The sequence below is a fragment of the Qipengyuania triglochinis genome, assembly GCF_054655615.1.
In genome coordinates, this window is sequence record NZ_BAAHND010000004.1 from 55323 (window position 1) to 112170 (window position 56848).

53 protein-coding genes (1 of these 53 running past the window's edge) are annotated in these 56848 nt (G+C 58.4%); 29 read left to right on the plus strand and 24 right to left on the minus strand.

The window, feature by feature from the left end:
* The first annotated feature begins 37 nt into the window (after nt 1-37).
* The 5 genes from ACYQ0G_RS13420 to eda all read left to right on the plus strand — a co-directional run bounded on the left by ACYQ0G_RS13420 (nt 38) and on the right by eda (nt 5787).
* Nucleotides 38-835 carry a transglutaminase-like domain-containing protein gene (locus ACYQ0G_RS13420; protein ID WP_460103510.1) on the plus strand — a complete coding sequence of 266 codons (798 nt, stop codon included), beginning with the start codon at nt 38-40 and terminating at the stop codon, nt 833-835.
* A gap of 108 nt (nt 836-943) precedes the next feature.
* Nucleotides 944-2383, plus strand: coding sequence for a glucose-6-phosphate dehydrogenase (gene zwf, locus ACYQ0G_RS13425; RefSeq protein WP_460103765.1), 1440 nt, complete (start codon nt 944-946; stop codon nt 2381-2383).
* Nucleotides 2376-4190, plus strand: coding sequence for a phosphogluconate dehydratase (edd, locus tag ACYQ0G_RS13430; RefSeq protein WP_460103513.1), 1815 nt, complete (start codon nt 2376-2378; stop codon nt 4188-4190). Before zwf ends, edd begins: the two co-directional genes overlap by 8 nt.
* A gap of 2 nt (nt 4191-4192) precedes the next feature.
* Nucleotides 4193-5176 (plus strand): glucokinase, encoded by a 984-nt coding sequence (glk, locus tag ACYQ0G_RS13435; protein WP_460103515.1) that lies wholly within the window; start codon nt 4193-4195, stop codon nt 5174-5176.
* Nucleotides 5173-5787 carry a bifunctional 4-hydroxy-2-oxoglutarate aldolase/2-dehydro-3-deoxy-phosphogluconate aldolase gene (gene eda, locus ACYQ0G_RS13440; RefSeq protein ID WP_460103518.1) on the plus strand — a complete coding sequence of 205 codons (615 nt, stop codon included), beginning with the start codon at nt 5173-5175 and terminating at the stop codon, nt 5785-5787. The genes glk and eda overlap by 4 nt, the downstream gene beginning before the upstream one ends.
* Here eda and tilS read toward each other — a convergent pair.
* The 5 genes from tilS to ACYQ0G_RS13465 form a co-directional block, all read right to left on the minus strand.
* Nucleotides 5784-6767, minus strand: a complete 984-nt coding sequence (tilS, locus tag ACYQ0G_RS13445; RefSeq protein ID WP_460103520.1) for a tRNA lysidine(34) synthetase TilS — start codon at nt 6765-6767, stop codon at nt 5784-5786. The two genes, eda and tilS, sit on opposite strands and share 4 nt — an antisense overlap.
* 1 nt (nt 6768) lies before the next feature.
* Nucleotides 6769-7671: a tetratricopeptide repeat protein gene (locus ACYQ0G_RS13450; protein ID WP_460103522.1), complete on the minus strand. Its 903-nt coding sequence runs from the start codon at nt 7669-7671 to the stop codon at nt 6769-6771.
* A gap of 106 nt (nt 7672-7777) precedes the next feature.
* Entirely contained in the window at nt 7778-8614 is an 837-nt protein-coding gene (locus ACYQ0G_RS13455; RefSeq protein WP_460103525.1) for a helix-turn-helix domain-containing protein, read from the minus strand.
* 121 nt (nt 8615-8735) lie between these two features.
* Entirely contained in the window at nt 8736-11006 is a 2271-nt protein-coding gene (gene ptsP / locus ACYQ0G_RS13460) for a phosphoenolpyruvate--protein phosphotransferase (protein WP_460103528.1), read from the minus strand.
* Nucleotides 11007-11092: 86 nt separating this feature from the next.
* The gene (locus tag ACYQ0G_RS13465; protein ID WP_460103531.1) at nt 11093-11248 is read right to left on the minus strand and encodes a YdcH family protein; all 156 of its coding nucleotides are present in this window, start codon (nt 11246-11248) and stop codon (nt 11093-11095) included.
* A 148-nt stretch (nt 11249-11396) separates the two neighbouring features.
* Between ACYQ0G_RS13465 and ACYQ0G_RS13470 the strand changes: the two genes are divergently transcribed.
* A complete protein-coding gene (locus tag ACYQ0G_RS13470; RefSeq protein WP_460103534.1) occupies nt 11397-11603 on the plus strand; it encodes a YdcH family protein in 207 nt (68 codons plus the stop codon).
* A 72-nt stretch (nt 11604-11675) separates the two neighbouring features.
* A complete protein-coding gene (locus ACYQ0G_RS13475) occupies nt 11676-12134 on the plus strand; it encodes a DUF1465 family protein (RefSeq protein ID WP_460103537.1) in 459 nt (152 codons plus the stop codon).
* Between the two features lie 20 nt (nt 12135-12154).
* On the opposite strand, the gene glpK is transcribed toward ACYQ0G_RS13475, so the two are convergent.
* Nucleotides 12155-13618: a glycerol kinase GlpK gene (gene glpK, locus ACYQ0G_RS13480; RefSeq protein WP_460103540.1), complete on the minus strand. Its 1464-nt coding sequence runs from the start codon at nt 13616-13618 to the stop codon at nt 12155-12157.
* Between the two features lie 118 nt (nt 13619-13736).
* Between glpK and ACYQ0G_RS13485 the strand changes: the two genes are divergently transcribed.
* Nucleotides 13737-14612: an MBL fold metallo-hydrolase gene (locus ACYQ0G_RS13485; RefSeq protein ID WP_460103542.1), complete on the plus strand. Its 876-nt coding sequence runs from the start codon at nt 13737-13739 to the stop codon at nt 14610-14612.
* A gap of 136 nt (nt 14613-14748) precedes the next feature.
* Nucleotides 14749-15735 carry a quinolinate synthase NadA gene (gene nadA / locus ACYQ0G_RS13490; protein WP_460103545.1) on the plus strand — a complete coding sequence of 329 codons (987 nt, stop codon included), beginning with the start codon at nt 14749-14751 and terminating at the stop codon, nt 15733-15735.
* Here nadA and ACYQ0G_RS13495 read toward each other — a convergent pair.
* Together ACYQ0G_RS13495 and ACYQ0G_RS13500 are read right to left on the minus strand one after the other, a co-directional pair.
* A complete protein-coding gene (locus tag ACYQ0G_RS13495) occupies nt 15732-16550 on the minus strand; it encodes a Brp/Blh family beta-carotene 15,15'-dioxygenase (RefSeq protein ID WP_460103767.1) in 819 nt (272 codons plus the stop codon). The genes nadA and ACYQ0G_RS13495 overlap by 4 nt on opposite strands.
* A gap of 3 nt (nt 16551-16553) precedes the next feature.
* Nucleotides 16554-17420, minus strand: coding sequence for a bacteriorhodopsin (locus tag ACYQ0G_RS13500; protein ID WP_460103548.1), 867 nt, complete (start codon nt 17418-17420; stop codon nt 16554-16556).
* 121 nt (nt 17421-17541) lie between these two features.
* Between ACYQ0G_RS13500 and ACYQ0G_RS13505 the strand changes: the two genes are divergently transcribed.
* Entirely contained in the window at nt 17542-18846 is a 1305-nt protein-coding gene (locus ACYQ0G_RS13505; protein WP_460103551.1) for a DUF2254 family protein, read from the plus strand.
* Complete coding sequence (locus ACYQ0G_RS13510) at nt 18843-20168, plus strand: DUF2254 domain-containing protein (RefSeq protein WP_460103554.1); 1326 nt, start codon at nt 18843-18845, stop codon at nt 20166-20168. Before ACYQ0G_RS13505 ends, ACYQ0G_RS13510 begins: the two co-directional genes overlap by 4 nt.
* Here ACYQ0G_RS13510 and ACYQ0G_RS13515 read toward each other — a convergent pair.
* Entirely contained in the window at nt 20149-21069 is a 921-nt protein-coding gene (locus tag ACYQ0G_RS13515; RefSeq protein ID WP_460103557.1) for a DMT family transporter, read from the minus strand. The two genes, ACYQ0G_RS13510 and ACYQ0G_RS13515, sit on opposite strands and share 20 nt — an antisense overlap.
* Nucleotides 21070-21124: 55 nt before the next feature.
* Between ACYQ0G_RS13515 and ACYQ0G_RS13520 the strand changes: the two genes are divergently transcribed.
* A complete protein-coding gene (locus ACYQ0G_RS13520; protein ID WP_460103560.1) occupies nt 21125-22234 on the plus strand; it encodes an alkene reductase in 1110 nt (369 codons plus the stop codon).
* Nucleotides 22235-22328: 94 nt separating this feature from the next.
* On the opposite strand, the gene ACYQ0G_RS13525 is transcribed toward ACYQ0G_RS13520, so the two are convergent.
* Both ACYQ0G_RS13525 and lipB read right to left on the minus strand, forming a co-directional pair.
* Nucleotides 22329-22646 carry a hypothetical protein gene (locus ACYQ0G_RS13525; protein ID WP_460103563.1) on the minus strand — a complete coding sequence of 106 codons (318 nt, stop codon included), beginning with the start codon at nt 22644-22646 and terminating at the stop codon, nt 22329-22331.
* Nucleotides 22643-23314: a lipoyl(octanoyl) transferase LipB gene (gene lipB, locus ACYQ0G_RS13530; protein ID WP_460103565.1), complete on the minus strand. Its 672-nt coding sequence runs from the start codon at nt 23312-23314 to the stop codon at nt 22643-22645. The genes ACYQ0G_RS13525 and lipB overlap by 4 nt, the downstream gene beginning before the upstream one ends.
* 59 nt (nt 23315-23373) lie before the next feature.
* On the opposite strand from lipB, the gene ACYQ0G_RS13535 reads away from it, so the two are divergent.
* Complete coding sequence (locus tag ACYQ0G_RS13535) at nt 23374-24207, plus strand: glycerophosphoryl diester phosphodiesterase membrane domain-containing protein (RefSeq protein WP_460103568.1); 834 nt, start codon at nt 23374-23376, stop codon at nt 24205-24207.
* Here ACYQ0G_RS13535 and ACYQ0G_RS13540 read toward each other — a convergent pair.
* A complete protein-coding gene (locus tag ACYQ0G_RS13540; RefSeq protein WP_460103769.1) occupies nt 24204-24812 on the minus strand; it encodes a class I SAM-dependent methyltransferase in 609 nt (202 codons plus the stop codon). The genes ACYQ0G_RS13535 and ACYQ0G_RS13540 overlap by 4 nt on opposite strands.
* A 121-nt stretch (nt 24813-24933) precedes the next feature.
* Between ACYQ0G_RS13540 and ACYQ0G_RS13545 the strand changes: the two genes are divergently transcribed.
* On the plus strand, nt 24934-26289 hold the full coding sequence (locus tag ACYQ0G_RS13545) for an MFS transporter (protein ID WP_460103571.1): 1356 nt from the start codon (nt 24934-24936) through the stop codon (nt 26287-26289).
* On the opposite strand, the gene arsC is transcribed toward ACYQ0G_RS13545, so the two are convergent.
* From arsC to ACYQ0G_RS13560, 3 genes are all read right to left on the minus strand, one after another.
* The gene (gene arsC / locus ACYQ0G_RS13550) at nt 26286-26630 is read right to left on the minus strand and encodes an arsenate reductase (glutaredoxin) (RefSeq protein ID WP_460103573.1); all 345 of its coding nucleotides are present in this window, start codon (nt 26628-26630) and stop codon (nt 26286-26288) included. The genes ACYQ0G_RS13545 and arsC overlap by 4 nt on opposite strands.
* Before the next feature lie 127 nt (nt 26631-26757).
* Nucleotides 26758-27315, minus strand: coding sequence for a (2Fe-2S)-binding protein (locus ACYQ0G_RS13555; protein WP_460103576.1), 558 nt, complete (start codon nt 27313-27315; stop codon nt 26758-26760).
* 41 nt (nt 27316-27356) lie between these two features.
* Nucleotides 27357-28121, minus strand: a complete 765-nt coding sequence (locus ACYQ0G_RS13560; protein ID WP_460103578.1) for a class II aldolase/adducin family protein — start codon at nt 28119-28121, stop codon at nt 27357-27359.
* Between the two features lie 123 nt (nt 28122-28244).
* Here ACYQ0G_RS13560 and ACYQ0G_RS13565 point away from each other — a divergent pair, with 123 nt between their 5' ends.
* The 9 genes from ACYQ0G_RS13565 (at nt 28245) to ACYQ0G_RS13605 (ending at nt 39723) form a co-directional block, all read left to right on the plus strand.
* Complete coding sequence (locus tag ACYQ0G_RS13565; protein WP_460103580.1) at nt 28245-29612, plus strand: MATE family efflux transporter; 1368 nt, start codon at nt 28245-28247, stop codon at nt 29610-29612.
* Between the two features lie 49 nt (nt 29613-29661).
* Entirely contained in the window at nt 29662-32046 is a 2385-nt protein-coding gene (locus ACYQ0G_RS13570; protein ID WP_460103583.1) for a chemotaxis protein CheW, read from the plus strand.
* Nucleotides 32043-32477 (plus strand): chemotaxis protein CheW, encoded by a 435-nt coding sequence (locus ACYQ0G_RS13575; protein WP_460103586.1) that lies wholly within the window; start codon nt 32043-32045, stop codon nt 32475-32477. Before ACYQ0G_RS13570 ends, ACYQ0G_RS13575 begins: the two co-directional genes overlap by 4 nt.
* 55 nt (nt 32478-32532) lie before the next feature.
* Nucleotides 32533-32898, plus strand: a complete 366-nt coding sequence (locus tag ACYQ0G_RS13580) for a response regulator (protein ID WP_221542669.1) — start codon at nt 32533-32535, stop codon at nt 32896-32898.
* 90 nt (nt 32899-32988) lie between these two features.
* Nucleotides 32989-34011, plus strand: coding sequence for a chemotaxis-specific protein-glutamate methyltransferase CheB (gene cheB, locus ACYQ0G_RS13585; RefSeq protein WP_460103590.1), 1023 nt, complete (start codon nt 32989-32991; stop codon nt 34009-34011).
* Nucleotides 34002-34877: a CheR family methyltransferase gene (locus tag ACYQ0G_RS13590; protein ID WP_460103593.1), complete on the plus strand. Its 876-nt coding sequence runs from the start codon at nt 34002-34004 to the stop codon at nt 34875-34877. The genes cheB and ACYQ0G_RS13590 overlap by 10 nt, the downstream gene beginning before the upstream one ends.
* Nucleotides 34878-35050: 173 nt before the next feature.
* Complete coding sequence (locus tag ACYQ0G_RS13595) at nt 35051-36550, plus strand: putative bifunctional diguanylate cyclase/phosphodiesterase (RefSeq protein WP_460103596.1); 1500 nt, start codon at nt 35051-35053, stop codon at nt 36548-36550.
* Between the two features lie 251 nt (nt 36551-36801).
* Nucleotides 36802-38325, plus strand: a complete 1524-nt coding sequence (locus ACYQ0G_RS13600) for a methyl-accepting chemotaxis protein (protein WP_460103599.1) — start codon at nt 36802-36804, stop codon at nt 38323-38325.
* Between the two features lie 60 nt (nt 38326-38385).
* Entirely contained in the window at nt 38386-39723 is a 1338-nt protein-coding gene (locus tag ACYQ0G_RS13605) for a methyl-accepting chemotaxis protein (protein ID WP_460103602.1), read from the plus strand.
* A gap of 58 nt (nt 39724-39781) precedes the next feature.
* Here ACYQ0G_RS13605 and ACYQ0G_RS13610 read toward each other — a convergent pair whose 3' ends face one another.
* Nucleotides 39782-43114, minus strand: coding sequence for an amidohydrolase family protein (locus tag ACYQ0G_RS13610; protein WP_460103605.1), 3333 nt, complete (start codon nt 43112-43114; stop codon nt 39782-39784).
* An 84-nt stretch (nt 43115-43198) separates the two neighbouring features.
* Complete coding sequence (locus tag ACYQ0G_RS13615) at nt 43199-44227, minus strand: LacI family DNA-binding transcriptional regulator (RefSeq protein WP_460103607.1); 1029 nt, start codon at nt 44225-44227, stop codon at nt 43199-43201.
* A 140-nt stretch (nt 44228-44367) separates the two neighbouring features.
* Here ACYQ0G_RS13615 and ACYQ0G_RS13620 point away from each other — a divergent pair, with 140 nt between their 5' ends.
* Both ACYQ0G_RS13620 and ACYQ0G_RS13625 read left to right on the plus strand, forming a co-directional pair.
* Nucleotides 44368-45885 (plus strand): flavin-containing monooxygenase, encoded by a 1518-nt coding sequence (locus ACYQ0G_RS13620; protein WP_460103609.1) that lies wholly within the window; start codon nt 44368-44370, stop codon nt 45883-45885.
* Nucleotides 45886-45918: 33 nt separating this feature from the next.
* Complete coding sequence (locus ACYQ0G_RS13625; RefSeq protein ID WP_460103612.1) at nt 45919-46674, plus strand: competence/damage-inducible protein A; 756 nt, start codon at nt 45919-45921, stop codon at nt 46672-46674.
* A gap of 85 nt (nt 46675-46759) precedes the next feature.
* On the opposite strand, the gene rplA is transcribed toward ACYQ0G_RS13625, so the two are convergent.
* Both rplA and rplK read right to left on the minus strand, forming a co-directional pair.
* Complete coding sequence (gene rplA, locus ACYQ0G_RS13630) at nt 46760-47452, minus strand: 50S ribosomal protein L1 (RefSeq protein WP_460103615.1); 693 nt, start codon at nt 47450-47452, stop codon at nt 46760-46762.
* A gap of 4 nt (nt 47453-47456) precedes the next feature.
* Nucleotides 47457-47888: a 50S ribosomal protein L11 gene (rplK, locus tag ACYQ0G_RS13635; protein WP_221542659.1), complete on the minus strand. Its 432-nt coding sequence runs from the start codon at nt 47886-47888 to the stop codon at nt 47457-47459.
* 441 nt (nt 47889-48329) lie between these two features.
* Here rplK and ACYQ0G_RS13640 point away from each other — a divergent pair, with 441 nt between their 5' ends.
* Complete coding sequence (locus tag ACYQ0G_RS13640) at nt 48330-49028, plus strand: PspA/IM30 family protein (protein ID WP_460103619.1); 699 nt, start codon at nt 48330-48332, stop codon at nt 49026-49028.
* Between the two features lie 75 nt (nt 49029-49103).
* The gene (locus ACYQ0G_RS13645) at nt 49104-49853 is read left to right on the plus strand and encodes a CPBP family intramembrane glutamic endopeptidase (RefSeq protein ID WP_460103621.1); all 750 of its coding nucleotides are present in this window, start codon (nt 49104-49106) and stop codon (nt 49851-49853) included.
* 74 nt (nt 49854-49927) lie between these two features.
* On the opposite strand, the gene nusG is transcribed toward ACYQ0G_RS13645, so the two are convergent.
* Together nusG and secE are read right to left on the minus strand one after the other, a co-directional pair.
* Nucleotides 49928-50464: a transcription termination/antitermination protein NusG gene (nusG, locus tag ACYQ0G_RS13650; RefSeq protein ID WP_221542656.1), complete on the minus strand. Its 537-nt coding sequence runs from the start codon at nt 50462-50464 to the stop codon at nt 49928-49930.
* Between the two features lie 22 nt (nt 50465-50486).
* Nucleotides 50487-50720, minus strand: coding sequence for a preprotein translocase subunit SecE (gene secE, locus ACYQ0G_RS13655; protein ID WP_460103624.1), 234 nt, complete (start codon nt 50718-50720; stop codon nt 50487-50489).
* Between the two features lie 237 nt (nt 50721-50957).
* On the opposite strand from secE, the gene ACYQ0G_RS13660 reads away from it, so the two are divergent.
* On the plus strand, nt 50958-52481 hold the full coding sequence (locus ACYQ0G_RS13660) for an alanine/glycine:cation symporter family protein (RefSeq protein ID WP_460103626.1): 1524 nt from the start codon (nt 50958-50960) through the stop codon (nt 52479-52481).
* Nucleotides 52482-52570: 89 nt separating this feature from the next.
* Here the strand turns inward: ACYQ0G_RS13660 and ACYQ0G_RS13665 are convergent, their stop codons facing one another.
* From ACYQ0G_RS13665 to ACYQ0G_RS13675, 3 genes are all read right to left on the minus strand, one after another.
* On the minus strand, nt 52571-52735 hold the full coding sequence (locus tag ACYQ0G_RS13665; protein ID WP_221543212.1) for a hypothetical protein: 165 nt from the start codon (nt 52733-52735) through the stop codon (nt 52571-52573).
* 181 nt (nt 52736-52916) lie between these two features.
* Nucleotides 52917-54743: a DUF885 domain-containing protein gene (locus ACYQ0G_RS13670; RefSeq protein ID WP_460103629.1), complete on the minus strand. Its 1827-nt coding sequence runs from the start codon at nt 54741-54743 to the stop codon at nt 52917-52919.
* A gap of 105 nt (nt 54744-54848) precedes the next feature.
* Nucleotides 54849-56120 carry a metal-dependent hydrolase family protein gene (locus tag ACYQ0G_RS13675; protein WP_460103632.1) on the minus strand — a complete coding sequence of 424 codons (1272 nt, stop codon included), beginning with the start codon at nt 56118-56120 and terminating at the stop codon, nt 54849-54851.
* Nucleotides 56121-56242: 122 nt separating this feature from the next.
* On the opposite strand from ACYQ0G_RS13675, the gene ACYQ0G_RS13680 reads away from it, so the two are divergent.
* Nucleotides 56243-56848, plus strand: the start of a protein-coding gene (locus ACYQ0G_RS13680; protein ID WP_460103635.1) for a S9 family peptidase. The gene runs 1452 nt beyond the window's last position; 606 of the gene's 2058 nt are visible here — the first part of the coding sequence; the start codon lies at nt 56243-56245; the stop codon falls past the right edge of the window.

Sequence of the window (56848 nt, forward strand, 5' to 3'; positions counted from 1 at the left end):
TTCCGAAACGTAATTGGCTCAGTAGCGTTGAGCCTTAATGACCCTAACTATCGAAACGAGTTTTTCGTTCTCACTGCCCAGCATTACGGATGTACTGCTTCAGTTCGAAGCGGCACATATTCCCGAGCAGCGCATCCTTACGTGCAACACTGATCTCTCTCCGTCGGAACATTGCGCACGTGTCCCAGCGCAGGACGATATAGGCGAGCGTATCTGGATAAGGGCTGAAGGGGAGTTTTCCGCTTCTTATCGGGCCGAAGTTCAGATCGAGCGACAGCTTACCGATCTCGCCGCTCTGGAAAAGCTTGCCCCGCACGACATGCCGGGAGAAGCGGTCCAGTATCTCTTCGACAGCCGTTATTGCGCGGCCGACAGTCTGCAGACGTTCGTACAGGAGGAGTTTTCGGACACCCAAGGCGGCGCACGGATTGCTGCCATCCGGGACTGGATAGCGCGAAAGTTCACATATACATCGGGCGTTTCCGGCCCGCAGACCACCGCGCTCGACAGCTTTGTGGCCCGGCAGGGCATCTGCCGGGATTATGCCCACGTCATGATCGCATTGGCTCGGGCGAGCGCCATACCGGCCCGCTATGTTGCGTGCTACGCACCAGGGGTCAGCCCGCCCGACTTCCATGCCATTGCAGAAGTCTTCCTGAGTGACCCCGAAACCGATAGTGGTGGAACGTGGCAGATGGTGGATGCTACCGGAATGGCCGACCCCGCGCAGACCGTGAAAATCGGCGTGGGGCGCGATGCTGCCGACGTAAGTTTCCTCACAAGCTTTGGAATGACCGATTTCGGGGACAAGCAGGTAACCGTGACGTCAGACTAGCACCATACTTGATAAGAATAGGAATGCGGCCCTCTGGCGCTCCCCGGGTGGCGCTGATACTCGACACCCTATGGGAGGAAAGATGCCGATGGACGGTACATGCCCGAAATGAAATTCGAAGCCGACCGCCTGCTCCTGTTTGGAGCAACCGGCGATCTGTCGCAGCGCATGTTGCTGCCTTCTCTTTGCGCGCTTCATGCAGATGGGTTGATTGGCAACGATCTGCGAATAGTGGCGACTGCCCGGTCCGAAATGAGCACCCGGGAATTCCGCGATTTCGCGCGCGAGGCGTTGGAGAAGTATCTTCCCAAGAACCGCCGCGGGCCGATGGCCGATTTTCTCAACCAGATCAGCTACGTTCCTGTCGATGCGACAACACCGGAAGGTTATGACGAACTTGCGAAGGAGGTCGGGAATTACCATGGCCTTGCGATCTTCTTGTCTACTGCGCCCAGCCTTTTCGAGCCCACGATTTCCGGGCTTAAACGTGTCGGGCTGACCAAAGGCAACGCACGCATAGCGTTGGAGAAGCCGCTCGGCACGGATCTGGAAAGCAGTCGTGAAATCAACGACGCAGTAGCGCAAGCCTTCACCGAAGACCGCATTTTCCGCATCGATCATTATCTGGGCAAGGAGACGGTTCAGAACCTGTTGGCGCTGCGATTTGCCAACATACTGCTGGAGCCGGTGTGGAATTCCAATTACATCGAGCATGTCCAGATTACCGTTGCAGAGACGGTCGGGCTGGAATCGCGGGTCGCCTATTATGACGACAGCGGCGCGCTGCGTGACATGGTCCAGAACCACATGCTGCAGCTTCTCGCTTTGGTGGCGATGGAACCCCCGACCAGCTTCGATGCCACGGCCGTACGTGATGAAAAGGTCAAGGTTCTGCGTGCCTTGCGCCCGTCCAAGCCTGAGGAAGTGGTAACCGGGCAGTATCGCGCGGGAGCGGTCGATGGCAAAGCCGTGCCCGGTTACGATGAGGAGTTGGGCAAGGAAAGCGACACCGAAACTTATGTCGCCCTGAAAGCCCATGTCGACAACTGGCGCTGGCGCGGTGTTCCCTTCTACCTCCGCCATGGCAAACGCATGCCGGAACGTGTAACCGAAATTGTTATCCAGTTTCGCTGTATTCCGCATTCGATCTTTGAAGGGCGAGGAGCGAAGACCGAACCCAACCGGTTGGTGATCGAGATCCAGCCCAAGGAAAACATCCAGCTTACCATGATGGCCAAGGTCCCGGGCCTCGGAAGCGAAGGCTTGCGCCTGCGTCCGGTTCCGCTGGACATTGCCATGCCCGATGCTTTTTCCGACGTGGTACGCCGGATCGCTTACGAGCGATTACTGCTCGACCTTATTCATGGCGACCAGACACTTTTCGTCCGCCGAGACGAGGTGGAGGCCCAGTGGGATTTCATTGATCATATTCGCAATCTGTGGGCGGAAAATGACATTCAGCCCAAAATCTATGCCGCAGGAACATGGGGGCCCAGCGCCGCCGTGGCGCTTGCCGAACGCGACGGGGTAACCTGGCACGATGACTAAACCGCTCAACGATACGATCCGCCGCGTAACCGAGCGCGTGATCGAGAACTCGAAAGCCAGCCGTTCCGCCTATCTGGACTTGATGGATCGCGAAGGCGAACGCCAGGTCAGCCGCGGCACGATGTCCTGCTCCAACCTTGCCCATGCCTATGCCGGTGCGGAGGATGACCAGAAAGCCATTATGGCCGCACGCGGCCCCAACTTAGGCATTGTCACCGCCTATAACGATATGCTGTCGGCGCATCAGCCCTATCATCGTTATCCCGAACGGATGAAGATCTGGGCCCGCGAGGTGGGTGCCACCGTTCAGGTCGCTGGCGGCACACCGGCCATGTGCGACGGCGTGACGCAGGGCGAAGACGGCATGGAGTTGTCGCTTTTCAGCCGGGACACCATCGCGCTTTCCACCGTGGTGGCGCTGAGCCATGCCATGTATGATGGCGTTGCGCTGCTCGGTATCTGCGACAAGATCGTGCCCGGCCTTCTGATGGGTGCACTTCGCTTCGGCCATCTGCCTGCGATCTTCGTCCCTTCGGGGCCGATGGGCACGGGCATCTCCAACAAGGAAAAGCAGCGCACCCGGCAGCTTTATGCGGAAGGCAAAGTCGGTCGCGAAGAATTGCTGGCGAGCGAGATGGGCAGCTATCATTCCCCCGGAACCTGCACCTTCTACGGCACGGCGAATTCCAATCAGATGATGATGGAAATGATGGGCCTTCACGTACCAGGCGCGGCCTTCGTACCGCCGGGCGCCAAGCTGCGGCAGGAGGTCAGCCGTGCCGCCACCCATCGCCTTGCAGCCATGCGCAAGGGCGGCGACGATTTTCGTCCGCTCGCCCGCGTGGTGGATGAAAAGGCGATCATCAACGCCGCGATCGGTCTTCTTGCCACCGGCGGCTCGACCAATCATGCCATCCATATTCCAGCGATGGCCCGGGCAGCTGGCATCAAGTTCGACTGGACCGACCTGGCGGAACTGTCGCGGGCAGTACCTCTGGTTGCGCGGGTCTATCCGAACGGATCGGGCGACGTGAACCATTTCCACGATGCCGGGGGCATGGGATATGTCATCGGAACCCTGCTCGACGAAGGGCTGGCGCATGGCGATATCCTGACCGTTTGGGATGGCGGCTTCGAAGCCTACGGCCGGGAGCCCGGGATGGACGGTGATGCGCTGACATGGCGCGATCCCGGTCCCAGCGGCGATACGGAAATGCTTCGACCGGCATCGGATCCCTTCCAGAGCGACGGCGGCATGCGTCTTGTCGAAGGCAATCTTGGTCGAGCCTGCTTCAAATCGTCCGCGGTCGAACGCGAACGCTGGACGATTGAGGCACCCTGCCGGCTTTTCCAGGATCAGCGCAGCGTGAACGAGGCCTTCAAGAAAGGTGAACTCGACCGCGATGTGGTGGTGGTCGTCCGCTATCAGGGACCGCGCGCTAATGGCATGCCGGAACTGCACAAGCTGACGCCGGCGCTGGGCGTCCTTCAGGATCGGGGGTACCGCGTAGCACTTGTTACCGATGGTCGCATGTCCGGAGCTAGCGGCAAGGTGCCGTCTGCAATCCACTGTACCCCTGAGGCATTGGGGGGCGGTCCGCTTTCCAAGCTGCGCGATGGCGATATCGTCAGACTGTGCGCGGAGACCGGAACTCTGTCGACCACCGCTGACCTGGATACGCGGGAACCGGCCGAGGAGCCTCAGGCCGATAGCGGTATGGGCCGCGAATTTTTTGCCATGTTCCGCCACAACGCCGATGGCGCGGAACAGGGCGCATCATCGATGCTGGCAATGGCAGGACTGTAAGAATGGAACTTGTTAGCGTCGATATCGGCGGAACCCATGCGCGCTTCGCAATCGCGACGATCGCGGATGACGGCACCATTACCCTGGGTGAGCCGGAGACAATTCACACCGAGGATCACGCCAGTTTCCAGACGGCCTGGGAAGATTTCCGCGAGCGGATGGGCGGCAGCCTGCCACCGCGCGTATCGATGGCGATCGCGGGGCCGGTCGGCGGTGAAGTCATCCGCTTCACCAATAATCCTTGGATCATCCGACCGGCGCTGATCGGTGAGAAACTCGGCTGTGATACTTATTCCGTAGTCAATGATTTCGAAGCAGTTGCTCATGCCGTGGCACGGGTGGGTGAGGATGAGTTCATTCATCTGACCGGCCCGGACGAACCGCTGGCACCGACTGGGCGGCTAAGCGTTCTTGGCCCCGGTACTGGCCTTGGTGTGGCACACCTCTATCGGGAGGCCGACGGAACTTATCGGGTTTCGGCAACCGAGGGCGGTCACATCGATTTCGCCCCGCTCGACAGTATCGAAGACGCAATCCTGGCTCGGCTTCGCAAGAGGCACACCCGCGTTTCAATCGAACGCGTCGTATCGGGCCCAGCCATTACCGATATTTACGAGACGCTGGCCGCCATGGAGGGCAAAGCTGTTGCCGAAGAGGACGACATCGATATCTGGAAGCGCGGCTTGGAGGGCACCGACAGCCTGGCGGCGGCCGCAGTTGATCGGTTCTGCCTGTCGCTTGGCAGCGTTGCAGGCGACATTGCCCTCGCTCAGGGCGGTTTTGGCGGTGTGGTGATCGCTGGAGGACTTGGCTACCGTATTCGTCACACCCTCCTCAAATCAGGTTTTGCCGAACGCTTTCGTTCAAAGGGCCGCTTCCAGAGTTTGATGGCCTCGATCCCCGTCAAGCTCATTACCCATCCGCAGCCCGGCCTTTTCGGCGCGGCAGCTGCTTATGCATCCGAACACGGGATACTCGACAAATGACTACCATTGGCGACATCATGCAGACCGCTCCGGTAATCCCAGTCATCGTGGTTGACGACGTAGATCAAGCGGAGCCTCTAGCCCGAGCCTTGGTCGCTGGCGGCCTGCGCGTTCTGGAAGTAACTCTGCGTACCCCAGCCGCGCTGGATGCAATCCGCGCCATGAAACAAGTGAATGGCGCGATCGTGGGCGCGGGCACTGTCACCAGCCAGCAGGAACTGGCCGATGCCATCGATGCGGGTAGCGAATTCATCGTTTCGCCCGGACTGACAGAGAGCTTGGGCAAGGCAGCCATTCGCGAGGGTGTTCCCTTCCTCCCCGGCATTTCCAATGCCGGGGACATCATGCGGGGCCTTGATCTCGGCCTTACCCAATTCAAGTTCTTTCCTGCCATGGCGGCAGGGGGGCTTCCCGCGCTAAAGGCACTCGCAGCGCCATTCGGACAATGCCGCTTCTGTCCGACCGGCGGGATTACGCTCGAGAATGCGCGAGACTGGCTTGCTTTCGACCCGGTACTCTGTGTGGGCGGAAGCTGGGTCGCACCCCGCGGTGCGGTAGACGAAGCGCAAGTGGAGGACCTTGCCCGCGAGGCCGCCAGTTTAAGTAGCTAAAAAACCCGCCGCGCATTTTCACGGCGAAACACCCAGACGGATTCACCATCTTTCTCGCGAACATCCGCTTGAATACCAGCAATATTGGTCTTCAGGCCCCGGATCAGATTGTCGGCCAATCCCGACCCGACCCGCTGGTTCACTCTGATCCCATATAACTGGAAAATCGCCCGGATCACGCCACCCATAATCAAAGATTGACTGGCGGCCGAACCGACCTCTCGATAAACGGCCTCCACTCCGTCAAAGGTAACCTTGTCGGCGAATTCTCGCTTGATGGTCTGCCGAATAATCATGTCAGCTTCGGCCAAGTGCTTCGCGCTTCGACCCAGCGCATCCCTGTCGAGCCAATCGCACCGGGCGAGGTTTTCGCGCATCTTGATACGGTCGAAGTCGGTATTCTGGTTCGACGGGTCTTGTACGGCCTTCCAGCCGACGCTGTCGACAAGTTGGGCCAGTTCCTCCCGTCGCCATGCCAGTAGCGGCCGAACGAGTGGAACAGTCGTCTCCGGTACTTTCGCTCGCGAGCGGATCGACGCCAAACCACCCAGTCCACTGCCCCGATTGAGGCGCATGAGAAAGGTCTCCGCCTGGTCGTCCAGCTGATGCGCCGTCGCTAGACCGGCCAAGTCCCGTTCTCCGCACCAAGCGCCCAAAGCTCGATAGCGAGCCGCCCTCGCCCGGGATTGTAGGTTTCCCTTTTCCACCTCAACCCGCAAAGTAACATGGGGCACGCCAAGTTCAGCGCAATAGTCGGCAGCAAGTTTCGCTTCCGCCCCGCTTTCCGCTCGCAACTGGTGGTCTACCGTGGCAGCCTCCACCCGCCCCGGCAGGGCAGTATGGCCGAGCAAAAGTAGCGCGAGGCTATCTCCGCCGCCCGATAGGGCGATGCCGAGTTTCTCAGACCCCTCGAGGAGGTCGGGCCATAATGCGAAGAGGTCGGCCCGGAACCGGTCCAGCAGTTCCGGAGCAATTTTCATACTAGCTGCATTTGATCTTACTGCGCGCGGTCGAGTAATCAGCCTGAAGCCGTCCGGACGCCAAAGCCGGATAGGTTTCGCCAAACTCGGACAGCGCGATGCATGCGCGCTTCGTGTCTTTGAGTGCGATCATCGATTCAGCCAGATAAAGCAGGCTGTCGCCAGCACGAGCGCCATTCTTGTCTGCCTGATAATTCTTGAGGAACCAAGGTGCAGCTTCGCTGGGTTTGCCGTCGTCCAGATACGACCGGCCAAGAAGGTTGCGGCCATAGCTGGTGCGCGCATGGCTGGGATATTTCTCGACGAACATAGTCAGCTGCTGCTGCGCCTCGGGAAAGAAACCAGCATCCCAAAGTCGGAAGCCATAGGAATACTCGTCATCTCCAGCATCCCCCGTCTGCGGCTTTGCGATCGCTTGAACCGCAGCCACACGCGCGGGATCGGGTCTCGTGGCTGCTGTATCCGGGCTTGATCCAGCTGCTGAGGAATTCGCAGTCGAAGGGGTGCTAGCCGCGGGCGGAGCAGCAGCCATTGGCGCACTGGCCGTTTCTAGCTTCTCTACCCGTTCTTCCAGCAAGCGGGTGGCATTCGTTCCGACTTCGTATTGCGCGGTCAGCCGTTGCAGCTGGCTTTCCAATGCATCGAGCCGAGCGAGAATGTCCGTGACTGCAGTTGTCGAAGGCGCAGAGGTAGTCGGACGGGCAGCGGGCTGCCCAGTGATTTCAGGCTCGAAATAGCGCCCGTCGCCCCCTGGAAATACCTTACGCTGCAAGGCACGGACTTCGGCTTCGAGCTTGCGGATACGCGCTTCATCATTGTCCTGTGCGACGGCCGGCATAGAGGTGGCAAGCAGAGCCATGCCGATTGTTCCGAGCCCAAAGGCGCGTGCACTGCGTGCGATCATGAAAGTTCAAGCTCCCTGTGGAGGTTTATTAAGTGAAAATGCCGTAACGACCCAAATCTGTCGAGAGGATGAAGGTTGATACCTGCCACCGCTTTACCGGTCGAGTTCAGTTTGAGGATTCTGACGATGTGCTAGATGCCGAACCGGTTGGCGTGTCGTTGCGCGCCAACAAGGCTTCAGGTGTCACTGAGACATCTTTCACCACCGTATCTTCTTCGCTGAGTTTGGGAACACTACGACCGCCGACAGTAATTGACAGAGCGTAGGGGCGGCCAGTCCAGACCTGCGGGCCTTCCGCATCTTCTGGAATGGTGAAGCTATCCCCTTTGGCCATTTGGGCTTCGTAGAGGCGTTCGCCGTCTGCATCGTAGAACTTGACCCAGGTGTCGTCCATTTCGCTGGTGAACACGACTGGTCCACTTGCCGGTTGGGGCGTAAGGGCGACAGCTTGTTCGGGGCTTTCGGTGCGGGCGACTTGTTCACTGGGGTCTTGCAGCGGCGCCGGGCCTAAACCCGGTGCGAAATAGCTTGAATAGAAGGCGTAGATTCCGCCCAGCAGCAACACTGCGGCAAGCGCTGCGAACCAGGCCAGCCCGCGACCTGGCACACGCTCCGGGTCGCCCGGCTCGAACTTCGTAGGCTTGTCCTCCGCGCTGGCCGTTCCTTCTGCCAGTTCTGCACGAACCTGGTCGAGCGTCTCTTTTTCGTCGAGCCCGAGGAGGCGGGCATAAGTACGGGTAAAACCGATCGCATAGGTTCGCGATGGCAAAGCTGCGAAATCGCCAGCTTCGATGCTTTCGAGGTGTCTGAGAGGAATTCGGGTTTCGGCCGCGACCTGGTCGATTTCCAGACCTTTGGCCTGACGCGTTTCGCGAAGCCGCTCACCCACCCGTTTGGTTGGCTCTGCGGCAGGTTGCGTTGCTACGTCTTCTTGTTCTTCCATGAAATTCCCGAACTTGTCGAACCCTGTAACCGCTTAGAAGAAGCGCGCCGGTCTTGTGTCAACCATAGCAGGATGAACCGATTAAAGGAAATAGACAGATCGCGCATTTAACAGGACCAAATCAGTCGATCTCGATACCATTATTCTGTGCCCACGAGCCAATCGCTGCGCGCATGTCGGTCGGCGGTCGCAGCAGCCACTGCTGCATCTGCTGGGAAAGTTCGGGGAGAGAAACCTTGCGCACCAGTTCCTTTATCGGTCCGACGGCAGCAGGAGTAATCGAAAATCGCGTGTAGCCCAGCCCCATCAGAGCCAGCGCTTCCAGCCGCCGTCCGCCCATTTCACCGCACACGCCGATGCGGACAGGACTGCCAACCATCTGTTTTGCAAGACGGGCCATGAAGCGCAAGATTGCCGGGCTAAGCCAGTCGTACCGTTCCGCCAGCTTCGGGTTGGCCCGATCGGCAGCGAATAGGAACTGGGTTAGGTCGTTCGTGCCCACGGAAATGAAGGACAGCTTGGGCAGCAGGACATCGAGCACTTCGGCGAGCGATGGCACTTCCAGCATACAGCCATACTCGACAATTTCCGGCAACACCCGCCGGCGTTCGCGCATGAAATCGGCCTGCTCTTCGAAAATCGCTTTTGCAGCATCGAATTCCCACGGCTCGGACACCATGGGGAACATGACCGATAGCTGCCGCCCCGCAGCGGCTTCGAGAAGGGCGCGAGCCTGAGCCTTTAGAAGGCCCTCTCGCTCTAGGGAAAGGCGGAGTGCACGCCAACCCATCGCAGGGTTCTCGTCCTTCTCTGCAATATCATTGGCCAGGTACGGAACGGCCTTGTCCCCGCCGATATCGACTGTCCGGAAAATGACCGGCTTGCCGTCCGCAGCATCGAGCACATCGCGGTACAACCGCATCTGCCGTTCGCGCGCCGGAAGCGTCGACGATACGAGAAACTGGAACTCCGTGCGGAACAAGCCAATCCCGTCGGCACCGGTAAGTTGCAGCGCGCTAACATCGTCGCGCAAACCGGCATTCATCATCACGGTAATGCGCGTACCGTCCCGCGTAAAAGGCTCGACATCGCGAAGCTCGGCATAGGCCGCCGCGCGCTCCTTGCTTCTAGCGAAACGGGCGTCGAATGCCTCTCGCAATTGCTGCGAGGGTCGAAGAGTAACTGTGCCCAGATCGGCATCCACGAGTACTTCGTCGCCTTCAGAGACATGGCTACGCACGCGTGCCACGCGCCCCAGTACCGGCACCCCCATTGCTCTTGCCACAATGACCACATGGGCTGTTAGCGAGCCTTCCTCTAGCACCACCCCCTTCAACCGGCGTCGATCATATTCCAGCAATTCTGCTGGCCCGAGATTGCGTGCGAACAGGATAGAATCCCGGCGCAACCCTTGCGTAGCCGCCGTGCCAAGCTGGCCCGATACGATGCGTAGCAAACGGTTCGAAAGATCTTCGAGATCGTGCATGCGGTCAGCCAGCAGCGGATCGTCGATTTCGCGCATGCGCATGCGTGTGCGCTGCTGGACCCGCTCGATCGCGGCCTCTGCGGTCAAGCCGCTGTCGATCGCTTCGTTGATGCGCCGGCTCCAACCCTCGTCATAGGCGAACATTTTATAGGTTTCGAGCACCTCGACATGTTCGCCGCCTTTGCCGAATTCCGGCTCGCGGCCCATTGCGTCGATCTGATCGCGCATCTTGTCGAAGGCGCGGTAAACACGCTGGCGCTCTGCTTCGACGTCTTCGGCGACAACCTGATCGATTTCAACACGCGGCTGATGGAAGACGGCTTGGCCCGCGGCCAAACCCTTCACCAGAGTCAGCCCTTCGAGGACTTCACACTCGGTCGGAGCCTCGCCCAAGTCGATCGTGTCCTCATCATCGACCAGTTCCTTGTGAGCGATCAATTCCGACAAAACCATCGCAGTGGTCTGAAGGGCCTCTATCTCCACGTCTTCATAACGCCGAGGCTCAACATGCTGTACGCAGAGCACGCCCACGGCGCGCTCCCGGTAAACGATCGGCACGCCGGCGAAGGAATGGAACTTATCCTCGCCCGTTTCTGGCCTGTAAAGAAAGTCCGGATGGGCCTTCGCTTCGGCCAGGTTAAGGGTTTCGATGTTCTTGGCGATTGTCCCGGTAAGGCCTTCGCCCACTCCCATTCGCGTGACATGGACGGCATCCGGATTGAGCCCATGGGTTGCGTAAAGCTCCAGCTCTCCATCGCGCAGCAAATAGATCGAGCAGACTTCGCTGGTGAGGCTTTCCGCGATTATGTCAACGACGCGGTCGAGTTTATGCTGAGCGTGATGACGTCCAGCCATGACCTCGTGCAACTGCGTGAGGATCTGGCGGGCGGAAGCTGCTGCTGACATGACTTGCAGCTATAGCAAAAAACAAGGGCAGCGAAAGCGGGGGCCGCAAGTATAAGCCCGCGCCCCCCCGAACATTTACGCCAACGTCAATTCGCGGCGATTTCTTCCTTGATCCTCAGCTTCTGCCGCTTGAGTTGCTGGACCATCACGATGTCGGGCGAAGGCCTCGCCTGTTCGTCGTGCAACCTGGCCTCCAGGCCTGCATGCTTGGCCTTGAGTGCGGCGACATGGGATGATTGCATAGGACTGGCTCCTTCTAGAGTTAAACCCCCGAGAAGCGACTCGCACTTGGCGGCACGAGCCGCGGTAGATGATCAAAACACAGCTTGGTGAATTTACAAACCCCCTCTGAAGGGCCATGCGGCAGGACGAGAGACGGGAACGACGACAGTGAACGAACAGGAACTACGCAAACGCCTGGAATCGCTCAAGGTTGAGCATCGCGACCTGGACGTTGCTATCTCTGCTCTTAGCGAGGCTGGGGAGAATGGATCGATCGATCAATTGCAGATCGCCCGCCTCAAAAAACGCAAGCTCCAGCTGAAAGATCGCATCGCTGCGATCGAGGATAACCTGATACCCGACATAATTGCCTGATCGCGTTTCAATCCGGGACAGAGAAAAAGAAATTCTGGGGAGCCAAGATCATTCGATAGTCATTCCGCTGTCATGGTCGGGGAAACAGCCATCAGGGAACAGGTCGTGGATGAGCTCTATGCGCATGCGCTGGAGCTTGCAGACGAAGCACGCGTGGTTTTCGACCTTCGTGACGAAGCGCTTCTTACCCAATCATCCGATCGCGTACGCATCGCCATGTCGATCGAAGGACTTCGTACGACGACAAGGGTGATGCATGTTCTCGCCTGGCTACTCAACCAACGCGCCTATCATGCGGGAGAGCTGTCGAAACTGCAGGTTCTCCGTGACGGCACGCTCGGCGAGGATCGACCTTCCGATCCCAACAATCTGGTCTTGCTTCAGTATGGCACCCAGTCTCTGATCCAGGCAACCGAACGCCTGCATGAGCGCGTACGCCGCCTGGATGACGAGCAACGCCAACTCGGTGAGAGGCATAGCGCGGTGCAGGAAATGCAAGGACGGATAGCCCAAGCTTTTGGTACTGCTTGATGCAATGATTTCTGGTTGAGCTAAGCTACTGACAGAGCTTTGTGATAGCGAGCCAGACGTGCTTCTCGTGCTTCTGGCGAGATGTCGGGGACAAATTTCTGGGTCACACCACGCATCCTGGCGGCTGCCTCTTTAAGTGATCCGTTGATTCCGGCCCCGACGCTGGCGCAAATTGCCGCGCCTAGAGCGGTCGTTTCTACAAATTGGGGCCGTTCAACTTCCAAGCCGATTATGTCGGCCAAGTCCTGCGCCATCCAATCATTGGAACTCATTCCGCCGTCCACGCGCAAGCTCGTCCACGCTGCGCCATCGGCAGCGAAGGCGGAAGCGAGATCGCTCGTCTGATGTGCCATAGCTTCGAGCGCTGCGCGAGCAATCTGCGCCCTGCCGCTCGCAAAACTGAGGCCGGATATGACACCCCGGGCATCCGGCCTCCAATGCGGAGCTCCCAGCCCCGCAAGTGCAGGGACGATAACGACCTCGCCGCTATCCTGAATCGAGCGGGCTAGATCCTCGGTTTCGGAAGCGCTTGCAATGAGACCCAATTGATCGCGAAGATATTGAATAAGGCTGCCAGCTACGAAGCATGACCCTTCAAGCGCATAGGTGCGCACGCCGCCGGTCTGGTAAAGGACAGTTCCCAGCAGGCGGTGGTCCGAATGCGGAATCTCCTGGCCCTTGTTGGTCAGGACGAAGGCGCCGGTGCCATATGTTGCCTTTGTCTCTCCAAAGGACAGGCATCCTTGTCCGATGGTGGCCGATTGCTGATCTCCTACCAACCCGCAAATCGGAATCGCCTTGCCCAGCCAGTCCGCGGAGCAGCTGGCGAGTTCACCATGCGTATCGACGACCTCGGGCAACGCCTTTCGAGGAATGCCGAACAGATCGCAGAGCCCTTCGTCGAATTGTTTTCCGTCTAGCGCCATCAGCAATGTTCGGCTGGCATTGCTTGCGTCCGATATGTGGAGCCCCTTGGACAGCTTGTAGACCAGCCAGCTCTCCACTGTGCCGAAATTCAGGGAGCGTTGTCGGGCGGCCGTTCGGACGGCTTCTTCATTCTCCAGCATCCAACGCATCTTCGTTCCGGAAAAATAGGGATCGAGCAGCAAGCCCGTGCTCTCGTGAACCCGCGCCTCATGCCCGGCATCACTCAGCGTCTTACAGAATTCGGCTGTACGTCTATCCTGCCACACGATGGCACGAGCTAACGGCTCACCGGACTTGCGATCCCAGGCAACAACTGTCTCTCGCTGATTGGTTATGCCGATCGCTGCGATATTGTTGGCATCGCCGCCCACAACCTCGCGCATACAATGAAACGTTTTTTGCCATATTTCGTCAGCGTCATGTTCGACCCAGCCGGGCCGAGGATAATGCTGCGTCAAATCCTCTTGGCAGACACGTTCCACACGTCCTTCGCAATCGAAGACCATGGCCCGTGTCGAAGTCGTCCCTGCATCGAGGACCAGAATTTTCGCTCCCATCCCTCTCTTCTGCCGCTCGTCAAAAGCGAAGTCGAGAGGGCGAAGTCCAAAAAGCCTTCAGAAGTCCATGGGTAACGGTGCGTTGCATACCCTCGCCCCAACCGGCTAGAAGCAGGAAATGGCAGGTCTTCCCCCCAAACCATGGCCGACCGGCGATGCGATTCAGCTGGAACCGCTCGTACGCCGAGTGCTTGCACCCAACCCCTCGCCCTACACCTATACCGGTACGCAAAGTTACGTTGTGGGTATCGGCGGAGGCTGCGCGGTGATCGATCCCGGCCCGGACGAACGCGAGCATCTGCTGGCTCTCGATGAAGCAATCGGGGAGGAGCACGTCGTCGCGATCATGTGCACGCATACACACCGCGATCATTCTCCCGCAGCGAAGACCTTGTCGCGAAGAACCGGCGCTCCGGTCGTTGGCTGTGCGCCCCTGGTGCTCAACGACAGCGGACCGCGGGCGGATGCTAGCTTCGACCGCACTTACGAACCCGACCGCGTGCTTGAGGATGGGGAAGCGATGACCGGTCCTGGCTGGACCTTGCGAGCCGTGGCAACCCCGGGTCACGTGTCCAATCACTTATGTTTCGCGCTTGAGGAAAGCGGCGCGCTATTCACTGGCGATCATGTCATGGGCTGGTCGACGAGTGTTGTCGTACCACCCGATGGCGATATGGCCCAATATATGGCGAGCCTGGAGAAACTATACGCCCGCGAACAGGATCGAATTTATTACCCGGCGCATGGCGAGGCGATCGAAAAGCCCCGTCAACTGGTGCGCGGTATGATCGGCCATCGGCGCCAGCGGGAAAATCAGATCATGCGCCACCTCCGGGAAGGGCCTCATGCCGCTGCAGATTTCATTCCGAAAATGTACAAGGGTCTGGACGAGAAGCTTCACGGCGCAGCGAAGATGTCGGTTACCGCCCATCTTATCGATCTCGAAAATCGCGGTCTCGTCACACAGGACCAAGATCTCTGGGTCGCGATCTAGGTTGGCCCTCCGAAAACTGCTGAGAGCTTCCCTGGCGACGATCAAATATGAATACCGGACCTGGTAGGAACCCCCTCGCCTCGCTGCCCGTTCGCTCTATAAGCGCTCCCAAAGCAATTCAGATGAGATACTACACATGACCGCCGAAACCACATTGCCGACAGGCCAGGATTTGCTCAGCGAAATCGATCGCCTGCGCAAAGAAAAGAATGCGATCATTCTCGCGCATTACTACCAAAGTTCCCAGATTCAGGATCTTGCCGATTTCGTCGGCGATAGCCTCGAGCTTTCCCGTAAGGCTGCCGAAACAGATGCGGATGTGATCGCATTCTGCGGCGTGAAGTTCATGGCTGACACAGCGAAGATCCTTAGTCCTGAAAAGATTGTGGTTCTACCGGATATGGATGCAGGTTGCAGCTTGGAAGACAGCTGCCCGCCCGACAAATTCAAGGCCTTCCGCGAAAAGCACCCCGATCACATCGCGCTGACGTACATCAACTGCTCGACCGAGGTGAAGGCGCTCAGCGACGTCATCGTCACCTCTTCCAGCGCGGAAACCATTATCAGCCAAATTCCCGAAGACCAGAAGATCATCTTCGGTCCCGACCGGCACCTTGGTGGCTACATGAGCCGCAAGTTCGGGCGCGAGATGCTGCTCTGGCCGGGTGTGTGCATCGTGCACGAAGCCTTCAGCGAGACCGAGCTTCTGAAACTGAAGCAAGAGCACCCCGGCGCCCCGATCGCCGCGCATCCCGAATGTCCGCCGACCATCGTCGACCACGCCGATTACGTGGGTTCGACAAGCGGCATCCTGCAATTCGCCCAGACCTTCGAAGGCGACACGCTGATTGTGGCGACCGAGCCGCACATTATTCATCAGATGGAAAAGGCGCTGCCAGAAAAGAACTTCATCGGTGCGCCTGGTGCAGACGGCAACTGCAGTTGCAACATCTGTCCCTACATGGCGTTGAATACGCTGGAGAAGCTCTACAAATGCCTCGATACGCTAGAGCCGCGTATCGAAATTGAAGAAGGCTTGCGCTTGCAGGCCAAACAGAGCCTGGACCGGATGCTGGAAATGGCGAGCGGAACGATCGGCAAGGGTGATCTCGGGCGCGTTTAACGCTCGAGACGTTCCGTCAGCATGTGCGGAGTTGCCATTCCAAAAGCGAGCGCCACGGCTAGCTGGGTTGCAAGTAAGCCCTGAGCAACAGCGACTGCGAGAGCAAACGCGCCGAGGGTAGCGATCGCGGTGGGCAGAGCCACCGCTCGCACGACCCGCCTCCAGCCATAGGCAGCAATCTGCCGTTCCTGCACTGGAAGCGCATGGGCGATAAGGAAGATCAGCCCCACGGCAAGGACAGGCTGCAGGAAAGCGGTCGACAGGCCAGCCACGATGGCATGTCCGAAACCGCGCAGCCCCTTGATGAACGCATAGAGAGCGAAGCCACCGCCTACGATGCCGCCAATCGCAAGAAAGCGCAGGAAATTACGAGGCAATTCCTCCCCAGCTACGAAACCGAGTACGGTTGCCGTCTCGCTGTAGCGGAGCAGCGCGCTGCCTCCGACTGCCAGTCCGGCAATGGCGATACGTGTAACTTTGTCAAAGCGGCAGTCGCTGCGTGAAAAATGCCAGGCCGACAAAGCCAAGAATAATGCGAGGCCGCCGAGAGGTTCGATCAAAAAGAGCCCTGCTACTGCCGCGCCGATCAGCACGTATGCAATTGCGTGGATCAGGGTGAATGATGCGAGCGTGTCTTCCTGCTCGTCGCCAGCTCCGTGCGAGAGACCGAGAACGAAAAAGATCAGGCCGATGTAGACTGGCAGTGCGCCCCCTGTAATCTGGGCGATTACAGCGAGGGTTACGGCGAACCACGATAAAAGGGCCCCGGCATTATGCCAGGGCCCCGATCGTTTGAAGGCGACTGCCGGCTTCAGCCGTCAATCTCCCCTGCGGGATGCGACTGCCGAACCGAGCGGCGATGTCTCCAGTGCCTCGGCTGCGGGAACATAACCCTCAAGCGCCGAACGACGAAGGACGTAGCGGCTCAGGATCAGGCCGTAGATCAGCTTCGACGAGATGTCGGCGATGGAGAACAGCAGTTGGCGGATGACCACCACATCGCCATCGAAACCGATTTGCGGCAGGGCATAGGCAATCGGGTAGATTCCCCATGTGGCGAGAAAATACCACCAGATGTTCTTCGGCCATGCCTTGAGTTCGGGAGGGCTGTTCGCCACGCCCAGAGAGATTACCCCGCGCACTTCGATGATCAGCCATACGAAGAAGACCGTCGAAATCACGCCCCAGATGTTGAGCCTGGACCAGTCACCCGTTTCACCGAACTGACCGTAGAGACCTGTCCAGATCATCAACACGGCCGGCACGATCATGCGGATCGCCCGCTTGTGAAGATCGGGACGAGCAATGCCGAATGCGATGGCAAGCTGCGTGAGCAGGATGGGAACTGTGATCGTCCAGTTTCCGTACCGGAAGGCGTTGGTGAAACTCTGGTTCTCGGCAAGCGGGCGATAAACGCTGCCGACCAGTTCATAACTCGTCTGCCAGAGGTTAAATTCACGAAGCAGGCTAAGCCCAGCCGATGCCATCACGACAGCAGAGAGGATAGGGACGATGCGATACCGCGGCGCAAGCTGCAACGACATCATAAGAAAGAAGAGAATAAACGCGAAATGCGCGCCGTAGCTAACCATCAGGATCAAGGATCCGCTGGTGAATTGTCCGGTCGTCAGGGTAACGAGATTCTCGATACTACCAAACTGACCCACAGCTTGTTCAGCAATCATGCGATTGTCCTTCGAAAAAGGGGACTAGCCCCAATTGAAGCGACACTGCCCAGTCCTGGCCCCCATAAGCTGTGCGCGTAGCAACCAAATCGCGTTTAAGCGGTTGTGTTCCTGAATAGAAATGGACGGGGCACGTTTTTTGACTGGACCAAAACCTATAAACGACCTGTTAGGCTGGTTCGTCCATCGTCTTACTGCCAATTACTGGTCCCTGGCTTTATGCGCTGTGCTTGCGGCACCCTTGGTCTTCGCTGCCAGTTTGCATGCGGACCGAAATGGCTTGACCGCTTGGATTTTGGAGCATGATCTTGCTCCTGTCGCCACCGCGGAGACAGCACGTGATGCTGCGGCATTGATTGCCGGGATCGACGCAGCATTTCTCACCCTTTATTTTTCCATCTCGCTGATCGTGCTGACGATTGCTGCTGGCAATCTCGGCGTGCGCCTGATCGATCGCTGGCTGGCGAAACGATTGGTCCGCATTTCCATAGCCGGCCTGTGTTTCACGCTCATTCACGCGACGCTGACGATGAATGCGATGGATGCTGATGCGGGTCTTATCGATACGCCTTTGGCCACATTCGCCTCCACAGTTCTGCTGCTTATGATCAACACGGTAATGCTTGCTGTGGCCACTCACGATCTTGGCCGCACCATGTTCATCGACAGAGCGATTGATGCTGTTGCATCCGACGGGCGAAAGAGTGTCGTGCTGCTCCAGCAAGTACCTCAGACTCAAACAGACTGGGCTGACACGGTCAAAGCTCCGCGTAACGGCTATATCGAAGGGGTGGAGCTCAAGCGGCTCAGCAAGGCGCTTGCCAGCGGTAGTGAATCACGGCTTGAGGTAGCCCCGGGCCAGCATGTGTTGAAGGGGCAGACGCTCTTATCTTGCCAGAGCCAATGTGAGAATCCGAAGGCGGTTCTGAGAGCTATTCCAATCGGCAAGTTCCGCAGCAACACGCAAGGGGCGGTTTTCCAGATACGCCTCTTGGTTGAGATCGCTGCACGGGCCTTGTCGCCCGCCGTCAACGATTTCTACACTGCACTGGCGGCGGTCGATGCGCTGACGGAAGTCGCATCCGGGCATTGCCGCAACTGGGTGGACGAAGGCAACGTTCCCGTCAGCCTGGATTACCCGTCCATCGCCCTGCCCGGCCAGGACTTTCGCGGTCTGTTCGAAGATCCGCTGGCCGCCCTGAGACAGGCAGCTGCCGATTACCCTTCAGTTTCGATCCGGATAATCGGGAACGTCCAGCGACTTGTGCGCTTGCATTGCTCTCATGCGCCCGGTCTGGTGGTCTTTCTTGTCGAATACGCTAGCGAACTGCATCAGCAAGCACGCGCTCGCTGCGAAATCGATATGGACAGGGATACCCTGGATCGAAGGCTGGCGGAACTGAAGAAAGAGGCAGGGACTGGATGACCGCTTATCTCAAGAAAATCTGGCTTGATGTTAATGCCAGTTACTGGTTCCTTCCTGCTCTGTTTTCCATCGCCGCTCTCCTTCTCGCGACCCTCACCTTGTGGATGGATCGGAATGGCTACGCGGCTTCTGTGACTGACGTCAGCTGGCTGGAACCCGCCCGGCCGGATGGCGCCAGCAACATGCTTTCGGTGATAGCCAGCGCCATGATCGGCGTTGCGTCTACCGTGTTCTCTATCACCATCGCCGCCGTAGCCTACGCCAGCGGCAACTATGGGCCACGCCTCCTGACGAATTTCATGGAAGACCGAGGCAACCAGTTCAGCCTTGCGACGTTCATCGGCACCTTTGTCTATTCGATCCTGATCCTCCGCACGGTCCGCGCGGAACACGAAGCCCCAGCAGACCTTCAGGATGCAATGGCTGCAGGGTCTCTCCCGGGCTTCGTGCCACAGTTGTCGATGCTCGTGGCATTCGCACTGATGCTGCTGAGCGTGGCTGTACTCGTGTACTTTCTCAACCACATCCCCGCGTCAATTCGCATCAACACGGTTCTGAAGGGTATCGGGGCCCGGCTTCTCGAAGAGATCGAAGAGCGGTTTCCGGATGGCAACGATGGGGAGAATACGGGCGGAGCCCCGAACGGCGTACCCATCGTTTCGCATGGTACTGGATACGTCCAAGCCATCGGGTTCGCAAAACTCGAGAAGCTCGCCGCGAAGGAGAACGGGAAGCTCAAACTGGCGGTGCGAACAGGTGACTTCGTGCATCCCGACGTAACGATTGCGTATTGGGCGGACATGGATATCGTCAAAGACTGTCCCGATGACGAAGTGCGCGCGGCATTCACGCTGGGCAGTATGCGAACGCCCAGCCAGGACATGCAGTTTCTGATCGACGAACTGGTAGAAATCGGGTTGCGGGCGCTTTCTCCCGGCATCAATGACCCCTTCACGGCGGTAACCGCAGTGCATTGGCTCGGCGCCGCTACCGCAGAGCTAGCGCGGAGGAAACTGACCCGGTCTTTTGCCGAAGCTGGTGAGGATCCTCATCTCATCCTGCTCGAAGACGATTTTTCCCATTTCGTACGGCGCGGCTTCGGCGCAATGCGCGGCAGTGTTGCCACGAACCGCATCGCGGCCCTCGTAACATTCGACGCGCTCGTCGATGCGGCCTCCACCCTCAATGACGAGAGCCGGCGGGCTGAGTTGAAATTGCAAGGCGACCTGTTGAGAGAACAGGCGCGTGAACATCTGGTTGGCCCGGAACTTCACGAAGTCGAAGCTCGATATCAGCAATTCGTCACTCGGATGGAGCGCTAGGGGCCCTTTGCCGCGGAGTGCTCTTGGCGAGAAGCAGAGCTGCAGCAACCAACGCCATTCCAAGAATATCCAGCGGGACCAGCATTTCGCGGAAAACCAGCCAGCCCACGCTGGCGGCTACTGCGGGCTGCGTCAGCAAAGCCATACCAATAATCAAGGGCGAGAAATTCTTCAGCGAGTACACCAGCAGGCCCTGGCCTACAATTTGGCTACTAAGAGCCAGCAGAAGCACCGGAGTCCAGCCCGCGTCACCTGGCCATACGGGTTCTCCCGCAGAAATTGCCAATGCAAGTAGAAGGGGGGACGCTGCGATACAGATCAGCAGCAACACACTCCATTGCCCTAAAGCAACCCGGGCGCGTTGCGCGGGGAGAAGGTAAAAAGCGTAGCAAACCCCGGCAAAGAGACAGAACAGATCGCCAACGAAGTTAACGGGCGAAATCTCAAGACTCCGGCCCAACAAAATTGTTGCTCCAATGAGCGCTGCCAGAACACCGCCGGCTTCCCGCCATGAGGGTGCTCGGCGCAGCGCAACCAGCCCCCAAACCATCAGGATTACGCTGCCCGAATTCCCAAAAAGCACCGCATTACCGAGACGAGTGCGCTCGATACCGATGTGCCAGCTTGCCAGATCAGCGGCGAAAAACACGCCTGCAATAATAACGAGTATAGCAAGCTTGCGATCGGCAGGTTCGGGAGTCCGACCACGCCATGCAAGAAAAGCTATCACCGGAATTGGCAGAAACAGCCGCCAGAACGCGGCAGAAATCGGGCCTGTATCGGAAAGCCGCACGAGCCACGGCCCTAGCGCCAATGCGACATTGCCGGCAATCAATGCCGTGAAGTGCCATGCACTGGCCTGAAAGCCATTGTTGTCCGTGGGGCTGCTTGTTTCACTCATCTACGCCCCCTAGCTCCCCTTCCATACAAGGCCAGCCAAAAAGGACTAAGCCGCTATGCATGATAAATTGTTCGAACCCCTCACCCTAGGCGCTGTTGAAACCCGCAACCGTATCTTCATGGCCCCCCTAACTCGCGCCCGCTCCACCCAGCCAGGTTCGATCCCAAATGAAATGATGGCCACCTATTATCGCCAGCGTGCAAGTGCTGGTCTCATCATTTCGGAAGCAACAGGCATTAGCGTCGAAGGCCTCGGATGGCCCGCCGCGCCAGGTATCTGGAGTGAAGAGCAAATCGAAGGCTGGAAACTGGTTACGGATGCGGTGCACGAAGAGGGTGGGAAGATTGTTCTCCAGATGTGGCATATGGGCCGTCTGGTACATCCCGACTTCCTGAGCGGCGATGCACCCGTATCGGCAAGCGCAACAAAGGCTCCCGGACACGCTCACACTTTCGATGGTCGTAAGGATTACGAGCAAGCGCGCGAACTGTCGAAGGAGGAGATCGCTCGCGTGGTCGAAGACTATCGTAAGGCGGCGGAGAATGCGAAAGAAGCCGGCTTCGATGGTGTGCAATTGCACGGCGCGAATGGCTATCTGGTCGACCAGTTTCTGCGGGATAGTACTAACCTGCGTGAGGACGAGTATGGCGGCAGCGTCGAAAATCGCACCCGGTTCCTGCGAGAGGTATTGACCGCTCTTATCGATGTCTGGGGTGCGGACCGGGTAGGTGTCCGGCTTTCGCCGAATGGAGAAACACAAGGCTGCGATGACTCCGATCCTGCCACAACCTTTGGAGCTGCCGCAAAAGTCGTCGAAGAACTAGGTCTAGCCTTCCTGGAACTTCGCGAGCCTGGACCGGAGGGGACGTTCGGCTCCACCGAGGTTCCCAAGCAGAGCCCGTTGATACGTTCGATTTATTCTGGACCTCTGGTGCTCAATAGCGATTATTCGCCGGAGCAAGCTGTTGCAGACATCGAGGCGGGGCGTTGCGATGCGGTAAGCTGGGGACGAGATTTCATCTCCAACCCTGACCTTCCCGACCGTTTTCGAGAGGGAAGCCAGACCGCGCCGAATGTGAATGTGCCGCAGAGCTGGTACATGCCCGGACCTGAAGGCTATATCGATTACCCCACGCTTGCAGAAGCAGACAAGACATCGGTTTGAGCCACCGGCAACAGGATCAGCGAGCGCAGACGCGGTACATCCAACGTGCGCTCGCTGTTATCTAATGATTTGCAACGATTAGGCGTTTGCAGAACTAATTGAGATCGGGATCGGAAGCAGAGCCATCCGAGGTTTCTACTTCCGCAGCGACTACTTCGGCTGCATCACCGGGCGATGTAGCTACCTGTGCGTCGCTGGTTGCAGCAGAATCATCGCTCTGATCTTCTGCTTGTTCGAGGGGCGGAGATTTAGACTGCAACGTATCGAGCGGAAGCATGTCATCGCTGATGGTCCCACCAAGGACCTCTCCTCGCGCGGTTGCGTCGTCATCCTGCTCGGCCACGGGGGCCGAACTGTCACCGCACGCTGCAAGCGCAAGGCAGGAAATAATAATTAGGGAAGCACGTATCACGGCAGCGAGCAGGCCTTTCCTTCTAGCGCAGAGAGAAAATCGCTCGCGCGGTTCTTGAGCGCCTTATCGAAATCTTCCGCGCCAATGTCGAGACCTAGCTTTCCAAGGCTGGTCACACCGAATTCATCGATCCCGCAAGGAACTATTCCGGAAAAATGGCTAAGGTCAGGCGAAATGTTCACGGAAAAACCGTGCATGGTAACCCAGCGTCGTACCCGGACACCGATAGCGCCGATCTTGGCTTCGCGACCGTCAATATCGCGAGTCCAGATCCCTATTCTTCCATCCGCACGCCAACAATCGACACCCAGATCACCAAGGGTCGCGATTACCCAACCTTCGACAGAGTGCACAAAGCAGCGGACATCACGACCACGCTTTTTCAGATCCAGCATTAGATAACCGATCCGCTGGCCAGGGCCGTGATATGTATAGCGTCCACCACGTCCGGCCTCGACCACTTCGAAACGCGGGTCGAGCAATTCCGCGCCATCAGCGCTGGTACCTGCGGTATAAACCGGGGGGTGCTCCAGCAGCCAGATCATCTCGCGCTCGTCACCGGAGGCAATTGCTTCATTGCGTGAAACCATCGTTTCGAGCGCAGAGCGATAGGGCAGCTGTCCCTTTTCTTCATGCCATTCGATATTTTCGGGGAGTTGGAGAGACATCGGCGATTGCGTGGCGATTGTCTTCACGCTTATCAAGAGGCAACCAAACGGGAGGCACTATGAAATTCGATCTGGATACGGCGTGGAAGGACACTACGCGCTTGCTGCGCGGCAGTCTGGGCCTGCTTGCCGTGATTGCAGGCGTTTTCTACTTTTTGCCCTATTTTGCCGCCGTCCTCTGGATTCCAGGATTGGCCGAATTGTCCTCCGGTCAAATCGATACGTCATCGGCGGCTATGGAGGCCAGAATGAACGAGCTTCTTTCTGGTTACTGGTGGGCGCTCTTACTCCTGTTCATACTCCAAAGCGTCGGCCTGCTTGCCATGCTGGCGTTATTACGCAGGCGGGCAAGACCCACTGTCGCAGAAGCGCTGAAGATCGGTGCCAGATCTGTCTGGACCTATTTGGCAGCCTCGATCCTGGCCGGCTTTGCCATCAGCTTACTGATAATCCTGCTAATTAGCGTACCGGTCGCAATCGGCCTGAGCGCTCTTGCCGTCATCGGCGGTATTCTCGCATTTGTTGGCGTGATTTATCTGTTCACGAAACTGTCCATAGTTTCGCCAGTCATCGCCATAGACGGAGAATTGAGTCCAATCCGCTCGCTCCGGCGAGCCTGGAGACTGACCAAGGGCAACTCCCTTAGAATTTTCTTCTTCTATTTCCTGCTTTTCATCGCATATCTTGTGATTTCGACGATCATCTCGATGCTAATCTCGCTCATCTTTGCTCTGGGCGGTGCGGAGGCTCAGCTTTTCGGAGAGGCATTCAACGGAGCGTTTATGAATACGTTGGCGGCCTTACTTTTCGCTTGCGTTCTTGCATCCGTCCATGCCCAGCTAACCCGCCTCCACGAGCGACATACAGACGAGAGTAACAGAACGACCAGCTAACTAGCCGGCTTCTTCCATCCCCAGAAGAGTTGGCAGGGCAGAACATTGAGCGGCTCAAACCCACTGTCGATCCGTTCGAAATGTGGGGTCATGAAGTCTCGTGCTTTGGACGAAAACTGATAAACAAGGAACGCCCCGCCGGACCGGATAACGCGATAGGTTGCAGCCGCAATCGCCGGCCCGACGCCTTTCGGCAGAGTAGAGAAAGGCAGGCCTGAAAGCACATAGTCCGCGTGCTCGTGACCATGAGCCCGCACAATGTCTTCAACGTCCGCTGCCGAGCCGAGTACAGCCGAAAAGCGGCTATCTCGGAAATGCTTTTTGAGGTAATCTATATAGAGCGGATTGGTGTCGATCACGATTAGCTGCCCATCCCGTGGAAGCCGGTCAAGAACGGGTTGGCAAAACGTGCCTACCCCGGGACCATATTCGACGAATACCTTGCACTCATCCCATTTTACGGGAGCCAGCATCTTGTTGATGGTGAAACGTGACGAAGGAATGATCGAGCCGACCATCTTGGGATGTTCAAGGAAACCCTTGAAGAAAACACCCCATTGACCGAACAGGCGCGCAGCTTTCTGTTTGACGCTACGGCGTTCGATCGCGCCGGTACCTTGTTGTCCGCTCAAGTAAAATCCCTTTGGTATTCCCAGTTCAAGCGCGCGGTTTGGCAGCGCCGCGAAAGCATTGCAAGCGCCGCTACGCCGGCCTACCGACTTCTTTATGGCCGACGCCAATCCCAGAACTGTCGCTTCGCCTGAGCCCGCAATCCGTCCACCGAGCATCTCGCGTGAACGAATGGCGTTGCTCTTCGCCGTGATGTTGACCACAGCTGCAGGCAATACAGCGATGCAGTCGGTCATGCCCTCGATCGGGACTGCGCTGCGCATAGACGATGTCTGGATCAGTCTTGCCTACAGCTGGTCTGCTCTCTTGTGGGTCATCTGCGCGCCCCTGTGGGCGCAGCGTTCTGACAGGCGCGGCCGCAAGGCGATGATGGCGCTCGGTCTGATCGGGTTCGTATCGTCAATGATTCTTTGTGGCTTTTCACTATGGTTGGGGCTGAAAGGATTTCTTGGTGGCACAGCGGCGCTGATTGCTTTTGCCATCGCCCGCAGCCTCTATGGCGGTTTCGGAAGTGCGGCACCTCCCGCCGTGCAAGCCTACGTGGCGAGCCGCACTCCCCGCGCCGAACGAACCCAAGCGCTGTCATTGATAGCTTCCAGTTTCGGCCTTGGTACCGTAATCGGTCCTGCGCTGGCACCGCTCATGGTTCTACCCTTCCTCGGTCTCACCGGTCCATTCATCATCTTCGCGGTGATAGGCTTGGCGACCCTGTTTGCCTTGCGGCTCCGTCTTCCCAATGACGAACCTCAATTTCCTGCTCGCGGCCATAGCTACGACGCACCGTATGCCGGCGGGTCGACCTCTGAATTTCTCGAGGAGGATGAAGAGGACGGCGAAGACTTAACTGAGCCCCACAAACTACGCTGGTTCGAACCGCGTCTTCGTCCATGGGTCACTGTCGGTTTGCTTGGGGGGCATGCGCAGGCCATGGTGCTGGGCATCATCGGGTTTCTGGTGCTCGATCGCCTAGGTTTACGCGAGACCCCTGCACAAGGAACCGGACCGGTTGGTTTGGTGCTGATGAGCGGGGCTATTGCCACACTTCTTTCCCAATGGGCCCTGATACCGCGGCTCGACATGGGCCCGAGGACGGCCACACTTTCTGGTATTGCTGTCGCGGCCGCTGGCGTTGTCTATCTATCGGTGGCTAACAACCTGCATTCGATTGCTCTCGCCTATGCGATCGCTTCGCTTGGCTTCGGACTATTTCGGCCTGGCTTCACCGCCGGCACCTCCCTCGCCGTAACCCGCAACGAACAGGGCCAAGCTTCAGGTATTACCGCGTCGGTTGCCGGCGCCAGTTTCATTTACGCGCCGGCACTTGGGGTGTGGCTATACGGCCATTCCGACTGGCTGGGGTTCGGTCTGACGGCTGCGCTTTGCCTGATGGTCTTCGCTTACGGCTGGCGCGCCTTGCAACGCGACAAGACGCTGACCGGTTCGAAAAGTTAGAGAATTTCCAGCACCGTGTCCTGCGGCCGGCAGAGACGAACACCTTTCTCCGTTTCCACAATTGGCCGCTCGATAAGGATCGGGTCAACCGTCATGGCTTCCAGCACCTTCGCGGCATCAGCATCTTTCAAGCCGCGCTCCTCGGCGTCCGTCCCGCGCAAGCGAAGCCCTTCCTTGGGAGTAATCCCCGCATCTCTGTAGAGTTGCTCAAGCTTTTGGGCCGTAGGCGGCTGCTTCAGATATTCGATAACCTCAACTTCAACCTTCGAAAGGTTCTCAAGGATAGCGAGGGTCTTCCGTGAGGTTCCGCATTTGGGGTTGTGCCAGATTGTCGCCTTCACTTGCATTTCTCCTTTTGAGGCCACACTAATTTACTGCTTCGCCCTATAATCCGGCTACCGGCATGATACTTCAAAAGTGCTCCCATTTGCCGAACAGTCGCTCTAGAATATTAGCCGCTTATCCCGATCAATCACGTGATGAGGGTTCATCCGGAGGAGTCAGTGCGGGCACTTCGCTCCCCGCATCTTCCGCGCTAATGCCAGGGGCAGGCGCGGCGCTGATACGCTCCTGGCGAAGTGCAACCCGGCCGGCGCGCTGAATTGCTCGAACCAAGCGCGGGTAGACACCGCAGCGACAGATATTGGGGATCGCCTCGCGTATCTCGCTTTCTGTAGCTCCAGGGTTTTTGTCGATCAAAGCTGCCGCAGCCATCACGATGCCTGGTGTACAGAAGCCGCACTGGATAGCCTGTTCTGCAACCATAGCTTGTTGCACAGGATGCGTACGATCCCCTGAAAGCCCCTCGATGGTCTTTACGAAGCGCCCTTCGGCTTCAGCGATAGTTACAAGACAGCTCCTCAAGGCCTCACCATCGATATGCACTATACAGGACCCGCAATCGCCGTTGCCACACCCATATTTCGTCCCGGTAAGGTTAGCCGCATCACGCAACGCCCAAAGCAAGGGCGTCTCATCATTCATGAGAAATTCGATGGGTCGATCATTCACCGTCATGCGAGACATGGCGGGCCTTTCGCTTCAAAAGGTTGAATTGTCGAGAGGCCTCAGTTCTTCCAGCTATCGTCAATTTTCGAGACGCGACGCTTCCAAGCCTCAAAGTCGAACAGCCCTGCCCCTCCCTGGGTCTGCATAGTCGACAAATCTCTCTGATGAATGTCTACGACATCCTGTTTGACGATGTTCGGCTCGCCCTGACTGAGAGTGGCAACCTGAATCTCGCACGCACGCTGAAGTGCCCACATCTTTACGAACATTCCGGGAATGGTCCTGTCCATCACCACTGGTCCGTGATTGCGTAACATTAGGATCGAATGTTTGCCCAAATTGTCGACCAGACGGTCTCCTTCTTGCGGGCGGACCGTTACGCCTTCGAAATCGTGATAGCCAATCTGGCCTTGGAAGTTACAGGCATAGAAGTTGGTCGGCAGCAGTCCGTCCTTATGGCTGCATACCGCTATCGTAGCTGTCGTGTGCACATGGCAAATCGCATTAGCGCGTTCGCCAAGGTTCTTGTGAAAGTGTGCGTGCTGCGTGAAGCCGGCCTTGTTGACCATGTATTGCGAAGGGCCGACGTTGTTGCCTTCCACATCGATCTTCACCAAATTCGAAGCAGTCACTTCGTCATAAAGCAGACCGAATGGATTGATGAGGAAAGTGTCCTTCTCCCCAGGGACAGCCACCGAGATGTGGTTGTAGATGCTCTCCCCCCAGCCGAGATGGTCGAAAATGCGGTAGCAGGCAGCCAGATCCTGACGGGCCTTCCATTCCTCTTCGCTGCATTCGAATTTCGGCTTCATCTGAGTTGCCACGGCGCTCTCTCTCCTACGTTTTTCTTTGCAACCTCTATCGCACAGAGCGGCGCATTCCTTCAAGCGGCAAGCAGAAAATCGGCGCTTCCCAAGCGCGCCCTGCCCCGCTAGCGCGCTTCTTCAATGAGCGAGCCGGCCAAACTTACCCGCGGGAGCATTCGCGGCCATCTCGTTACTCAGACCCTGCCCATGATTGTGGGCGTCGCCGCTATCATGTCGGTGGGCCTCATCGACGCCTATTTCATTGGCCAACTTGGCGCCGCCGAACTCGCTGCTGTGAGCTTCATTTTCCCAATCACCATGGCGCTGACGAGCCTTGGTGTAGGCGTAATGGTGGGAATAAATTCCGTTATCGCCCGCGCGTTGGGCGAAGGTGATGTAGCGCGCGCCGAACGCCGCGCAAATTTTGGCGTTATCTTCGCTCTCTTCGCTGCCGTCGTTCTCGGTGTCGCACTCTATCTCTTGTTGGGTCCCCTGTTTCGATTGATGCAGGCGAGCGACGCCCTGCGCCCCCTTATCAATGCTTACATGCGCCCTTACGCGCTTGGAATGCCTGTGCTGTTGCTGCAGATGAGCCTTGGCGGGGTATTGAGGGGCCAAGGCGAGGCCCGACGTGTTTCAGCAGTTTCCATCACTTATTCCGTAGCAAACTGGATCCTTGATCCGATCCTTATTACCGGCGCGCTCGGCTTTGAAGGATTTGGCGTGGCCGGGGCCGCGTATGCTTCCATCATTGGGTACGGGCTTGCCTGTATCATGGCGCTCTTCTTCATCCGCAGAACACAGATAGCGATCGCTCCGTCAAAGATCCGTGGATGTAATATCGCTGACTCCAGTCGAGCAATCCTTCGCGTCGCCGGGCCTGCGGCCTTCTCGAATGCTATCAATCCGATCGGTCTCTCCGTTTTAACCGCGCTGCTTGCAAGCCAAGGAGAAGCCGCCGTTGCAGGTTTCGGTGCTGCCGGTCGATTGCAGAGCTTCGCTGTCGTACCTCTATTGGGTCTTTCCGGTTCGATTGGGGCGATCATCGGCCAGAACTGGGGTGCCGATCGGCCTGATCGCGCGAAGCGCGCAATGTACTGGGCCGGGCTATTCTGCATTGTCTACGGATTGGCGACAGCAGTCGTGCTGTTTGCTTTCGGCGACTGGTTTGCCGATTTCTTTACGGAAGACGCGGAAGTGATCGAAGAATTCTCCCGATACCTCGCAATCTCTGTATGGGGGTATGCCGGCTACGGCTTGCTCATTGTTGGCAATGGCGCGCTCAATGCTGTTGATCGTGCACCTTATGCTTTGGCGCAGAGCGCTGCTCGCGTGTTCCTCGTTATGCTTCCCTTCGGATGGGTACTTCGTTCGAGCTGGGGTTCGGATTCGATCTATGCAGCGGAATTAGTCGCAAATGTGGTAGGCGGCGCCTTGGCATCGCTGGTCGTCTGGCTTCTCCTTCGCGACAAGCCTCAATCGAGTTCCACAGACCAAACGAAACGTTAACCATCCTCGTGCATAGCGGGTCCTATCGAGAACTGGGGGTCCGAGACCGATGGATGAACTGCTGGCCGATTTCGTGGCCGAAACCCGTGAAATGCTGGAGCAGAGCGGCAGCGAACTGGTCGCCTGGGAAGCTGACCCGTCAGATAAAGCGCGCATCGATACGATCTTTCGCTTCGTACACACCGTGAAGGGAAACTGCGGATTTTTCGACTTTCCCCGGCTGGAGAAGCTCAGTCACGCTGCCGAAGATGCACTTGCCGAATGCCGTGCCGGACGGCGTGAGCCGGATAGCGCGCTGGTCACCGCAGTGCTGGCAATCATCGACCGAATTTCGGAAATGACCGATTCGATAGAAGCTGGCGAAGAACTCGGCGAAGGCGGCGACGAGGACCTCATCTCCGCACTCGATCAACGGTCAGAGTTCGAAGTTCAGAGCGATCTCGAGGTAGTCGAGGAAACCGAAGTCGCTAGTGTGCCCGAGGATGAAAAGGTCACGCAAAAAGCTCCGCGTCAAGGGGTGCAGCGGTCGATCCGCTTACCCGTGGATCTGCTCGACGAGGTGATGAAGGGCGTGTCGGATATGGTGCTGGCAAGAAACGATCTTGCTCGGCGTCTGCGCGAAGCAGGGGAACAACCCACAATCGACGGTCCGTTCGAGCGTTTGTCAGCCATTCTCGCAGACGTCCGTACCTCTATTACACGTATGCGCATGCAGCGCCTCGAGCACCTTTTTTCTTCTTTGCCCCGGCTCGTCCGTGATTTGTCCAACGAGTTGGGCAAGCAAGTCATGGTCGACTTTGAGGGAGGTGAAGTCGAACTCGATCGCGAAATGATCGAGATGGTGCGCGACCCCCTTACCCATATCATTCGCAACGCGATCGATCATGGAATTGAAACGCCTGCCGCACGCTTGAAGAACGACAAGCGCGAGATCGGGCTTTTGAAATTCGCTGCACGGCAATCTGGCAATCAGATCAGTCTGGTGATCACCGACGATGGTGGCGGCATCAATCTAGAAAAGCTGTGTGCCAAAGCGGTGGCGAATGGCCTGTATTCGAAGTCCGAAATCGACAAAATGTCGGACAACCAGAAACAGAACCTCATTTTCGAGCCGGGCCTCTCGACTGCTGAGGCAGTCAGTTCCGTTTCCGGCCGCGGCGTGGGAATGGATGTGGTGCGCGCCAATATCGAACGTGTTGGCGGATCGATCGAGGTTGCCAGCAAGGCAGGCGAAGGTACGAGCTTCCATTTGCAACTTCCGCTGACCCTCTCGATCATCGCTGCGCTCACGGTAGGGTCTGGCGACCAGCGCTACGCTCTTCCGCGCAGTTATGTCGAAGAAATCGTCTTCGGCAGTTCGTCACACGTCGAATTTGCGCAAGCTGGTGATCGCCATCTTGTGACCTTCCGTGACAAGCGGGTCCCCTGCCTGTCACTCGCTGAAGTTCTGGGCTGCGAGGACGGGTCAGTCTGCCGATGGGAAGACAAGACCCTCGTGATGGTGCGCCTAGCAAGCGAAGATGTATTCGCTCTCGCCGTAGACCGTGTCTTCGATCACGAAGATGTAGTGGTTAAACCGATTGCACCGGCCATCATGGATACTCGTTTGTACGCCGGCACCACCCTGCTCGATGACGGTCGACCGATGATGCTTATGGACCTTCCCTCCATCGCCCAACTTCGCGGCATGGTAGGTGGTGTCCGCTCGAAGCCTACCGAAGTTGAACGTGAGAGCCGGGAACGGGTTACAAAGGCAGTACCGGTGATGTTGTTTGCCGGCCTCGATGGGCGCCATCGCGCAGTCCGTCTAGAACTCGTGCGGCGGATCGAGACGATTTCCCGCGAAGCAATCGATATCGAAGGCGAACGTGCACAGGCGGTTATCGACGGCGAAATCTTTACGTTGGCGGGACATGATGTCGGACCACTTCCGGATGGCAGAATTCGTTTGCTGCGCCTGTCAGATGCAGAGAACGAACTCGTATACGCTGTGCAAGAAGTGCTCGATGCGGCGGATGTCACTGAAGATGTGGTGCCGAGTGAAGCTGATACAGCCATCGAAGGCGTAACCCTCATTGGTGGCAAACCCATTCCTCTTCTCGATGGCCACGCCGTGTTCTCGCGGTATCGTGCTACGCGGAAAATCGATCAGGCTCTTACGTGCCGAATTCCAACTCACAGCGAATGGGCGAAGACTATTCTCGAACCGCTAGTTGCAGCTGCAGGGTATCGGATAGCAGCTGAAGATGAAGATGTAGAAGCCGACCTTGCCATTGCCTTGGCTGAAGAGATGGAAAGCCCAGTAGGTGTAGCCCGACAGATAATCCGCCTACGCCCCGACCCAGACGATGCCGGTGACGACACAATTTATCGCTATGACCGGGACGCCCTTCTCGCAGCACTTAAACGCATCCGGACGGGGAGGGCCGCATGAACGAACTACTACTCATGTGCACTATTGCGGGACGGCGCGCCGCGATCAGCGCCAGTCATGTGCAGTCGGTGATAGAAATCGAAAACATCACTCCGATTCCAGGAACGCCGGATTTCATTCTCGGCTTGACCGCGCTGCGTAGCCAGGCGTTGACCGTGATCGATTGCTCGCTGGCACTTGGGCTCGAAACACCCAGCCAATCCGAAGATCGTCGCGCCGCGGTCGTGGAAGTCGATGGCCACCTTTACGCTCTTCTCGTCGACAATGCCCACGATGTCGGTGAAGCCACTAGCGATCCCGTGGCGGTACCTGGGGGGTTTGGCGAAAACTGGCAGCGAGCGTCCACGGGTATGGTTGAAACCGATGGCGGGCCGACATTGCTCGTCGAAATTAACCAACTGGTATCCGGACCTCTTCAAGAAGCAGCTTAAGCGATTGGTTACCGCCTAACATTAAGAAGGCTAGGCAAATTAGGGAATCACTGAAATGAAAACCTGTCTTATCGTCGACGACTCGCGCGTGATCAGGAAAGTGTCGCGCCACATCCTGGAAACACTCGGCTTCTCCGTAGATGAAGCCGAAAATGGCCAGGAAGGCCTCAACAAATGTCTCGAAAGCATGCCCGATGTCGTGCTGCTCGACTGGAACATGCCGGTCATGACAGGCATCGAGTTCATTCATCAGCTCCGCAAGCATGAAGGCGGCGACAAGCCGAAGGTCGTTTTCTGCACAACGGAAAACGACGTTGCCCACATTCGTGAGGCGATCAGTGCCGGAGCAGACGAATACGTGATGAAGCCGTTCGATCACGAGACATTGCAAATCAAGCTCCAACTCGTCGGTATGGTCTGATCATAAAGAAGATCAGCGGTGGCGATCACGTTACAACCTGAAAACAAGCTAAACTCTGGCAAAGCGCCATCCGGCGGATCGGTCAGAGTTATGCTGATCGATGACTCGCTGACCGTGCGAACGGTTTTCTCGCGTATGATCGAGCGAGAAAGCGACATGACGATTGTCGCAAGCGCCAGCACTGCCGAGCGTGGTCTGGATGAATTGCGCCGCCATCAGGTAGACGTAATTCTTCTCGACCTTGAGATGCCTGGCATGGGAGGCATCGAAGCTCTCCCGAAACTCCTGAAGACATCACCACGCACGAAAGTGCTTGTAATTTCTTCGCTCACGGCAGCCGGTGCGGAGCACACCGTACAGGCGTTGCGTATGGGTGCGGCCGACACCATGCTCAAGCCGCAGCCAGGCGGTTTCAACGACGATTACCGCAGCCAACTACTCGGCAAGATACGCGCGCTAAAGGGTCTTGCACCTTACGAACAACCGCTTCGCCCGTCTTCAAAATGGACCGAGCGACGCATCGGCAAGAAACCACAGCTCCTCGCAATAGGTGCGTCGACCGGCGGCATACATGCCCTGAATTTGTTTCTGCGCCAGATTCCTGCGAATTTCGATCTTCCGATTCTAATCACCCAACACCTTCCAGGAAGCTTCATCCCTGTTTTCGCCAAGCAGATGGAGGCAGCTTCCGGACGACGCGCTGTGCTTGCCGACGAAGAGGTGGAGATACGGCGCGGGACGATCGTCATTGCGCCTGGGCATGGTCACATGGTTGTCCGTCGCAAGGGAACTCAGCTGGTTACCAGCCTCGCTTTCAACGCCGTAAAAAGCGGGTGCACTCCGTCGGTCGATCCAATGTTCGAAACCTTGGCCGAAGCCTGTGAAGGAAAGGTAGCAGGCATCCTCCTATCTGGCATGGGCCGTGATGGAACCGACGGCGCCGATGCTATCATCAAAGCGGGCGGCACCATCTATGCCCAAAATGCCGAAAGCTGCGCGGTATGGGGTATGCCTCGTTCCGTCACGGAAAGCGGGCTGGCATCTGCCATTCTTCCGCCGGCAGAACTCGCCGACAAAATTCTCTCTAACGCTGGAGCAGACGCATGGCGTTAGAAGACGCTTCTCACGTAATCATCGCCGACTTGCTGAACTCACGTACGGGTCAGACCCTGTCGGAAAGCCGTCGCTGGCGTATTTCCACGGCTCTGTCCGGTCTGTTCCGCGAATGCGGTATCGAAAATGTCGATCAGCTTGCTTGTTTGCTGGAAAGGCCTGGCGAACACCAACTTGCTACTCGCGTGGTCGAAGCGCTGCTAAACAACGAAACGTATTTCTTTCGCGATCACGCCTACTTCACAACACTTGCCAATGTCGTTCTACCGGAGCTGGCAAAGAAGCGCGCCAGTTCCCGCAAATTGACAATTTGGTCCGCTGGCTGCAGCACGGGGCAGGAGGTACTCAGCCTCGCAATGACCCTCTGCGAGCAGCCGGGACGCTGGGCTGATTGGAACATCGAAATTCTCGGCACCGATGTCTCGGGCAAAGCGATCGAGCAAGCACGGTCCGGGATCTACTCCCAGTTCGAAATCCAGCGTGGTATCTCTGTCGCACAGATGTTAAACTTTTTCTCCGAAACGCCGAGAGGTTGGAAGGTTGCTGATCGTGTGATGGACATGACACGCTTCGAGCAGCGAAATATCTTGGATTTACCGCCTCCTCCAGGCCGTTTCGACTTGGTGCTTTGCCGCAATTGCCTGCTTTATTTTGATCCCGACACGAGGCGTTCGGCATTCGACCGGCTCGCCAGCGGAATTGCCCCCGACGGCTTCCTCATGCTCGGTGCCGGCGAGACAGTGGTGGGACAAACGGACAAGTTCGAGCCAGCAAGCTGTGGCTCCGCAATTTATACTCGGAGCTCAATCGAAAGCTCAGTTGGCGCCGTTCTTTCAGGGCCATCCGCCTGGGCGGCAAATGCCTGACGCATACGCGTCGTAAAGCCGCACAATGTACGGATTTGCGACCAACCGAAGGTAAATTTGAAGTTTACCGTTAATTAGCGAATCCGCGCTATCCGAAAAGGATAACGAGAGCAGATTTTTCCAGGGGAATTCGCGTGCGGTCAAACACCGACATAGCAGAGCAGGGCACGCGAATGATGATTTTCGCGCCCCTCGCCGCTCTGGCCGGGATTGCTAGCGTCACTGCTGCCATGGTGCTTCTCGGGCCTTATCTGGGCATCGCATCAGTACGTGCGGTACTCGGCGGCGGGTTCGTCGCCCTAATTTCCAGCATCGGCGGCTTTGCAATCATGGGGGTGAGGCACGTTCGAAAGATCGAGCGCCTTTCCAACAGCGACACACTTACCTTGCTCCCCAATCGCCGCGCGCTTCATCGCGACATCTCTGTCATCATGTCAGATCAGCATGAAGTGGCCCTCGGAATTGTCGACCTCGATGGTTTCAAGACCATCAATGATCATTACGGCCATGAGCTTGGCGATGCTACGCTGCGTGCTGTCAGCAAGATTATCGGAGACATCTGCGATAGTGACGCGCGCCTTTACCGTCTCGGAGGTGATGAGTTCGCTATTCTGATGACTGGTGATCTGGCGGGAACGCTGCTCGAAGGTCATTGCCGCCGCATTATCGAACGCCTGGCGAAATCGATAAAGATCGAAGAGAGGCGTCTGAGTCTTGGTGCCAGCATTGGCCTCTCGCGCAATGCTCCGGGGCAGCAACTCACATCCTCCGAAATGTTACGGCGTGCAGACGTGGCGATGTATGCATCGAAACGTGGCGGAAAAATGCGGTGCACTTGGTTCAACGAAGCCTTCGATCGCAGCCGCGAACAAATCAAGAAGCTTGACGAGGAATTGCGTCAGGCTCTGACGATGAACCAATTCTGCATGCACTATCAGCCTTTGGTCGATGCGGAGACGCGCAAGATCGTTGCTGTCGAAAGCCTTATGCGTTGGGAACGACCGGACGGGCAGATCGTCGGACCGACTACCTTCATTCCAGTCGCTGAAGAATCAGGCCTTATAAATCCGATTGGTCTGTGGGTACTGCGGCAAGCGTGCTGTGATGCACTTGAGTGGGACGGCGTTACGCTTTCGGTGAACATTTCCGCTGCCCAGCTCCGCAACCCAGAATTTCCGATCCAGCTGGGTCACATCTTGGAAGAGACCGGTTTTGATCCCGAGCGCCTCGAGCTGGAAATCACCGAAACCTGTCTGGTGCTCGACCCCATTGTGGCCGAACGCAGTTTGAACCTGATCCGGGGCTTCGGGGTGCGGGTGGCCCTGGACGATTTCGGGACCGGTTATGCCTCCATCGGATTTCTCCGGCAATTCCGCTTTGAAAAGCTCAAGATAGATCGCAGCCTGGTCATGCAGGCAAGCGAAGATGAATCCAGTCGGGCGATGATGCTTTCGAGCATCACCATGGCCCAGGCGATGAATATGTCCGTGACCGCCGAAGGAGTGGAAACTCGCGAACAGGCTGACATGGTGCGCGCCGCTGGCTGCGACCAAATACAGGGCTGGCTCTATTTCAGAGCCATGCCCGCTCAAGAAATCCAACAACATCTCGGCATGACGATCGAAGACGCAATGTCTGGGATTGATGGCGACCAAGGGGTCAAGGCAGCATGAATGCAATGACGGGCGATTTCACAACCGCTGAAATCGATGACAACAAATACTATTCGGATGAAATCGCTGAAGACCGGGCCATTTTAGCGGACGTCGGTTCCGGAAGCGAAGGTTTGCGAGGCAAGTTTGCCGATCTGACCATTGGCAGTAAGCTGAGCCTCGTTTCCATGGCAAACATTGGAGCGGTCGCCCTTTGCCTGCTTTCCACGGTCATCGGCGGGTGGATCGCATACCAGCTTCGCGAAGAGCGGATGCAGATTTCCGAGATGCTCATTTTGTCTACCGAGTTACAGGCTGATTCCAACGCAGCGCTTCTCGACACCTACAGGTTCGTCAATTCGGGCGATAACCAAGCGCTGGCCAGCGCCGAGGCAAGCCTCAAAGAGGTACGTCGAGATCTGAACTCGATCGAGACCAATGCTCGCCAGGTCGCTCCGGAAAGTATCGAACGTATCGAGCGCTTGCGCTCAGGTTTGGACGGCTTGTTAGCTGACCTGACCCGGCAGGCTGCCGAAACTCAGTTCGAGAGCCGTGCCGCCCTCGCTCAAGTTTCTTTCGAAACAAGCCGAGAGTTTGCTTCGGAGGCCCGCCAACTGAAAACGGATCTGTTCAATTCTGCACAGGTGAGTGAGGCCGAGGGCGATACAACCATAATATGGCTTCTCGTCACCTTTCTCGCAGTGGCCGCTATCGGCGTGTTCCTGATAATCGCGACCACGCGGTTCATTGCACGCGATATCTCCGGAACAGTCAGTCAACTTACCGATGCTTCGGAACGGCTTGCAACGGGCGACAAGACGATTGAAATCCCAGGCCTCGAGCGGCGCGATGAACTTGGCGGCCTGGCTCGTTCACTCCACGTGTTTCTTCGGAGCGCCTTCCGCTTCGAAAAAATGGCTGCCGAAAAGCAAGAACTGCAGGCCGAGCGTGGTCAGGCTCTTCAGCGTCTGGCAATGCAGTTTGAGGCGACGGTGGGCGAAGTCGTCAATGGTGTCGCGTCGGCCTCGTCCCAGCTCAACACGACGGCTTCGGCGATGGCGAGCGCAGCTGAGCAAGCGCAGCACCAAAGCCAGACCGTCGTTTACTCCATGGAGCGCGCGTCTGGCGGTGTAACGGCAGCAGCTGCCGCGTCGGATGAATTCGCTATGTCGATCGGCGAGATCAGTCGGCAGGCATCCCATTCGGCCGAACTGGCGCGAAAGGCGTCGGATGATGCCGAACAGGCCGATGGCACGATCTCCGCCCTTTCGTCTTCTGCAGATCAGGTTGGGCAAATTGTCGAGCTCATCCAGTCAATTGCGAAACGCACCAATCTCTTGGCGCTCAACGCCAGTATTGAAGCCGCGCGTGGCGGTGAAGCGGGACGCGGGTTTGCCGTTGTCGCGAGCGAAGTCAAGGAGCTCGCAGCGCAAACCAGCAGGGCTACCGAGGAAGTTGCCGAACAGATCCGTTCCATGCAGGATTCAACGGGCGCCAGCGTACATGCCCTGAGATCGATCGGCGACCAGGTAAAACAGCTCGAGACGACTGCCATCTCCATCGCCAGCGCGGTCGATCAGCAATCGGTCGCCGGCCAGGACTTGGCCCGAAGCATTGATTTAGCTGCCCGTTCGACCGATGAAGTATCCGGTAGCATCTCTCAGGTTCGTGAAGCCAGCCAAGCCACCGGCACAGCAGCAAGCCAGGTACTAGGTTCCGCGGCTTCTTTGGAATCGCAAGCCTCGGTGCTTCGGGAACAGGTCGATGTATTTTTGCAGCATGTGCGGGCCGGCTAAGTTCTTTCAGGGTAATAATCCCGTTTGAACGGGTGAGTGGGGAGAGGAAATGTCATGGGAATGCAAAGCGATATCTTCGCTGAGGAGATGAGAGGGGAAATCGCCGCAGTCGACGGGATCGAACTGGGCGAAGCGACGGAAGTTCCGGGCTTCCGCGGTTGGTTCCTCGGCCTCTCTTTGACTGCAAAATCGAAATTGTCGACGGGCATTACCGTGGTCGGTATGACACTTCTGGCGACTGCTGGCCTTGTGGGTATATTCAACCCCGGCTTGTCCGGAGTGATGGCCACGATTATCGTCGTGATCCTTGCGGTAACGCTGATAGCCGGGTTCGTCAGCTTACAAATGATCCTGAAAGAGGTAATCGCTCCATTCACGCATGTCGCGAGCGAAATGGGTCGCCTCGCGGGCGGGGCTCGGGATATTGATGTTGGCGATACCACACGACCGGACGAAATCGGCGATCTGTCCCGCGCCTTAAGTATCTTCGCCAAATCCGGTATCAAGCTCGACGAGCTCTTTGCCGGGCGCAGGACTGCGTTGGAACGGCGTAAGCACGAACTGATGCTGCTCGCCGACCGTTTCGAACAAAGCATCGGAGAAGTAGTGGGCGGTGTCGCTGCCGCTTCCAGTCAGCTCAATGCGACAGCAGGGGCAATGGCTGGCGCGGCTGAACAAGCAGCTGGCCAAGCCAATCAGGTTTCGCATGCAATGGAACAGGCTTCTGGCGGCGTGACCGCAGCGGCAGCTGCTTCAGACGAATTTGCGATGTCTATCAGCGAAATCAGCCGGCAGGCCGCCAATTCTGCAGAGCTTGCACGAAAAGCCTCGGATGATGCGGAAGGAGCGGACGAAACAATTTCCGCTCTCGCATCTGCCGCCGATCAGGTCGGCCAAATCGTAGAGTTGATCCAGTCGATCGCCCAGCGCACCAATCTTCTTGCCCTCAACGCGAGCATCGAAGCTGCGCGGGGTGGCGAAGCAGGGCGAGGTTTTGCGGTAGTGGCCAGCGAAGTTAAAGAGCTCGCCGCGCAGACCAGCCGAGCAACCGAAGAGGTTTCGGAGCAAATCCAAGCGATGCAGTCCTCGACCGGTGCAAGCGTCAGTGCGCTTCGCTCGATCGGCAACCAGATCAAACAACTTGAAACGACCGCGATCTCGATTGCGAGTGCGGTGGACCAGCAATCGGTTGCCGGTCAGGATCTCGCGAGAAGCATCGATCGTGCAGCACATGGAACTGATCAGGTGGCGACTCATCTCGACAGCATGCGCGACACCAGTATTTCTGCTGGTGCCGCAGCCAGTCAGGTGTTGGCCTCTTCGAGCGATCTAGAGAGCCAGGCCACAACATTGCGCGATAAGGTAGACGAATTTCTTTTCCAAATCCGCTCAGCCTAATCTTGGTTCGTTACTGTTCGAGGGGCGGCCACGGCATTTGCTGCGGCCGCCCTTCAATTCATTCCCACCAATAAGGCATCCGGCGGTCATCCCCAGTGATCGTTTCGTTCATCGTACGAGCATCGTACAGACGGCCGCCAAGCATCACCTGAGCGATATCATCCGAGTTACGAATGTCCTGCGCCGGATCGCCGGTAAGGATCACCAAGTCGGCCAGTTTGCCAACCTCGAGGCTTCCGACATCGCGATCCATGCCGAGCGACTTTGCCGACTCAATCGTTCCTGCACGCAGCGCCTCCACCGGTGTCATTCCGCCACGTACGAAGCTCCATAGCTCCCAGTGGGCGGCAATTCCGGCCTGCTGCCCATGTGCGCCGATGCTGACCTTCACGCCGCGATCGGCAAGCTTCTTAGCTTCGCGCGCAGAATTATCATCAACGAACGCCCATTCCGGCGCCTTGATGCGGCGTCCCGTTTCGGCGAGCAGCATCTTGGGTGGAGTATGTACCAGCAGCGGGTTGTCGAACACATCGGTCGCCTGACGCCAGTATGGATCGGCTGCAAGGCCACCATATGTGACGACAAGTGTCGGCGTGTAGTTCGTGTCCGAGCCGCCGAACATCTGCAGGACGTCATCGTACATAACGTCGACGGGAATGTTATGTTCAAGCGTCGAGTTGCCATCGGCAACGAGATTCATGTCCATCCCGAAGAGCGAGCCACCTTCGGCAACAACCAGCATGTTTTCCGCACGTGCGGCAGCCACAACCTGCTGACGCTGCTCACGCCTCGGCTGATTGTAGTTCTTCACGCTGATCCCACCTTGCGCCTTGATCCGGCGAACGTGGGCCAGAGCATCCTCATAGCTATCTACACGGGCATAGACGCCAGGAGACTTCGCACCATAGATAATCTCGCCAGTCGAGAATATCCGCGGCGCCAACAAGCTTCCTGCCCGCTGCCGTTCCGAGGCAGAGAAGATCATACTGGCAGAAGAGGATGGGTCGTGGAGGGTTGTGGTACCCAGCGCGAGATTCTGGACCAGCGACCAGTTCTGCTGCGGAACCAGATCGCCAACCCCTTGCGCGCCGTGCGCGTGAGCATCGACCAGACCCGGAATTATGGTCTGGCCAGCAGCGTCTACGAGCGTAGCTACCGATGGGATAGTAACGTCCGATGCTGGGCCTATCGCGACTACCCGATCTCCTTCGATCACAATCGCGCCGTTTTCGATTGTACCCGCGCCGCCCCCTGTCATCGTGTGGATGCGCGCACCTGTGATGGCAACGGTTCCACTAGGCTTGTCTGCACGGATGGTCCGCGCGAGAGACGTACCAATATCCGGAGGAGTGAATTTTGGCGCGTTCTCACTCGGTGACGTCGGTGTCAGAGCGGAGGTGCTGGCACGATAAAGCACGGGCCCCATAGACCAGTGCAGTGTCGAACCATTGTCGGTCCAGCCAATATAATCGGCACCTCCTTTGCTGACCCGTGTAACGGGCAGCGAGCTGGCCTTTTCGCCTACGGTAACCGTTTGCCCACCGGGCAACAGCGGCATGGCGAAGACTTCGTAGTTCTGGCGGAAGGCGACATAGTCGCCGCGTGGGCTTACCTTGAAGTCGTTCGCGAGTTCGCCTTGCGCATGAACGCGCCGCGCTTCGCCATCCAGATCCGCAGATATGAGTTGAAGATTGCCCTCGGCCCGAGCGAGCATGAAAACGCGATCGTTATCCGCACCAAACTGCGGTGTAGAGGTATCGCGGGCTATCAGACGCGGTGTTCCGCCAGATGCCGGGACAGAATAGACACCCTCGTTCTCCGAATAATTCGGGGATGTCAGGTAGCCACCTCCGCGCTTCTCGAAGACGATGGTGTCTCCTTCGGGAGAAAATTGAGGGAGCGCATAGTGGCCCTGCTGCCCGGTCACCATTCGCTCGTTACGCCCGCGCGGATCCACCGTCACGATCTTGCCAAGACCACTGTCGGTCCAGCGTACGAAGGCGATCCGCCTCCCATCACGAGACCACGCAGGCCATAGCTCCAAGCTGTCGTTCGAACTGGAAGTGAGGCGCGATGGCGCTGCGTCGCTGCCAACGGGCTTGACGTATAGCTTGCCGAGGCTTTCGAAAACTACGGTGCGCCCATCGGGAGATACGCTGGCGAAACGTGGGATTTTGGCAGTGAAGCTCTCAGGCGCAACGTCGATAACCGGATGGGGTGCAGAGGCGACCTTGCGGGTATCATTAATGCGGAATGGTATCTCGCGCGCGCCCGAACCATCGGCTGACACTCGTTGGAGTTTACCGCCCGCCCAGACCACCAGTCCGGAATTGTCGGGCATCCAATCCATCATCGGATAGACACCATAAACCGCCCAGGTTTCCTGCATATCCAGATCGAGCGAGCCATAAATCATCCGCTCTTCGCCCGTGCCGAGGTCCTTCACCCAAAGCTGGGTCTGGTCCTTGTCACGCCGCACGAAGGCCAGCTTCTTGCCGTCAGGCGAAGGTGTGGGGCGTACTGCGCCACCATAGCCACCGACTGCCGTGGTGACTTCGCCGGTGTCGATATCATAGCGCTCGATATTGAATATGCCGGCGTTAGAATCCTGCGCATATTCGAAGATCGGACCCGGCGAGACGTTGCGAGTATAATAGATCGCGTTTCCATCGGGAGCGTAGATCGGTTCACCCAGCTCCTTCTGCAGAACTTCACTGGCACGTTTGACCAGCTGAACACCGCCGCCACCGGAGACGTGATAGAGCCAGATTTCACCCGTCCCGAGGCTTCGCTGAGTGGTGAAATGCTTCTTGGCGACAATGTATTGCCCATCGGGCGACCAGCTGGGCTGGTTGATCAAACGAAAGTCTTCTTTCGTGACCTGCAGCTTGTTCGAGCCGTCTGCGTTCATGATCCAGAGGTTATCGCCACCGGCACGGTCCGAAATGAATGCCAAGCGATTGCCGTCCGGAGAGAAGCGAGGCTGCACTTCCCAAGCCAGGCCTTCGGCGATCCGCGTCGGCGTCCCGCCCGAAACCGGCATGGTGTAGATATCACCCAACAAGGAGAAGGCGAGCGTGCGACCATCAGGCGACACGTCGACATCCATCCAGGTTCCTTCATCGGTGTTGATCGCGACTTCGCGCAAGGCCGCGCCTCGGGGAGCCGTCACATCCCAGCTTTCGTCCTTCTCGCCTTCACCCGCGATCGGCACAGTGGCCGCAGCGGCATCGACTTGTTCGCCGCTTCCTTCAGGCGGCAACCCGTCCTGCGATGCGTCGACTTCCTGCTCTTCAACCGGATTGGGACTTGGATCGGGCTCCTGACTTTGAGCGTGGGCGGTTCCAGCGCAAAGGACGAGCGCGAGAGCGGATGCGATGCTTGTTTTCATTCGAGATCTCTCCCCTAAGAGATTGGATGCGGGAGCTTAGACCGCAGCATGTTTGCTTGGCAAAGCGCCAATCGACGAAAAGCGTTACTTGGCGCTTGCGCGCTCGACCAGACGGACAGGAACCCGCCGTTCGGCACGTTCACCTTCTCCGGCGAGGGCCGTTTCCACCAGCAGTCTGCCCGCTTCGGCGAAGTCGGGTTCCACGGTGGTCAGCGGCGGGTTGCTGAAAGCGCCAGATCCCAGTCCATCGAAACCTATGACCCCCACGTCGGCCGGCACGGCAACTTCGCGGGCGGCAAGTTCGTCGAGAGCCCCTAAAGCCATGGCATCACAGGCGAAAAACAGCCCATCGAACGCTGCGCCGCTTTCTTGGAGCGCGATCACCGAACTGCGCCCCTGCGTCACGCGATCCGCGCCTTCCGACACCACTGCTTCGCGCGGGTTCAATCCGGCCGCCGACATTGCAATTCGATAACCTTCATAGCGCTCGCGAAACTGGCGCTGGGAGGAATTCGGATCTCCGACGAAAACGATGTTTTTGGCGCCGCCTGCAATAAGCTTTTCGACTGCAAGTCGGCCACCATCCAGATTGTCCGACCGGACCCAGACCGCATCATCGAAAGGCGAACCCCAAAAAGCGATAGCATGGCTCTGAGTAGCGACCTGGCGAAAATAGTCCCAGGCGGGTCCGTTGCTGGCCGTTCCGATCACCACCACGCCATCGGCCTGGCGCCGCCCCACATAGTGGCCGAACAATTCCTCTTCCCGCGCCTGGAAAGAAACCAGGGCTTCGTATCCGCGCTCCGCCGCGGCGGCGCACGTGCTGCCCAGCAAGCTGTAATAGAAGGGATTCATAGCCGCGGGCCCCTGCCCGTCGCGACCAATCACCACAATTGCGATCGTCCCGGTCTCCCCCTTGCGCAATCCGGCTGCGCGCATGTTCACATGATAACCCAATTCGGCAGCCGCCTGCTCTACCCGGCGACGGGTAGCTTCGGTAATCGTTTCCGAACCGGACAGGGCCCGGCTGACCGTAGACTGGCTAACCCCGGCGCGCTCAGCAACGTCGATCGACGTGACTCGGTGCGGGCGCCCGTTACCCTCTTTTGTCATGGCATCTCCTCACTCCATCCCGCCCTAGCCGAGCCACCTCATTAAGGCGAGAGCACGAACGTCGATCAAGGGCCCACTTCCCGGTTTTATTCCGCAACTCGTACTTTCCCTTGCTCACAGCTTGGGATAGCCTTCCCTGCATGGGAGAGAGACCAACTAGCAGCCGCGCGACCGATTTAGACGTGCTGATCGTAGGCGCGGGCCTATCCGGCATCGGCATGGCCGCACACATGAAGGAAAAGTCGCCGGGGCACAGCTTCGCTATTGTCGAGCGGCGGGACGACCTTGGTGGCACATGGGACCTGTTCCGCTATCCCGGCGTGAGATCAGACAGCGACATGCACACGCTGGGGTTCGAATTCGAGCCATGGAAGCACGAGAAGACCATAGCCGACAGGCCGGCAATCCTCGACTATCTCCATCGTGTCGTCGACGAGCGCGACATTCGCCGGCATATCCGGTTCCAGCACAAGGTTATCTCAGCAGACTTTCGAAAGGCCGATGCCCGCTGGCACGTGACGCTCGAAATGCCCGATGGTGAGCGTAAGATGCTTACCGCTAACTGGCTCTATCTCGGCTCGGGCTACTATGATTACGACGAGGCCTATGATCCAGGTTTCGAGTTCGGAGAATTTGAAGGGCAGGTTCTGCATCCACAGTTCTGGCCGAAAGATCTGGACTATTCCGATAAGCAGGTTGTTGTGATCGGGTCCGGGGCAACTGCAGTCACGCTCGTTCCTTCCATGGCAAAGAAGGCGGCAAAGGTGACCATGCTGCAGCGGACGCCGACATGGATGTTCTCGCGCCCGGCAAAAGACCGTATTGCCAACTTCCTACGTAAAGTTCTGCCGGAGAAGGTCGCCTATGCGGTTACCCGATGGAAGAACATCACGATGCAGGACTTCACGTTCAAGCTTGCTCGGCGGAAGCCGAAAAAGATGCGCGCCATTCTCCACAAACGCATCCGCCAATCCATGGGAGAAGATTACGATCTCGCCGCCTTTACCCCACCGTACAATCCATGGAACCAGCGGCTTTGCCTGATCCCTGATGACGATCTGTTCGACGCGATCAAGCGCGGCAAAGCCGACATAGTTACCGGCCACATCCAGGCCTTCGAGAAGGGCGGCGCCCGGCTGACCGACGATCGTTTTCTGGCAGCGGATATCGTCGTCACGGCTACCGGTCTTAAACTCGCCGTCGCCGGCAAGATCGCGCTTACACTCGAAGGCCACCCGATCGATCTGGCGGATCGTTACTATTACAAGGGATGCATGTTCTCGAACCTGCCGAACCTTGCGGTGGTATTCGGCTATCTCAATGCGAGCTGGACCTTGCGGGCGGACATCAATGCAGATTTCATCTGCCGCGTGCTGAATGCGATGGCCGAAGAAGGCGCGGATATCGCAACACCCTATCTGCCGCAGAACCACGCGCTGGAAGAGGACAACATATTCGATTTCTCATCCGGTTATATCCAGCGCAGCAGGCATCTCATGCCGAAGAATGCGGTGGAATATCCCTGGCGGCTCAATCAGGAATATGTGGTCGATCGCAAGCGGATGAAGAGGGATCCGGTCGATGACGGGATCCTGGTGCTCAGCCGGAAAGGCGATGCTGCGGCAAAGAATGACGCCCGCTTGCAAGCTGCCAGGTAGCTTTCGCTCGATTAGCGCAGTAGGTCTCTCGTCATGACCGATCGTATCTATACTGCCGGCCTCGTTGTCATCGGTGACGAGATCCTGTCCGGACGCACCCATGACAAGAACATCGCCCAGGTCGCCAGCTGGCTGCAGGTCCAGGGTATCCGCCTGTCCGAAGTGCGGGTGGTGCCGGATGTGGTCGAGCGGATCGTCGAGGCGGTCAATGCGCTGCGCGAGAGCTACGACTATCTCTTCACCACCGGAGGCATCGGCCCCACGCATGACGACATCACCGTCGATGCCGTGTCCCAAGCGCTGGGAGTGCCGGTGATTGTCCATCCGGAAGCCCACGCCATTCTGGAACGGTATTATGCCGACAAGGGCGGCCTTAACGAAGGCCGTCTGCGCATGGCGCGTACGCCCGAGGGAGCGGAACTGATACCAAACCGCATGTCGGGCGCGCCGGGAATCCGCATCGACAATGTCCACCTGATGGCCGGCGTGCCGCACATCACGGCGGGTATGCTCGACGCGCTTACCGGCAGCCTTGAGGGAGGGGCGCCGCTGATTGCCGAAACCGTGGGCGGCTTCATCCCTGAAAGCGAGGTTTCGGAACTGCTGCGCGATGTCGAGAAAGCGCATGAGAATTGCCAGATCGGCAGTTACCCCTTCTTCAAGGAAGGGAAAGTCGGGGCGAATTTCGTGATCCGCTCAACCGATCGCGACGAGCTGGACGCCTGCATGGCGGCGCTATGCGAAGGACTGGCGCAGGCCGGTTTCATCTTCACCCCCGGCGGAATCTGAAGCGACAATGAGAAAGGGCCGGAGGTTTCCCCCCGGCCCTAATCTGATCCTACCGATGTAGGAAAGCTGTTTCGTTCGAAGCTGCTTACGCGCCTTCGACTTCGCCGAGGTCGACCTTGAGGCCGGGACCCATCGAGCTGGTCAGCGTGATCTTGCGGACATACTTGCCCTTGGCACCCGACGGCTTCGCCTTGACGATCGCGTCGGTAAGAGCCTTGAAGTTGGTCTTCAGGTCTTCGTCCTTGAACGACAGCTTGCCGATGCCGGAGTGGATGATGCCCTGCTTTTCAACGCGGAATTCGACCTGGCCGCCCTTGGCGTCCTTAACGGCCTGTTCCACGTTCGGCGTAACCGTGCCGAGCTTCGGGTTCGGCATCAGGCCCTTGGGACCCAGAACCTTACCGAGACGGCCGACGACACCCATCATGTCCGGCGTCGCGATGACGCGGTCATAGTCGAGGTTGCCGTTCTGCATGTCTTCCATGAGGTCTTCCGCACCGACCTTGTCTGCACCGGCAGCCAGAGCCTTCTCGGCATTGTCGCCCTTGGCGAACACGGCGACCTTCACGTCCTTGCCGGTACCGCTCGGGAGCGAAACCATGCCGCGGACCATCTGGTCGGCGTGGCGCGGATCGACGCCGAGGTTCATCGCAACTTCGACGGTTTCGTCGAACTTCGACTTGTGCTCGCGCAGCGTGGCGAGAGCTTCGTCGACCGTGTAAAGCTTCTCATTGTCGAGCTTTGCGCGGACCTGCTGGTTCTTCGTCTGCTTTGCCATGTGCTTAGCCCTCCACCACTTCGAGGCCCATCGAACGCGCGGAGCCTTCGATGATCTTCATGGCCTGATCGATATCGTTCGCATTGAGGTCGACCATCTTGGCTTCGGCGATTTCCTTGATCGCGCTCTGCTTGATGGTTCCGGCCGAAACCTTGCCCGGCTCCTTCGAGCCCGACTTCAGCTTGGCAGCCTTCTTCAGGTAGAACGATGCCGGCGGGGTCTTGGTGACGAAAGTGAACGAACGGTCCGCATAGACGGTGATGACCGTCGGGATCGGAGCGCCCTTTTCGAGGTCCTGCGTGGCAGCGTTGAACGCCTTACAGAATTCCATGATGTTCACACCGCGCTGACCCAGCGCAGGGCCGATGGGCGGCGAGGGGTTTGCAGTGCCGGCTGGCACCTGCAACTTGATGTAGCCTTCAATCTTCTTGGCCATCACTGGCCTCCTTTCACACTGTCGGCACCATCGATCGACGATGCCTCATGTTGAGCGGTCGAGCGGCCTGCCCCGTGATGGATGGCAGTCCTCCCGCGTGGACTTCCCGTAACTGTCGTCTGGGAAGGCGCGCACATAGCGATTCTGCCCGTAATTGCAAGCATCGCCGGATGTTGGATTGCCCCTGAGGCAGTCCTACAGGATGGAGCACATGGAGCACACCCCTGGAGATAAAAACGCCGGCGCCCGCAAAGGCCCTCTTCCGAAGGCAAACCTCTGGAGGGATGATAGCTAATCATCGGTCCTTTATGGCCGCTTTCGACCTTGTAGGAAATCGTTGCAGGCCCGTTTCGCGCGGCCAGTCGGGCGATGGTTTTAGTAAGCGGAAATTTACCCATTCCCCGCTAATCGGGACGGCGGGGCAACAGGGGAAGCCATACCATGTTTCGCATTACGGTTCAGGTCCGTGAACTCATTTCAAGCAACGTCACAAGCGCTCTCGATGCGGCGTCGAACCCGGCAAAGATGCTCAACCGCCTTCAGCGTGAAATCGAGGACGCGATCATCGACCTCCATGGCGAATTATCCAAGGCGCGCCGGCAGAAAGAGCGCCTGCAAACCGAACTGACGCAAACCGAGGATCGCGCAGCTGCGTGGTCCGAAAAGGCCAAGGTAGCAATGAACCATGGTCGTGAGGATCTTGCCCGGCAGGCGCTCATGGCCCGCGAAGATTGCCGGGGCAGGCAGGAGCGGATTGACCGCGATATCGATGGCCTTGCGGCGGACATTACCGAAATGGAAAGTGCGATCGGGGACCTCGAAAGCAAACGCGATGAGGTGCGGCAGCGCCATGCCGATCTGGTGGCAGCCGATGCCGAGGCCAACTCGGCCGGTGCCGACCGCCAATATGGCAGCCGGACCGAGCGCCGCCTCGACCATATCGATGCGCTGGAAAAGCGGACAGCCTTCGCGGTAGAAGCAGGCGCAGATAGCTGCTCCAACGCCGCCATCGAACGCGAGATCGAAGAAATGCGCCGGGGCCAGGCGATCGAGGAAGAACTCGCTGCCATGCGTCAGGATAAAACTTCGGGTGCGAAGAAACGTGCACCCAAAGGCGGAAAACGCACCAAGGCGGCGTGATCGCCCGATAGCAAGCTGTTAGGGGATTGGCGGCGGGCACTTGCTCCGCCCGATCCACCATAAGAAAGACTGCGCATGATCCGAACCGATGCACGCGAACTGGGCTGGGGCCGGTTCATCTGGCAGTTCCTGACGGTCCTACTGGTCTATTTTTTAGCCCAATTGCCAGCCGCTTTCATCTGGGGCTTCCAGACGGATGACGGCCAATTTTCGATCAGCTCGACCGGCGCAGCGGTCTCCACAGCGGGCGGCATGGCCGGGGCCTTGCTGATGGCATGGTACTGGCTGCGCCGCGATGGCGTGCTGGCGGATGCTTGGAACCTCAAAGCGCCGTCCAATTGGCTCTGGACGCTCGGTTGGGCGGCGGCAGCCACAGCCGCCATCATCGGCTGGTTCACGCTTGGCGCGATGCTGGTGGAGGCGGTCGGGCTGACCACGCCCGATGTCGGACAGGTGCTGGGCTGGGTCACCGAAAGCCCGTTCCACTTTGCCCTGTGGATCGCGCTGGTCGCGTTCTTCTCCGCCGGGTTCGGCGAGGAGCTGCTCTGGCGCGGTTATCTGATGGATCGCCTGTCGCGGCTTGGCGGCCTGCGCGGCAAGATGTGGCCGATCATCCTTATCCAGGCAGCCCTGTTCGGCCTGCCGCATGCCTATCAGGGGCTAGGCGGCGTAATCATCACCGGGGTCGTGGGCATCGGGTTTGGCTGGCTACGCTTCCACAACAAAGGCAATCTGTGGGCCTGCATCATCGCACATATCGCAGTGGACACGATCATGATGAGCCTGTCCTACGCCACCAAGCTGGGGATCATGCCAGCAACCTGATGTAGATCACCTGATGCAAAAAGGGCGCCCTTCCCATTGGAAGAGCGCCCTTTTTGAAATCGTTACGCTTGGTCTTACTTGACCAGTTCGACCTGCTCGAATTCCAGTTCCACCGGGGTGGCACGGCCGAAAATCGAAACCGAGACCTTGACCTTCTGCTTGTCGAAATCGAGTTCCTCGACGACACCGTTGAAGCTGGCGAAGGGCCCGTCGAGCACCTTGACCTGATCTCCGATTTCGTAATCGACGCTGACCTGCTTCTTGGGCGCGGACTTGGCTTCTTCGACACCGCCGAAATAGCGGGCAGCCTCACGTTCGGAAATGGCCTGCGGCTTATTGTTGTTGCCGAGGAAGCCGGTGACCTTGGGCGTGTTCTTCACGAGGTGATACACGTCGTCGGTCATGTTGAGCTTGGCCAGCACATAGCCGGGCATGAACTTGCGTTCGACCTGGACCTTCTTGCCGCGCTTTACTTCGGTGACGGTTTCGGTCGGGACCTGAACTTCTTCGACGCCTTCGGAAAGGCCAAGGCGTTCGGCCTCGGCGATGATCGAATCACGGACCTTGTTCTCGAAGCCGGAATAGGCGTGGATGATGTACCAGCGTGCCATGTGTCTCGTTACCCCTGTCAGATCAGGCCAGCGTCAGCAGCCAGCGCACCAAAGCGCCGAACAGCGAATCGACGCCGAGGAAGAAGAGCGAGAGGATCGTCATCATGATGAACACGAAGATCGCGATGCGGACCGTATCGGGCCATGTCGGCCATACGACCTTGCGGCCTTCGGTCTGTACCTGCCGGATGAATTCGGCGGGCGAGGTCTTGTTCGCTTTGGCGACCTTGGCTGTCTTGTCGGCGTTTTCGGCCATGATGAATGCGCTCTCGAAGCTAGAATTTTGTGTTGCTTCCGGGATGGGGGTTTCGCCGCCCCGATACAAGATCGGGAGGGGCTTTTCCTTCATCGATGTCGGAAGACGGAAAGCCGTCTAGGCGGACCGCAATAAAAACGCAAGTCGTGGGAAGGTGCGCAATTGCGCCTTTTCAAGCGCCCCCCGCGTAGCTAGCCTGCGCGCTTCTCGATTTCGGGACGCATGAGGGGAATTTCAATGGCAACAAGCCAACCGGCTACGTTCGACGAACGTCTGCTTGGCCCCGTCACCAATGTGGCGGATTTCATCTGGGGTGGAACGTGGAACGGTGAAACCGTCCTGCCTTTCCCACCGCTGGCAATCATCCTGCTGGGTGCAGGTTTGTGGTTCATGATCGGGCTTCGGCTCTATCCGGTCACCAACCTGCCCGCAGCAGTCAAGAACCTGTTCGCTGGCCGGAAGAAAGGCGGCGCCGGGGAAATCTCACCATTCGCCGCTCTGTCGACCGCGCTTTCGGGCCAGGTCGGGACCGGTAACCTTGCCGGTGTCGCAACGGCCATCGCACTTGGTGGACCGGGTGCAATCTTCTGGATGTGGATTACCGCCCTGTTCGGCATGGCGCTGGCTTTCGCCGAAGGTTCGCTGGCGATCCGTTATCGCGAAACCACCAGCGACGGCACGTATCGCGGCGGCCCGATGAGCTACATCATGCTCGGCCTTGGCCCCAAATGGACGTGGCTGGCGATCTTCTTCTGCATCGGCACGCTGATCAGCGCGCTGGTCACCGGCAACGGCATCCAGGCCAATGCGGTGGCAGATGGTCTCAACGAACTGTTCGGCATCGAGGAATGGCTCGGCGGGCTGATCGTGGCGATCCTGGTTTTCATCGTGATCATCGGCGGCATCAAGTCGATCGGCAATGTCGCGGAGAAGGTCGTCCCCTTCATGGCGGCAACCTATCTGGTGATGGCAGTCATCGCGATCCTGCTCAACATTCAGGACATCCCGGAAACCTTCAGCCGCATCTTCGGCGGGGCATTCAATGCCCAGTCGGCCAGCGGCGGTTTCGTGGGTGCAGCCGTGATCCTGGCAATCCGTGCCGGTGTGGCGCGCGGCCTGTTCTCGAACGAGGCCGGTCAGGGTTCGACCCCGATCGCTCACGCCGTGGCGCAGACCGACGATCCGCAGTTCCAGGGCCGCATGGCCATGCTGGGGACGTTCATCGATACGATCGTGATCTGCACCATGACGGCGCTGGTCATCCTGACCGTTGAAGGCAACTTCACGCATAATGGTGCGCCGGTGCTGCATGCATGGCAGGCCGATCTCGACGGCTTCGCCATGACCAGCGGTGCTTTCGCTGCGGCCTTCCCGTTCGAAATCGGTGCAATTCCGCTGGGCACGCTCATCGCCAGCATCGCGCTGCTGCTGTTCGTGTTCACCACGCTGCTGACCTGGAGCTATTACGGCGAACGTGCGCTGACCTTCATCTACGACCGCATCCCGGGTTCGACCCGCGGCGGCGAGAAGATCCTGCACATGGCGTGGCGCGTGCTCTGGTGCGTTGCGATCTTCGTCGGGGCGAGCCGGGAAAGCGACCTCATCTGGCGCATGGGCGATATCGCCAATGCCGTGATGGTGGTGCCCAACCTGCTTGCACTGATGCTGCTTTCCGGCGTGGTTTTCGCGCTGTCGCGCGGCGACAAGACGGCGGGCAAGACCTTCACCGCAGAGACGCCCGAGGAACCGGAGGAGTACTGATCTCCTCCGCCTCATCGAAGGCATAAAGAAGGGGCCGGGAGTATCGCTACTCCCGGCCCCTGTCTTTTATCGTTACTGAACCATTCTTGTCAGCGAGCACCGAACAGACGTGCGAGGAAACCCGGTTCTTCCATCGGGATGATCTTCCCGTGGTGTTTATAGCGAAGGCTGGCATCGCTATAAGTCTTGGGCTTCACCCACCCGTCGGGGCGGCTGCTGCGGTAGGACAAGCTCGACATGGGCAATTCCTCCATGAAATCTTTTCCCTTCGTCCGCCGAGTAGAACCCCCTACGCCCGAATCCGGTTCCCGCCCGTTCCGCGAAAGGGCCGCTCTCCCTGTGGAGCGGGGGCAACATTAACCATCGCAAGGCGCAGCTTTCCGCCGTCGGACGAATATTAGAAGAAGCTGCTTTTTTCGGTCAATCGCGAGGGAACTAGCTGCCCCCGCCAGCGATCCAGCGGTCGATCTTGGCTTCCAGAACGGGAAGCGGCAGCGCGCCAGTGTCCAGCACTTGGGCATGGAAATCGCGGATGTCGAAACGGTCTCCAAGCTTTGCCTCGGCGCGTTCGCGCAGTTCCTGGATCTTGAGCGCGCCGACCTTGTAGGCCAGCGCCTGGCTCGGGATGGCGATATACCGCTCCACCTCGGCGACCACTTCGGTTTCGGTCATGCCGCTGTTGGCCAGCATGAAGTCTATCGCCTGCTGGCGGGTCCAGCCCTTCGAATGAAGGCCGGTGTCCACCACCAGCCGCATCGCGCGCAGCTGTTCGTCCTGCAGCGTGCCATAGCGGTTCCAGGGGTCGTCGTAGAAGCCCATTTCATAGCCAAGTGTCTCGGCATAAAGCGCCCAGCCTTCAACATAGGAGGTCTTGCCGCCGAAGCGCATGAAGGCGGGCAGGTCTTCGTTTTCCTGCGCCAGGCTGATCTGGAAATGATGCCCGGGCGCGCCTTCGTGCAGGTAAAGCGTGACATTGCCGGTCGTCAGGCGACTGGGCAGGTCATAGGCGTTGAAGTAGAAGGTACCCGGCCGCGATCCGTCGGGGGCGCCGCTTTCATAGGACCCGCCCGCACTGAACTGCTCGCGATATTCCTCGTAAGGCTTGATCAGTAGCGGGGTTTTGGGAACCAGCGAGAAATAGTCGCCGATCTGCGCATCCACCTGTTTGCCGATATCGTAATAGGTCTGCGTCAGCGCCTCGCGGCTCGCTGGCTTGAACTGCGCATCGGTGCGGACGTAGTCAAAGAATTCATTGAGAGTGCCGCTAAAGCCGACCTCGTCCTTGGTTTCTTCTAGTGCCGTCTTGATCCGCGCAACTTCGGACAGGCCGAGATTGTGAAGGTAATCGGCGGTCAGAGGCAGCGTCGTGGTATCCTCGATCAGCTGGCGATAGAGCGCCGGCCCGCCCTTCATCTGCCCAAGACCCACGCTGCTGCGCGCCTTGGGGTAATATTCATCGCGCAGGAAATCGCGCATCCGTTCATGCGCGGCATAGATGTCCGCGATCGACGTGCGGTATTCGGTAGTCAGGCGTGATTTGTCGGCTTCCGAAAAATCGTCCGGGAAGTTGGTCACCGGCATCCAGAACGGCGAGTCGTCAATATCCATCGCCAGCTGGGTGTCGAGCTGGCTGATGACATTGCCGATCGTCAGCTGCGTTTCCAGCACACCGCTCGCCAGACCTTCACGGAAACGGGCGATCGCTCGATCGTTCAGTTCGACATAGTTCTGGTGCCGCTTGAGGTTGTTTTCATAATCCTCAACCGTGTCGAACGGCGCCGCGCTCTGCCCGCTGGCGAAGCCGGGATAGAAGGTGTGGAAGCCGGAGAAATGGTTCACCGGACGCACCTCGGTTACCGAGAGCAGATCAGGCGCAAGGGCCTTGAGCGCCTGTCGCTGATCGTATTCGAAAACGTCATAGGCCAGCTGATCTGTTTCATTGAGGGCACGGCGGTCGATCTGGCCGAGCTGGCGCAGATTCAGTTCGGCATCCGCCCGACTGGCATCGCTGTATTCGTCGGTCAGATAATCGCCCAGCCGGTCGGCATAGCGCATGTCGCCGCGGAACAGCGCGCTCATCGGATTGAGCGCGAGGCTACGTTCATCGGCGTCCTCGAACAGCGCAAAAAGCGCGTCATGCGCGGTAACCGATGCCGCCGCCTGATCTGATGCTGTGTCCGTCCCGGCAAGCTGGCCGGTGGTGGCGCAGGCGGCGAGAGAAAGAGCGGACGCGCCGATGAGCGCTGTGCGTACCAGTTTCATATCGAGATTACCCCCTAGTGATTGCCTGCGATCTGTAAGCCAGAAGGAAAAAACAAGAAAACCGTGCGCCGACCGCCGCGCCATGCCCTTCGACCAACGACCGCGTTAATTTGCGATGCGACCGCGCACCATGACCCAGTCGACATTTTCGAGCACGGAGACATCGTCCAGCGGATTACCGCCAACTGCGATCATGTCAGCCGAATAACCGGGCGCGATACGGCCTATTTCGTTCTCCATATGCATTACCTTGGCCGCGTTCGTGGTCGCTGTGGCAAGTGCATCGCGATTGCTCATGCCCTGCCCCACCATCAGCGCGAATTCGCCAGCGTTGCGGCCATGTTCGAAGACGCCTGCATCGGTGCCGAAAGCGATCGGCACGCCCCATTGATAGGCCCTGCCCATGAACACCCGCGCAATCTCGGCCACGTCGCGGATCTTCGTTTCGACCGTAGGTGTATACACGCCCTGCCCCAGCCGCTCCGTCACGCCTTGGAAAGCCATCAGGGTGGGTACCAATACGGTTCCGTTTTCCTTCATCGCCTCGGCGGCAGCTTCGTCGAGATAGGTGGCATGCTCGATCGTATCGATGCCCGCCCTCGCGGCCGCCTCGATCCCGCGCGCACCATGGGCATGGGCCATGACATCGAGCCCGAGCGAGTGGGCCGTGTCGGCAATGCTCTTCATCTCGGCATCGGAGAAATGCGCTTCCAGCCCTCTACCCTGCTGGCTGAGGACGCCGCCGGTTGCCGTGATCTTGATGACATCCGCACCGTTCTGGCTGGCGCGGCGGACCTTTTCCGCACATTCGACCGGGCCGGTGCAGCTATAGCCGCTCGACAGGATCGCATTGATTTCCGGCTTGAAACCCGAAACGTCTCCATGACCGCCCACGATGGCGAGCGGCGGGCCTGCGGCGATGATGCGCGGCCCCTGGATCAGGCCCTCCGCAGTTCCGCGGCGCAGCGAATATGCCGTATGCTGCGCGCTGCCGGCCTCCCGCACCGTGGTGAAACCAGCTTTCAGCGTTTTTTCGGCATTCTTCACGCCGACCACCACGCCCCATTCATCGGGCTCCACCGCCTCGCGCCAGAAATCGCCGCCGGGGTCTCCGGTCAGATGGACGTGGAGATCGATCAGCCCGGGAAGCAGGGTCTTTCCTTCCAGATTGACCACGGTCGCGTTGTCAGGAGCCTCCACCCAGCCTCTCTCTACGCTCACGATGCGACCGTCGGTAATGGTCACGGTGCCGCGTTCAATGGGCGTGGCGGCAGGATCGGTGATGATCCGGCCCGCGTGGACGATGGTCGTCTCTGCCGAAACAAGGCCCGCACTGGCGAGCATGGTGGCAACAAGGCCCAAGGTAAGTGCGCGCATCAAATCTCTCCTCCTGTCTGGCGCGGTGATGCCCCTTCACCCTGTCGCCCACAAGCCCCGGTTTGCCCTTTATGCCTGGCTCGTTATGAAAGCGCCCGCAATTCAACTGGAGAGGATCGCACATGAAACTTCGCCCTATCGCCATCGCCGCTACCTTGCTGGCAGGCACCTCCATGGCGGCTACCGCCCACGCGCGCTCAATGACGCCGGAAGATGTCGCCAAGCTGGAAAGTGTCGGGACCATTGCAGTTTCGCCCGATGGCAGCCGCATCGCCTACACCACGGCAAGCCTGCCGGACATCACCGATGGCGATAAGAATGGCAGCTTCGCTCAGCAGCTCAAAATGGCCTATGCGCCGATGAACGCGCGGGACTTTCTGCCCGATGACATCAGCGTTTCGGGTATCGCCTTTTCCCCCGACGGCCGCATGGTCAGCTTTGTGTGGGCAGACGAAGGTGAAGACCGCGCCGTCTGGGGACTACCCGTCGATGGCGGTGCGCAGCGCAAGCTGGCAGCAGTCGAGGATGCCAACGTGCGCTCCTACGCCTGGGCACCCGATGGTTCGCGTATCTGGATGCTTGCCTCCGCCGAGAAGGACGAAGCACGCGAGAAGGAAGCAGAAGCTGGCTTCAACGCCATCGTCTATGAGGAAGAAGCTCGCTTGAACCGCCTGTTTTCCGCCAGCGTGGGAGAGGAAGTGGATGCAGAACCGGAGGCGGTGACCATC

What these genes read in the sequence shown, in the direction of transcription:
- ACYQ0G_RS13420 (WP_460103510.1), top strand. Translation starts at nt 38, where the DNA reads ATGACCCTAACTATCGAAACGAGTTTTTCGTTCTCACTGCCCAGCATT.
- zwf (WP_460103765.1), top strand. Translation starts at nt 944, where the DNA reads ATGAAATTCGAAGCCGACCGCCTGCTCCTGTTTGGAGCAACCGGCGAT.
- edd (WP_460103513.1), top strand. Translation starts at nt 2,376, where the DNA reads ATGACTAAACCGCTCAACGATACGATCCGCCGCGTAACCGAGCGCGTG.
- glk (WP_460103515.1), top strand. Translation starts at nt 4,193, where the DNA reads ATGGAACTTGTTAGCGTCGATATCGGCGGAACCCATGCGCGCTTCGCA.
- eda (WP_460103518.1), top strand. Translation starts at nt 5,173, where the DNA reads ATGACTACCATTGGCGACATCATGCAGACCGCTCCGGTAATCCCAGTC.
- tilS (WP_460103520.1), bottom strand. Translation starts at nt 6,767, where the DNA reads ATGAAAATTGCTCCGGAACTGCTGGACCGGTTCCGGGCCGACCTCTTC.
- ACYQ0G_RS13450 (WP_460103522.1), bottom strand. Translation starts at nt 7,671, where the DNA reads ATGATCGCACGCAGTGCACGCGCCTTTGGGCTCGGAACAATCGGCATG.
- ACYQ0G_RS13455 (WP_460103525.1), bottom strand. Translation starts at nt 8,614, where the DNA reads ATGGAAGAACAAGAAGACGTAGCAACGCAACCTGCCGCAGAGCCAACC.
- ptsP (WP_460103528.1), bottom strand. Translation starts at nt 11,006, where the DNA reads ATGTCAGCAGCAGCTTCCGCCCGCCAGATCCTCACGCAGTTGCACGAG.
- ACYQ0G_RS13465 (WP_460103531.1), bottom strand. Translation starts at nt 11,248, where the DNA reads ATGCAATCATCCCATGTCGCCGCACTCAAGGCCAAGCATGCAGGCCTG.
- ACYQ0G_RS13475 (WP_460103537.1), top strand. Translation starts at nt 11,676, where the DNA reads ATGGTCGGGGAAACAGCCATCAGGGAACAGGTCGTGGATGAGCTCTAT.
- glpK (WP_460103540.1), bottom strand. Translation starts at nt 13,618, where the DNA reads ATGGGAGCGAAAATTCTGGTCCTCGATGCAGGGACGACTTCGACACGG.
- ACYQ0G_RS13485 (WP_460103542.1), top strand. Translation starts at nt 13,737, where the DNA reads ATGGCAGGTCTTCCCCCCAAACCATGGCCGACCGGCGATGCGATTCAG.
- nadA (WP_460103545.1), top strand. Translation starts at nt 14,749, where the DNA reads ATGACCGCCGAAACCACATTGCCGACAGGCCAGGATTTGCTCAGCGAA.
- ACYQ0G_RS13500 (WP_460103548.1), bottom strand. Translation starts at nt 17,420, where the DNA reads ATGATTGCTGAACAAGCTGTGGGTCAGTTTGGTAGTATCGAGAATCTC.
- ACYQ0G_RS13505 (WP_460103551.1), top strand. Translation starts at nt 17,542, where the DNA reads ATGGACGGGGCACGTTTTTTGACTGGACCAAAACCTATAAACGACCTG.
- ACYQ0G_RS13510 (WP_460103554.1), top strand. Translation starts at nt 18,843, where the DNA reads ATGACCGCTTATCTCAAGAAAATCTGGCTTGATGTTAATGCCAGTTAC.
- ACYQ0G_RS13515 (WP_460103557.1), bottom strand. Translation starts at nt 21,069, where the DNA reads ATGAGTGAAACAAGCAGCCCCACGGACAACAATGGCTTTCAGGCCAGT.
- ACYQ0G_RS13520 (WP_460103560.1), top strand. Translation starts at nt 21,125, where the DNA reads ATGCATGATAAATTGTTCGAACCCCTCACCCTAGGCGCTGTTGAAACC.
- lipB (WP_460103565.1), bottom strand. Translation starts at nt 23,314, where the DNA reads ATGTCTCTCCAACTCCCCGAAAATATCGAATGGCATGAAGAAAAGGGA.
- ACYQ0G_RS13535 (WP_460103568.1), top strand. Translation starts at nt 23,374, where the DNA reads ATGAAATTCGATCTGGATACGGCGTGGAAGGACACTACGCGCTTGCTG.
- ACYQ0G_RS13545 (WP_460103571.1), top strand. Translation starts at nt 24,934, where the DNA reads ATGGCCGACGCCAATCCCAGAACTGTCGCTTCGCCTGAGCCCGCAATC.
- ACYQ0G_RS13555 (WP_460103576.1), bottom strand. Translation starts at nt 27,315, where the DNA reads ATGTCTCGCATGACGGTGAATGATCGACCCATCGAATTTCTCATGAAT.
- ACYQ0G_RS13565 (WP_460103580.1), top strand. Translation starts at nt 28,245, where the DNA reads ATGAGCGAGCCGGCCAAACTTACCCGCGGGAGCATTCGCGGCCATCTC.
- ACYQ0G_RS13570 (WP_460103583.1), top strand. Translation starts at nt 29,662, where the DNA reads ATGGATGAACTGCTGGCCGATTTCGTGGCCGAAACCCGTGAAATGCTG.
- ACYQ0G_RS13575 (WP_460103586.1), top strand. Translation starts at nt 32,043, where the DNA reads ATGAACGAACTACTACTCATGTGCACTATTGCGGGACGGCGCGCCGCG.
- ACYQ0G_RS13580 (WP_221542669.1), top strand. Translation starts at nt 32,533, where the DNA reads ATGAAAACCTGTCTTATCGTCGACGACTCGCGCGTGATCAGGAAAGTG.
- cheB (WP_460103590.1), top strand. Translation starts at nt 32,989, where the DNA reads ATGCTGATCGATGACTCGCTGACCGTGCGAACGGTTTTCTCGCGTATG.
- ACYQ0G_RS13590 (WP_460103593.1), top strand. Translation starts at nt 34,002, where the DNA reads ATGGCGTTAGAAGACGCTTCTCACGTAATCATCGCCGACTTGCTGAAC.
- ACYQ0G_RS13595 (WP_460103596.1), top strand. Translation starts at nt 35,051, where the DNA reads ATGATGATTTTCGCGCCCCTCGCCGCTCTGGCCGGGATTGCTAGCGTC.
- ACYQ0G_RS13600 (WP_460103599.1), top strand. Translation starts at nt 36,802, where the DNA reads ATGCAGATTTCCGAGATGCTCATTTTGTCTACCGAGTTACAGGCTGAT.
- ACYQ0G_RS13605 (WP_460103602.1), top strand. Translation starts at nt 38,386, where the DNA reads ATGCAAAGCGATATCTTCGCTGAGGAGATGAGAGGGGAAATCGCCGCA.
- ACYQ0G_RS13610 (WP_460103605.1), bottom strand. Translation starts at nt 43,114, where the DNA reads ATGAAAACAAGCATCGCATCCGCTCTCGCGCTCGTCCTTTGCGCTGGA.
- ACYQ0G_RS13615 (WP_460103607.1), bottom strand. Translation starts at nt 44,227, where the DNA reads ATGACAAAAGAGGGTAACGGGCGCCCGCACCGAGTCACGTCGATCGAC.
- ACYQ0G_RS13620 (WP_460103609.1), top strand. Translation starts at nt 44,368, where the DNA reads ATGGGAGAGAGACCAACTAGCAGCCGCGCGACCGATTTAGACGTGCTG.
- ACYQ0G_RS13625 (WP_460103612.1), top strand. Translation starts at nt 45,919, where the DNA reads ATGACCGATCGTATCTATACTGCCGGCCTCGTTGTCATCGGTGACGAG.
- rplA (WP_460103615.1), bottom strand. Translation starts at nt 47,452, where the DNA reads ATGGCAAAGCAGACGAAGAACCAGCAGGTCCGCGCAAAGCTCGACAAT.
- rplK (WP_221542659.1), bottom strand. Translation starts at nt 47,888, where the DNA reads ATGGCCAAGAAGATTGAAGGCTACATCAAGTTGCAGGTGCCAGCCGGC.
- ACYQ0G_RS13640 (WP_460103619.1), top strand. Translation starts at nt 48,330, where the DNA reads ATGTTTCGCATTACGGTTCAGGTCCGTGAACTCATTTCAAGCAACGTC.
- ACYQ0G_RS13645 (WP_460103621.1), top strand. Translation starts at nt 49,104, where the DNA reads ATGATCCGAACCGATGCACGCGAACTGGGCTGGGGCCGGTTCATCTGG.
- nusG (WP_221542656.1), bottom strand. Translation starts at nt 50,464, where the DNA reads ATGGCACGCTGGTACATCATCCACGCCTATTCCGGCTTCGAGAACAAG.
- secE (WP_460103624.1), bottom strand. Translation starts at nt 50,720, where the DNA reads ATGGCCGAAAACGCCGACAAGACAGCCAAGGTCGCCAAAGCGAACAAG.
- ACYQ0G_RS13660 (WP_460103626.1), top strand. Translation starts at nt 50,958, where the DNA reads ATGGCAACAAGCCAACCGGCTACGTTCGACGAACGTCTGCTTGGCCCC.
- ACYQ0G_RS13665 (WP_221543212.1), bottom strand. Translation starts at nt 52,735, where the DNA reads ATGGAGGAATTGCCCATGTCGAGCTTGTCCTACCGCAGCAGCCGCCCC.
- ACYQ0G_RS13670 (WP_460103629.1), bottom strand. Translation starts at nt 54,743, where the DNA reads ATGAAACTGGTACGCACAGCGCTCATCGGCGCGTCCGCTCTTTCTCTC.
- ACYQ0G_RS13675 (WP_460103632.1), bottom strand. Translation starts at nt 56,120, where the DNA reads ATGCGCGCACTTACCTTGGGCCTTGTTGCCACCATGCTCGCCAGTGCG.